This window comes from Bacillus sp. 05T22 (assembly GCF_056396765.1).
This window is the reverse complement of sequence record NZ_JBFTMC010000043.1, coordinates 1-42247: the sequence shown is the minus strand read 5'-3', so window position 1 is coordinate 42247 and position 42247 is coordinate 1. Positions and strand designations below refer to the sequence as shown.

At 35.9% G+C, this 42247-nt stretch carries 31 protein-coding genes and 3 pseudogenes; 17 read left to right on the top strand and 17 right to left on the bottom strand.

Annotated features, from left to right (window positions below; translation table 11 throughout):
- Window positions 1-741: 741 nt before the first annotated feature.
- Window positions 742-1522 (top strand): annotated as a pseudogene (locus AC1DIT_RS14515) (IS4 family transposase); the annotation flags it as partial.
- A gap of 335 nt (window positions 1523-1857) precedes the next feature.
- On the opposite strand, the gene AC1DIT_RS14510 reads toward AC1DIT_RS14515, so the two are convergent.
- On the bottom strand, window positions 1858-2166 hold the full coding sequence (locus AC1DIT_RS14510; protein ID WP_002094998.1) for a cupin domain-containing protein: 309 nt from the start codon (window positions 2164-2166) through the stop codon (window positions 1858-1860).
- 90 nt (window positions 2167-2256) lie between these two features.
- On the opposite strand from AC1DIT_RS14510, the gene AC1DIT_RS14505 reads away from it, so the two are divergent.
- The gene (locus tag AC1DIT_RS14505) at window positions 2257-3129 is read left to right on the top strand and encodes a LysR family transcriptional regulator (RefSeq protein ID WP_476998254.1); all 873 of its coding nucleotides are present in this window, start codon (window positions 2257-2259) and stop codon (window positions 3127-3129) included.
- A 128-nt stretch (window positions 3130-3257) separates the two neighbouring features.
- Here AC1DIT_RS14505 and AC1DIT_RS14500 read toward each other — a convergent pair.
- A pseudogene (locus AC1DIT_RS14500) lies at window positions 3258-3380 on the bottom strand (IS110 family RNA-guided transposase); the annotation flags it as partial.
- A 1-nt stretch (window position 3381) separates the two neighbouring features.
- Here AC1DIT_RS14500 and AC1DIT_RS14495 point away from each other — a divergent pair.
- Window positions 3382-3594: a helix-turn-helix domain-containing protein gene (locus tag AC1DIT_RS14495; RefSeq protein WP_051124588.1), complete on the top strand. Its 213-nt coding sequence runs from the start codon at window positions 3382-3384 to the stop codon at window positions 3592-3594.
- A 689-nt stretch (window positions 3595-4283) separates the two neighbouring features.
- Here AC1DIT_RS14495 and AC1DIT_RS14490 read toward each other — a convergent pair.
- Window positions 4284-5441 carry an acyltransferase family protein gene (locus tag AC1DIT_RS14490; RefSeq protein ID WP_016113345.1) on the bottom strand — a complete coding sequence of 386 codons (1158 nt, stop codon included), beginning with the start codon at window positions 5439-5441 and terminating at the stop codon, window positions 4284-4286.
- A gap of 895 nt (window positions 5442-6336) precedes the next feature.
- Entirely contained in the window at window positions 6337-7566 is a 1230-nt protein-coding gene (locus AC1DIT_RS14485) for a helix-turn-helix domain-containing protein (protein WP_016113344.1), read from the bottom strand.
- A gap of 545 nt (window positions 7567-8111) precedes the next feature.
- Here AC1DIT_RS14485 and AC1DIT_RS14480 point away from each other — a divergent pair.
- The 9 genes from AC1DIT_RS14480 (at window position 8112) to AC1DIT_RS14440 (ending at window position 16722) form a co-directional block, all read left to right on the top strand.
- Complete coding sequence (locus AC1DIT_RS14480) at window positions 8112-8864, top strand: YveK family protein (protein ID WP_016113343.1); 753 nt, start codon at window positions 8112-8114, stop codon at window positions 8862-8864.
- Window positions 8848-9468: a CpsD/CapB family tyrosine-protein kinase gene (locus tag AC1DIT_RS14475; RefSeq protein WP_016131665.1), complete on the top strand. Its 621-nt coding sequence runs from the start codon at window positions 8848-8850 to the stop codon at window positions 9466-9468. Before AC1DIT_RS14480 ends, AC1DIT_RS14475 begins: the two co-directional genes overlap by 17 nt.
- A 13-nt stretch (window positions 9469-9481) precedes the next feature.
- Complete coding sequence (locus AC1DIT_RS14470) at window positions 9482-10120, top strand: sugar transferase (RefSeq protein WP_016113341.1); 639 nt, start codon at window positions 9482-9484, stop codon at window positions 10118-10120.
- Between the two features lie 109 nt (window positions 10121-10229).
- Entirely contained in the window at window positions 10230-10544 is a 315-nt protein-coding gene (locus AC1DIT_RS14465; protein ID WP_016113340.1) for a hypothetical protein, read from the top strand.
- 30 nt (window positions 10545-10574) lie between these two features.
- Window positions 10575-12047 carry an oligosaccharide flippase family protein gene (locus tag AC1DIT_RS14460; RefSeq protein ID WP_476998253.1) on the top strand — a complete coding sequence of 491 codons (1473 nt, stop codon included), beginning with the start codon at window positions 10575-10577 and terminating at the stop codon, window positions 12045-12047.
- Window positions 12028-13248, top strand: a complete 1221-nt coding sequence (locus tag AC1DIT_RS14455; protein ID WP_016113338.1) for an O-antigen ligase family protein — start codon at window positions 12028-12030, stop codon at window positions 13246-13248. The genes AC1DIT_RS14460 and AC1DIT_RS14455 overlap by 20 nt, the downstream gene beginning before the upstream one ends.
- Window positions 13226-14029 (top strand): glycosyltransferase family 2 protein, encoded by an 804-nt coding sequence (locus tag AC1DIT_RS14450; RefSeq protein WP_016113337.1) that lies wholly within the window; start codon window positions 13226-13228, stop codon window positions 14027-14029. Before AC1DIT_RS14455 ends, AC1DIT_RS14450 begins: the two co-directional genes overlap by 23 nt.
- Window positions 14030-14032: 3 nt before the next feature.
- Window positions 14033-15082 carry a glycosyltransferase family 4 protein gene (locus AC1DIT_RS14445; protein WP_016113336.1) on the top strand — a complete coding sequence of 350 codons (1050 nt, stop codon included), beginning with the start codon at window positions 14033-14035 and terminating at the stop codon, window positions 15080-15082.
- A 98-nt stretch (window positions 15083-15180) separates the two neighbouring features.
- Window positions 15181-16722 (top strand): glycoside hydrolase family protein, encoded by a 1542-nt coding sequence (locus tag AC1DIT_RS14440; RefSeq protein ID WP_016131667.1) that lies wholly within the window; start codon window positions 15181-15183, stop codon window positions 16720-16722.
- 265 nt (window positions 16723-16987) lie between these two features.
- Here AC1DIT_RS14440 and AC1DIT_RS14435 read toward each other — a convergent pair whose 3' ends face one another.
- The 3 genes from AC1DIT_RS14435 to AC1DIT_RS14425 form a co-directional block, all read right to left on the bottom strand.
- Window positions 16988-17929: a hypothetical protein gene (locus AC1DIT_RS14435; RefSeq protein ID WP_476998252.1), complete on the bottom strand. Its 942-nt coding sequence runs from the start codon at window positions 17927-17929 to the stop codon at window positions 16988-16990.
- Window positions 17930-18773: 844 nt separating this feature from the next.
- Window positions 18774-20060, bottom strand: a complete 1287-nt coding sequence (gene dnaB / locus AC1DIT_RS14430; protein WP_016113333.1) for a replicative DNA helicase — start codon at window positions 20058-20060, stop codon at window positions 18774-18776.
- Window positions 20057-20917 (bottom strand): DnaD domain-containing protein, encoded by an 861-nt coding sequence (locus AC1DIT_RS14425; RefSeq protein WP_476998251.1) that lies wholly within the window; start codon window positions 20915-20917, stop codon window positions 20057-20059. Before AC1DIT_RS14425 ends, dnaB begins: the two co-directional genes overlap by 4 nt.
- Window positions 20918-21392: 475 nt before the next feature.
- On the opposite strand from AC1DIT_RS14425, the gene AC1DIT_RS14420 reads away from it, so the two are divergent.
- Window positions 21393-22043: a 2OG-Fe(II) oxygenase gene (locus AC1DIT_RS14420; protein WP_476998250.1), complete on the top strand. Its 651-nt coding sequence runs from the start codon at window positions 21393-21395 to the stop codon at window positions 22041-22043.
- Between the two features lie 136 nt (window positions 22044-22179).
- On the opposite strand, the gene AC1DIT_RS14415 is transcribed toward AC1DIT_RS14420, so the two are convergent.
- The 4 genes from AC1DIT_RS14415 to AC1DIT_RS14400 form a co-directional block, all read right to left on the bottom strand.
- Complete coding sequence (locus AC1DIT_RS14415; RefSeq protein WP_016113329.1) at window positions 22180-23616, bottom strand: GntP family permease; 1437 nt, start codon at window positions 23614-23616, stop codon at window positions 22180-22182.
- A gap of 108 nt (window positions 23617-23724) precedes the next feature.
- Window positions 23725-24516, bottom strand: a complete 792-nt coding sequence (locus AC1DIT_RS14410; protein ID WP_016113328.1) for an enoyl-CoA hydratase — start codon at window positions 24514-24516, stop codon at window positions 23725-23727.
- Between the two features lie 37 nt (window positions 24517-24553).
- Window positions 24554-26158, bottom strand: a complete 1605-nt coding sequence (locus AC1DIT_RS14405) for an ATP-dependent acyl-CoA ligase (protein WP_016132984.1) — start codon at window positions 26156-26158, stop codon at window positions 24554-24556.
- A 260-nt stretch (window positions 26159-26418) separates the two neighbouring features.
- Window positions 26419-28155 (bottom strand): sigma-54-dependent Fis family transcriptional regulator, encoded by a 1737-nt coding sequence (locus AC1DIT_RS14400; RefSeq protein ID WP_016132985.1) that lies wholly within the window; start codon window positions 28153-28155, stop codon window positions 26419-26421.
- Between the two features lie 602 nt (window positions 28156-28757).
- Between AC1DIT_RS14400 and AC1DIT_RS14395 the strand changes: the two genes are divergently transcribed.
- The 3 genes and pseudogenes from AC1DIT_RS14395 to AC1DIT_RS14385 all read left to right on the top strand — a co-directional run bounded on the left by AC1DIT_RS14395 (window position 28758) and on the right by AC1DIT_RS14385 (window position 30795).
- Window positions 28758-29852 carry a Rap family tetratricopeptide repeat protein gene (locus AC1DIT_RS14395; RefSeq protein WP_016113323.1) on the top strand — a complete coding sequence of 365 codons (1095 nt, stop codon included), beginning with the start codon at window positions 28758-28760 and terminating at the stop codon, window positions 29850-29852.
- Entirely contained in the window at window positions 29849-29980 is a 132-nt protein-coding gene (locus AC1DIT_RS14390) for a hypothetical protein (protein WP_016113322.1), read from the top strand. Before AC1DIT_RS14395 ends, AC1DIT_RS14390 begins: the two co-directional genes overlap by 4 nt.
- A 263-nt stretch (window positions 29981-30243) precedes the next feature.
- Window positions 30244-30795, top strand: a pseudogene (locus tag AC1DIT_RS14385) (DUF6241 domain-containing protein).
- 281 nt (window positions 30796-31076) lie between these two features.
- On the opposite strand, the gene AC1DIT_RS14380 reads toward AC1DIT_RS14385, so the two are convergent.
- From AC1DIT_RS14380 to AC1DIT_RS14370, 3 genes are read right to left on the bottom strand one after another with little or no spacing between them, the layout of a single operon-like run.
- The gene (locus AC1DIT_RS14380; RefSeq protein WP_016132986.1) at window positions 31077-33530 is read right to left on the bottom strand and encodes a type I restriction enzyme HsdR N-terminal domain-containing protein; all 2454 of its coding nucleotides are present in this window, start codon (window positions 33528-33530) and stop codon (window positions 31077-31079) included.
- Window positions 33531-33548: 18 nt separating this feature from the next.
- Window positions 33549-35783 carry a DUF2357 domain-containing protein gene (locus AC1DIT_RS14375; protein ID WP_476998249.1) on the bottom strand — a complete coding sequence of 745 codons (2235 nt, stop codon included), beginning with the start codon at window positions 35781-35783 and terminating at the stop codon, window positions 33549-33551.
- Entirely contained in the window at window positions 35755-38304 is a 2550-nt protein-coding gene (locus AC1DIT_RS14370) for an MrcB family domain-containing protein (RefSeq protein ID WP_476998248.1), read from the bottom strand. The genes AC1DIT_RS14375 and AC1DIT_RS14370 overlap by 29 nt, the downstream gene beginning before the upstream one ends.
- Window positions 38305-38786: 482 nt before the next feature.
- Between AC1DIT_RS14370 and AC1DIT_RS14365 the strand changes: the two genes are divergently transcribed.
- Window positions 38787-40133 carry an MFS transporter gene (locus tag AC1DIT_RS14365; protein ID WP_016113316.1) on the top strand — a complete coding sequence of 449 codons (1347 nt, stop codon included), beginning with the start codon at window positions 38787-38789 and terminating at the stop codon, window positions 40131-40133.
- A 668-nt stretch (window positions 40134-40801) separates the two neighbouring features.
- Here AC1DIT_RS14365 and AC1DIT_RS14360 read toward each other — a convergent pair.
- The 3 genes from AC1DIT_RS14360 to AC1DIT_RS14350 all read right to left on the bottom strand — a co-directional run bounded on the left by AC1DIT_RS14360 (window position 40802) and on the right by AC1DIT_RS14350 (window position 42161).
- Window positions 40802-41194 carry a hypothetical protein gene (locus AC1DIT_RS14360; protein WP_016113315.1) on the bottom strand — a complete coding sequence of 131 codons (393 nt, stop codon included), beginning with the start codon at window positions 41192-41194 and terminating at the stop codon, window positions 40802-40804.
- Window positions 41195-41294: 100 nt separating this feature from the next.
- Complete coding sequence (locus tag AC1DIT_RS14355) at window positions 41295-41786, bottom strand: hypothetical protein (RefSeq protein WP_016113314.1); 492 nt, start codon at window positions 41784-41786, stop codon at window positions 41295-41297.
- Between the two features lie 219 nt (window positions 41787-42005).
- Window positions 42006-42161, bottom strand: a complete 156-nt coding sequence (locus tag AC1DIT_RS14350; RefSeq protein ID WP_154214511.1) for a hypothetical protein — start codon at window positions 42159-42161, stop codon at window positions 42006-42008.
- Between the last annotated feature and the right edge of the window lie 86 nt (window positions 42162-42247).

The following is a 42247-nucleotide window of genomic DNA, read 5'->3' as shown; positions in this document are numbered from 1 at the left end:
GAACAACCTCCTTAGTTAAGTCTAATATAAGTATAGAAAATATTTTATAGGATACCATCATTTTTACCATTTATTAACACATAAAAGGGAAGGAAGAGTATTAATGTTGCTTTATAAAAAAGTTTGATCAAAACGGATTCCTTTTTTGTAATCTAGTATTCGTTTTTCACAAAAAAGTTTGATCATTTTATGCTGCGTTTTAAACAAAGAAATGCAATCGTTAGTTTAATTAGAAATGTCTTTCCTTTTAGCCAAGAAGTAGGTGCTACTACCCATTATCATACCTCCAACAACACCCATTAATGTGCCGATTATAACCCAATAAGTGGATAGATATATTCCTAACATAAACAGTATTAATCCAATAAAAAACAAAATTATCCCTTTTTTCATACTTATCCTCCATTCTCGATATATATATCAGTATTTTTTGATGCCAAATCATTCTCCTTGTTTATTAATTTCCTATATTTCGCCATATCCCCTGAATTAACCTGCCCCGTAAATTGAAGAAAAATCCTGTATTAAACAGGATTTTAATCAAACTTTATTACAAATCTACAGTTACAAAACATTTATAAACGGTTATTAAATCTATATGACCTTTATAAATTTCTTAGCGTACAAAATTCTCGAAATGATATGGTGACCCCATGCCCATCAAGCTAAGGCAAATCATTACCCCCTAAACGAAAAAAGCGCTATCCTTTCTGTAATATGATGGAAAGGATGGTGCTTTTTATGTCTCGAGATGTTTCAGATGAACTGAACCTCTTTTCACTGGAATTGCAACAATCTTTGTCTCCTTATGTCCTCAAACAATTGGCCAAAAAAGTAGGTTTTGTTCAGAGGTCCAGTAAGTATCAAGCGAAAGATTTAGTTGCTTTGTGTGTATGGTTAAGCTAAAAGGTAGCGTATACGAATCTTGGACTCTACTACGTTTCAACTTCCAGATGCTTTTGCTTCAACTTACCAAGGATCAGGAGAAAGTAGTCATACAGCTGGCGTGAAGATCCAATTGGAATACGATCTTCTCAGTGGCCAATTCCTGCATGTGCACTCTGGCCCAGGTAAACAAAATGATCGAACCTCTGGTTCCACGTGCTTACAAACAGTGCAAACAGGTGACTTAGGATATTTTGACCTGGAAGATCTCCATCAAATGGATGAGAAAGGAGCCTGTTATATTTCTCGCTTAAAATTAAACACCCGAATTTATCAGAAGAATCCTAATCCAGAATATTTTAAGGACGGACGAATGAAAAAATTGTCGGAGTATGTTCAATTAGACATGGAAGATCTCATGTTGCAGCTACAACCAGGACAAACCCACGAAATTCATAAAGCCTATACCGGATTGTATCGAAAGCTTCCAACTCGAGTGGTCCTACATCGATTGACAGAAGAACAAACACGAAAACGCTGGGAAAACCAGGCGTTAAAAGAGAAGAAGAAGGGCATTGTCATGAAAGAACGAAGTAAGCGTTTAAGTGCGATGAACGTTTGTATTTCAAATATTCCATTTGTTTGTAAAATTATAGTTTATCGTTTGGTTGCTGGTTCTGGGCCTAATTGCTTGAGGAACTAAAATATAGTCGTGTCCAAATTGGTCACAGGGCTTCAACCTTAGGATTTCTCCACCAGTTGCCTGTCAGCTACGAGGCGACTTGGCTCTTACCTCGGTTGGACTTTCACCAACTAACAATTAACGGCTTGCTGGGCACACAACATAAAAAACCGCTCCTTTTCGAGCGGTTTCCTCTTAGAATGAAGGTTATCCATTCTATGTGGCAATGTTTGCATGAAAACAATAAAAATTAATAATTTCCTACACAAAAAAACAGAAACAGAAAAACACTATCCAGCATTACGTTCCATTACGAGAACCAAACAACCCTTTTCAGACCATGGTTCATGTTCTGTATTAGGTCCATAACAGAGATAAGAACCTGCTCCATACTCAACATCATTGCTGATAAGAGCTCCATCTAATACGAACAATTCCTCGGTATCCTTATGCGTATGTTGAGGGAATTTTGCCCCCGGTGCAAATCGCACGACATAACGCAGTTCACCATTCTCATCTCGTAATGGAATTTGTTCTATACCATCCATAACAAATTTCCACTCACTGTTTGTGATATCAACGGAAAATAAATCTTTCATGTTATCATCTCCTTCTATACAAATAGTAATTTACGATGATATATTAGTCAATATGAACAAAAATGAACTATTCTTCAGGAGGAATGAATTATGGAAATTCGTTTGTTACAGACATTTCAAGCTGTTGTCCAATGTGGTAGTCAGATAAAAGCAGCAAATCTGCTGCAATACGCACAATCTACCATCACCCTACACATCAATCAATTAGAAGAAAAACTCGGCATCGAACTGTTTGAGCGTAAAGGAAAACAAATGGTGCTAACCGAAGCCGGAAGACTTGTGAAAGAACAGGCAGATATTTTATTAAATCAAGTGGATRTAATCACCGAAACCGCAAAAGAATTTTCAATCGGTCAGAAAGGACTTATTCGGATTGGAGCAATTGATTCCATTGGCAAAACAAATTTGATTTCCGTACTAACAACGTTTATGAAAGAACATCCACAAATTTGTCTTTCCATCGAAAGTGGCGTAACCCAACAATTTAGTCAACGGATTATCGCTAACGAACTTGATATTGCCTTATGTCCCCCTCCATCACCAGAATTAAATCTTGAATTTTATCCGCTATATGAAGAAAAGCTTTGTTTGATACTGCCAATCGACCATCCATTATCTACACAAGAAAAAATTCACATGTGTGATTTGGAAGATGAAAGTTTCATTTTAACTGGACAATTGTGTGATTATCGGCGAAAAATAGAGCATGTTTTTCTTCATCATGGCTTTCATTTACACTCTAATTACGATGCAGCAAACATGGAGATGGTTTTAAATCTTGTATTACAAGGGTTTGGTATTGCTATGCTACCTAGCAATTTCGTTGCCAATTCACATCAATACGCTATTCGTGACATCGATGATATTTCATTCGCTTTACCTGTTGGATTAATCCGCAAAAAAAATAAAGTCCTCAGCCCTGCTACAGAAAAATTGGTAGCTAACATATTTTCATCCTGCTAAACAAGCACAAAAACCAGCTAATGTTTGTCAAGCAGATCTGCCTTGGTACCTAAAAGATTTTTTGTGATAATGTTTATGGAAATGACAAATAAACCTCCATCGGCGTGGAGGTTTATGGGATTTATTGGTTATGTGCGATAGGGCTCGCCTCGGGTAAGGATGGCATAAACGTGATGTAGAAGCTTGTTGGCGCAGGTGATCACGGCAACCTTGTAGGGCTTGCCCTCTTTCTTTTTCTTGTCATAGTAGGCCTTGATCCGCTCATTATTTCCTTTGCGCAAGCCACACTGCACTGCTATATATAAAGCTCGCCTTGCTTCCGGATTAAAACAGTCAGCTATCGCGAGAATTGAAGGCGCTAAAGTAATTCCGCGTATCGATACAATACAATTACTTGCAAAAACTCTGGGATTGAAATTGGATATTGTTGTCAATGAACAAGCTTCAGCATTAGCTATGGTATAAGAATGTTAAAAAAGTAGCCATGTGGTTTATTAAAACCATGTGGCTACTTTTCGTATCACGCAATATGAACTGTTTTTGTTGGCCAGCTCGAGCATCTGCAGCTCATGTTCCTGGTGTTTCTGGAAGAAGTGCAACTTTGCGATCATTGTTTGCAAATAATAAAGTTATAGACGGGGTACCGACCCGCATCCATCAACTTAAGAAATTGGTAGTTCCCCAGAACGAAGAAAATGAGTTGAATTCTCATAAATAACTGTAAAATAATAAAATTTTCGTTTTGGGGACACTTCAGAATATTAGCTTGATGGGCATGCGGTGCTACCCCGGCATTAACATTTTGTACATTGCTTATACTTTTTACTTCAGATGAAAATAAAATCACCTTCGATATATTTATCTTATTATACAAATCTTTCAATTCTCTTTCATAAATGTTACAAAAGTCTTGCAATCATCTTATTTCGTTTCGGATGTAACGGGAGAGTAAACCAAAATTCACTCCCTTGTTTACCATCAAAGTTTTGAATCTTGTAAGGTAAGTCTCCTTTTTCTTTTTTGATAGGAATTTGGGATTTCTATAGATTTTCTTGCTGCTACTTTAAAGATAAAATCTTTTGCTAATACCCTGTCATCCACCTTGAAATTTGTTTGTTGATAATCAACGAGAAGAAACATTTTACTGAAGAATCTTATAAAGAACGACTATATTTTTCTTCATCCTTTCCTTTCCTAGTTAAATACCGCCCAAGGTTTATGCAGGGTTTTTCAATAAATAGATACCCCAATGAAGATAGTAAAAAAGAAAGAGAAAAGGAAAGAAACACTATTAGTATGGTAGGTAGTTTATCATAAAATAAATACATAACTGAGAATAAGGAAACAAGATGATATAAATAAAGACTATAAGAAATCTTTCCAAGAAAAATAAATACTTTCGTTCTTAATAACGCACTCAATGTCCATGAAGCGACACTCATAATCATTACTATACAAACCCCAAATGAGACAACGTAGTCTCTCAATATATAATTGTTCAAAAAATCTACTTCGCCAATCATTCCTTCATACATAAAACAAATAATCGCAATCAGCAACAATGCAATTTTTACCACTTTTTTCATATTTAAAGCGTAATGAAAAATTAAAGAACGATACTTGGCTAATAGAGCTCCCATAAAAAAAAGAGTGATATAGTGAAAACTTAAAAAAACACTAGTTATGCTTCCACTAGAGTTAAACAAATATACCCCCATAGTCGAAGAAAAACTTAAAACAATAAACCACAGTAAGGAACATCTGAGCCTTTTGCCTATAAAAAAGAAAGTCAGAAATGGAAATACAATCGAAATTCTCATTTCATGAACAAGAGACCATATAACATTGTTATATGTGTCTGTGTTATACTCACCGATAAAAACAAGATGTTGTAATAATAAAGTTAGTGTATCTGCAGTGGTCCATGATTTACTAAACCAATCACTAATAAATGGCATATCATTACGACTAAAAAGCATTTTAGCAATAATAGAAATGCTGATTGCTACTAAATATGGTATATAAATTCGGCAAATCCGTTTTATTATGTATGTATCATAATGAAATTTCTCATTATTAATAGATAAATACAAAACAAAACCACTCAATACAAAAAAGAGAATAACAGATTCGTTGCCGCTACTAAAAAAAAGACGTAAAGGAGTTTCCTTGAATAAATAAATTATGAAGGGACTGTTTAACTCATACTGATAATTTTCATACGCAGGCAATAGCATCATATGATGCCCGATTATTACAAGAAGTGCTGCTAATCCCCTTAGAGAGTCAAACTCCTCATATCTTTTCATCATATTACACCTACTAAAAAGATTTTTATTAAAATACAAGGTGACTTCAATCTTGTTGTTTACAGAATTATAATGTTACTTACAGTTGCAGGAGAATAATGGAGTTCTAAAATGCGTTCTATATGTACTCATTTCACTTTGATACATACGAATACTAGCCACCCATCTCTACGGTGATATGGGGCGAATGCTTACGTTTGAAAGTCTTCGTTTCAATTACGAGGAACAGCTAAATCTTACATTTTCCCATATTTTGTATCGATTATTCGTTGGTAGCAGTCATTTCGATTATTCGCTATGTCTCCCTACACATGCGAATAAAATTGGTACATCTCCTCTTTCTTGTAAAAACTTTTATACTTTTCCGGTTTCCTATATAAATTCATTTGTAGTGCACTCTCATTCATTAAAGAAGGGTACTTTTCTCTTAATTTGTTGAGTCGTAAATCCCCCTATATTTTTCCTATTCGCAAGATAAATGTATTTACACAAAATATTTTATTCTACCAAACATAACATGAATTGGTAATAAATGAAAATACAAAATGATTATTTTTTAATAGACAAATAAACAAAGAACAATATTGAGAATTTCACCCGATCATTCAAATGGTATGTAGAATCAGAAAGATTTAACATGAGTAAATACAAATCATATGACATATCTTTGTTAGGCAAAATAATTAAAACTGCACCTTTAGTTAGGCTTTATACTGGAGTCAACGAGCTCTATAAAAAATAAAAGAGAATCCCCCTAAGGAATTCTTTTTTATTCCGAACATTCATTTTATCCTCGCTAAGAAGGGAAATATGAAAATACAAAAGTTTCTTAGCTATCGCATTCTATATATATGCATAAGTATTACACATATCTCACCTAGCTGTTAAGATATCAAGCCTATATCACAGTATGCTTTTCACGATATTGTCTAGGAGTCATGTTACATATTTTTTTGAAAACTCTTGTGAAATAACTTTGATCATAAAAGTTAAGCCAAGCACAAATATCTGATAATGGATATGTAGTTAATGTTAATAGTTTTTTTGCTTCTTCTACTCGTTCCCTTTGAATATATTCACTTAAAGGAGTTCCTACTTCTTTTTTAAACAATTTAGATAAATAAGTAGGATTAATGTCAAGCAGCGTAGCGAGATTATTGAGAGATATTTCATGGTAAATGTTTTTGCTAATATGATTTAAACATGTAGTAATTGTATTCGAATATCTTTGAATACAATATTCTTTAACGCGATCAGCAAAAGCGCATAAAGCGTCCTCAATTAATCGATTGACAGAATACATGTTATCTAGTTGTTCAATGGTCTCCATATAGAGAGAACTAAGCGAAAAAGCAATTTCTGGCGGGAGATTCCCCTCTATTGCATAACGAGTAGCTAAAGTAATGGCCATAATTCCATTATTTTTTTGATTTCTTAGTTGATTCCTTTTTGATGAAATTGCAGCATCTTCTTGCGGGAATGCATATGCATATTTTATTAATTTTTCTTTGTCTCCTTCTTTAATGCTTGTGAAAAATTTCCGTTCTAATGCTATATCGTAATGATTAGGATTATTTTGACGACGGGCTGAAATATATAAGTCAGGATTCGCAATTTCATAGGGAGTTTTCTCCAATAACTTATTTTCTCTCCAAACAGCACTTACATCTAACTTTTCTTTAAAAATCATGTAATGCAATAAAATTCCTATATCAATTAAAGTTATTTTTTTTATCACAGGTATGGAATGATAGTATTCAATTCCGTCTCGTATTCTAGCATTTTCCCCAAATTCATTCATAAGTCTAATGGCCATATCTTCTGATACCTTTGGATATGTAGAAGGTCCAATAACAAAGGTTCCTTTTATATATTCATGATCTACTATGCGAATGAAAACGAAATTTTCTAGATAACTGTTTCCTCTCATAAGCGGAAAATTATAGAGATCATTTTCTTGAAAAAGCTCACTAAGCTGTTCTTCCTTAGAAGAATAAAAAGGACTGCAAATATCATTAGAAGTAGATTTATATAAGATTTTTTCATCTGCAGATAAAAATTGAATAGATATTTGAAATGTTTTATATAAAATATCACACAAATATTGTATATCCATAGAATGATTCATTATATTCTCCTTTTAACTAGATAAGATTATAAAGCTTCATATAAAAAACCAAACATTTTAATTCATACATTTATGTAATACATTTGTGGATTTATAAATAAATTCATGAAGAGTTGAATCTGCCTAAAAATTCTATTTTTTTCAATAAAATACAATTTATATCAAAATATTACCATAAATTTTCAGAAAAAACACTTATTATTTAAATTTATAAGAACAATAGCATAATGATCGACTTCTTTATTTAAGTATCCATTCGATTAATTTATTTGTTATGCACACCTTTCTTGTAGTTATAGAAATTTCAAAAAACATACTCACATATACCCTCTTGGCACTCTTAGCTTGATGACGATGTGGCTATTCCCTACATAGTAAAAATTTAGGAAGAAGAATTCTGTTCAATTTTTGTTCAGGTGCTAGGTTTATAATTTTTTCACCCTAGTATAAATGTTATAAGGACCTTTTCAAAATCAAAGGTGATAATTCCCATTCGGAAAATCACGCCAAAACTCTACTATTAAATTGAAAGAGTGGTGAACTAGATGAATGAAAAAGTAAAGATAAAAGAGTTTATACAAATTTTAAAAAGGCGACTCTTAATCATTATACTTACGACAATTTGTACTAGCGGGTTCATTATTATTTCATCCATGTACCTTATGAAACCGACTTATCAGTATTCCACCCAAGTTCTTGCTGGATCTTTAGGCGTAGAAAAAGAGGAAAATCCAGTAAATAGAGTGCAAGATAACAAACAGCTAGCTCTTTCATATATGGATATTATAAAAAGCCCATATATCATGATAGGCGTAAAAGACGAGTTAAACCTGACCCGCTCAAGCTATGATTTACTTAAACAGGTTTCCGTTACCAATAGAAATGATTCACAGATTATTACGATTTCAGTGAAAGATTCTAATCCACAATTAGCTAAAAAAATTGCACAATCTGTCGTAAATCAATCCATATCTAAATTTAAAAACTATGCAAATGAAAACAGACTTAATATTCTTAATAATTCCGTGACAACAGAAGAAGCTGAACTACTTTTTCCAAAACCTAAATTCATTATAGCCATTTCAATCATAATCAGCCTTTTTGCCGGAATTGGCTTGGCAATTCTACGGGAACACTTTGATAATTCAACTTACAACAATCGTGAACTCGAACATCTCGGCCTCCCATTATTAGGAAGAGTGAACTTAAATACCAAAAAAAGAAAAAACAAACAAAAAACAGCTTATAAAAGCTTACCTTCTATGAAACGAGGTGAACATAATGACTATCAAATTTAAGAGGAAATATTTCTTTAACCCATACGATATCACCATCAAAGAACGGTTTTATAGCATATGTAACAATATTGAGCTAAACCTTCAAAAGGAAAAGCCAATATTAATGATTTCTTCACTTGCACAAACACAAAATATAACCAATGCTACTGCTTATTTGGCCCTAGCTTTTTCAGAACAACGAAAACGAGTGTTGGTAGTGGATGCGAATCTGCGTCAACCTTCTTTACATCATGTGTTTAATATCGATCATTCATTTGGTCTAATCAACTTACTCTTAAGAGAGCAAAATAAAGATACTACAATAAAAATAACGGATTATCTATCTTGTTTATCTACAGGTGAAGACCTTTATGAGCCAATGACATTGTTAACATTAGAGACTTTCCCAGTCCTAATTGAGGAGTGGAAAGAGCATTTTGATATCATTCTATTTCACACATCCGATTTCCTAAACGCACCAGATGCACAAATTGTCGCAAAACATTGTGATGGCGTTGTTTTAATGATACAGGAAGGCCGTGATAAGTCAGAAAGAATTGCAAATGCAAGAAAGCAACTCGAACATAACAAATGTGAAATACTCGGTGCAGTCATTATTTCATAAAGGGGGGTAACTTTTGGACCCAAAAATAAAGATTGATAGTCAGGTAGAAATACAAGTAAAACCTCTATCAACTTCATCCTACCTTCTTGTTAAACGACTTATAGATTTTGTTGTTTCGCTTTTCATGCTGTTACTTTTATCACCCATTTTAGTTCTTTTTTGCATCCTTATCCCAATTGAATCAACCGGTTCTCCCTTCTTTTATCAACAGCGTCTAGGAAAAAACGGAAAAGATTTTAAATTAATAAAGTTACGCTCCATGTTTTTAGATGCTGAAAAAAACGGTCCTCAGTGGGCAAGTAAAGAGGACCCTAGGGTTACAAGAATAGGTGCGTTTATAAGAAAAACTAGAATTGATGAAATCCCTCAAGCTATTAACGTGTTAAAAGGAGATATGTCACTCGTTGGCCCTAGACCTGAAAGAGAATATTTCTATAAAAGGTTTGATAAGTCATTGCCTAATTTTAAACATCGTTTACTTGTAACGCCTGGAATAACAGGATTGGCGCAAGTGAATGGTGGATATGATTTAACTCCCGAAGAAAAATTAGCGTTCGACTTATACTATATCCAGCATAGATCATTCGCTATGGAAATCAAGATTTTATGTCGAACATTGGCCATTGTATTTACTGGAAATGGGGCCAGATAAATATTGAAGGGAAGAATAAAAAATGAAGAAAGTGCTAGTAACGGGGGGCTTCGGATTTATCGGATCCCATATTGCAGACAAATGAATTCATAATAATTATGAATTGGCTGTGTATGATAACTCATCCACCGGATCCGTAAATAATGTCCATTCGAAAGGTATAGCTTTCTTTGATAATGTAGAAGATGAAAGATCATTAGAAAAAGCGATGAAGGCGTTTAAACCTGACTTTGTAGTTCACCAGCCTGCAAAAAACGGTAACGTCAAAGAAAGTTTGCTTTGTAATAAAAAGAGTATTCAAAAATTAGGTTGGCAACCTATATATGCATTGGAAAAAGGTCTTGCGAATACATATGATTATTACCTTAAGCAAAAAGACTCTATTTTACCTAGTGGAAAAGAACCTACATCTGTACTTAAGTGACTTTACAGTTGTGAATTGGGAGAGAAATAAGTGAATAAGAAAACAAACTCAATTATTAAAAATATATTCCACTTACTTTACAGCACGATTTTAGCTAATGTTTTAAATGCAGGTACGCTCATACTATTGRCAAATTACTTTAACTCAAAGAACTATGGAATATTTAGTGTAGCACTAGCTCTTTCCATGGTCATGCATTTTTTTACAGATTTGGGAGTCAGTAATACGTTCCTTCGAGAAGGAGCAAAAAAGGAAAACCTCGACGCTACATTTTTTTCTTATATAAAAGTTCGAGTGGCATGTTTACTTTTAACATTTGTTATTTTTTCTTTCGGTATCCATGTCTTTTATCATGAACAACAAATTCTTTATATGATGTATAGTTTAATGATTCCTTTAATCATCGGCCTAGTGCTACAGAGCATAGGAATAACCTACTTTCAATTATCTGAAAGAATGCAATTTATTGCATCCATAAAAATCTTCTCGGCCATTGTATTAGTCACATTAACTATTTTGTGTATAAGCTTAAAAGTGAATATACATGTAACAGCTTTTTTATATGGTTTTTCTTATTTAGCCGGGGGTATTTACTGCCTGTATTTACTCAGAAAAAACATAGAATTTAAATGGAAATTCCCTTTTCAAAAAAATTTACTGATCAATATTAGTCCGTTCTTAATGAGTGGGTTATTTATTATATTGACTCCTCAACTAGGTCCATTAGTATTGGAAAAAACACTTCCCTTAGGGCTTGTTGGGCTCTTTGCAGTAGCTTACCGAATCCCCTCAGCTCTCTATCAAATACCAGGGGTTATTGCAGGTGCATTTTTCCCACTGTTATTTAAGAGTTATAGTCATGGGGAGGTAAAGAAACATACACAATTAAATATCCTGCAAATGAAATTTATGTCCTTGATTGGAATGTGTATGACAATAGCTTTATTCTATTTATCCCCCTATCTGATCACGCTTTTATTTGGAGATAAATGGGGATCTGCGGTTCAGCCTTTAAAAATACTATCCTTTATTATTGTCTTACAAGGATTTAATATCGCCATTGCTGATGGTCTCACAACAAGAGGACTGCAAAACCGCCGTACTATGGTTCAATTTATAACCATCTCTATTGGCTTATTGTCTTTTTATTATCTGAGTGTTACTTATGCAATAGCGGGAGCAGCTTTTTCTGTTTTAACGATGGAAATCGTATCATTTATTGGTTATATATTAGCTAATCCAATCAGAAAAACAGTATTAACCAAAGTCGTTATTCCATACGGATCCTACTTTTCGGTAAGTTTTATCCTATTACACTACTTATTATATAAGTTTCCTTTTATAGCCATGTTTTCTACCATTATCTTAATGTCTACGATGGTTTTACTATTTGATCAAGCCACTCGGGACTTGATTAAAGATTTTATAAGAAAGAAAAAACAACAGAATATTAACCATTTAAAAGACGGGAGACAACGAGGAAATGGAAAGATTACAAATTAAAAGAAATACTTCTACTTTAGAAGTCTTTCTTTTATTATTTTTCATTACACTTAGTAAATATAATTTGTCCATCGGTTTTTCATTAAAAATTTATATGATTTTTTTAGTCATTTTTTTCTGTATTTATTTTCGAGACTTTTACTTTCGTCCCCTTTATCATTATGAAATTTTATTGCTTTTATTTTATTTTACCTATTGTCTAAGTGGTGCTTTTTCACAGTATCCAGAATCAAGTATTCGCGTCATTCTAGGAGTAATACTTGTCCTTATTTGTTATTTCATCATGAGATATATGTTGGAGCAAGCTTCAATTCCTGCTATTGAGGCTTCCATTGCAAATGTCGGGATACTATTTAACATGATTAGTTTGTTATTATACATGATTGGACTACAGATAACTGGGGGATCCCCAACAGGCGTTGAGATCACCTCTTACGGATTACTATTAGATAGAGATTATCCAAGATTAATTGGACTACTTGATGACCCAAACATCTTCATTTTTTATAATACCTTGTTTTTTTCTTTTTATTTAACACACTTAAAAGGATTTAAGCATTCATTTGGATTCATCTTATGTATAATTACCAACCTTCTTACTTTTTCTCGAGGCGGTATTGTCGCCCTAATACTCGTTGTCATTTTATACATAATATTAGCGGATTTTCTAAAAAAGGTAAAAATGATACTGATTGCTCTGTTATGCCTAGTTGTAATCTACGCCGCATGTTCTTTTATGCAAATTGATTTGAATCAAATCATTTCCAGCCGCATCAATGACTTTTCTTCTGATAAAGGAAGTGGTCGATTTGAATTATGGGAACAGGCGATTAACTATTTTATGTCTCATCCCCTTTTGGGAATCGGTGCCTTTAATTTTTCGGATTATTACGCATTTGAACATAATGAAAAACTATATGTTCATAATACATATCTAGAGATCTTAGTAGAGGCAGGAATTATTGGTTTTCTTTTTTACCTTTCTTTTTTATTCCTGTTCATTATCAAGCTCTTTAAAACGAAATTGCATAATAAAGAACCCTTTATTATCCTTACACTTTTTGCTTTTTTATTGCAGATGGTATCTCTTTCCCTCATGATTAACGAAGCGCTTTTTTCCTTTTTAGCAATTGCTTTAAAATATATTTCTGTATATGAAAGAAAAGAGGCTGGTTTTTATGATATACACCAAAAAAGATAGCGAATCATTAGTTTCTGTTATAACTCCCTCTTATAACAGCTCCCCTTTTATAAAAGAAACCATTGAATCCGTTCAGGCCCAATCATATTCTAACTGGGAAATGATTATCGTTGATGATAAGTCGACAGATGACTCCGTTCATGTCATCAAACAATATATAGAAAAAGATCCACGCATTAAACTTATTACTTTAACTCAAAATGTTGGCGCCGCTAGAGCTAGAAATATAGCATTAAAAGAAGCTCAAGGAGATTATATTGCCTTTTTAGACAGCGATGATCTCTGGTTACCTACTAAACTAGAAGAACAAGTCGCTTTTATGCAAAACGGGAATCTTGCTTTTTCTTTTACCTCTTATTCTTTAATTGACGAACAAGGCAATTCAATGAATATTAAAGTTAATGCACCGAAAGTTGTAGATTATAAATATCTGCTGGGAAATACGACGATTGGCTGTTTAACCGTGATGTTAGATAGGCATCAATTGAAACAAATTGAAATGCCCGTTATCCAGCCTGAAGATACTGCCCTATGGTTAGCATTATTACGGCTAGGATATCAAGCCTATGGCTTACAAAAGATTTTATCTAAATATCGTATTGTAAGTAACTCTACTTCAAGGAATAAATTAAAAGCTGCCTACCGATATTGGAAACTCTTACGAAACCAAGAAAAGTTAAACTTTGTAAAAACCAACTTTTATTTTAGTCAATATGCCTATCATGCATACAAGAAAAACAGAGGAGACCGACCTCCTTCTATGACCAGTGGAGGGAAATAAAAAATGAACAATATTCTACTATTAACCGATAAACTCATAACAGGTGGCGCTGAGATGTATTTTTGCAAATTAGAAAACTATCTCAAACATGAAAACATGACGTTTTATTCAGCAGCTGCCACAGGTGAGTTGTATCATCAAATTCATAATAAGCATCATTTTATTCCTTTAAGTTTAAAAAATCATCCTGCTAACCTCTATACATTAAGTAAACAAGTGATGAAATTGGACATTGATGTTATCCATGCAAATAGTTTCAGAATGTTACTGTATTCCATTGTAATAAAAAAAATTACGGGAAGAAAAATTAAGCTAATTTATACAAAACATAATGTTACAATACTTGAAAAAAAGTTTCCCGCGCTATTTAAAAAAGTGTTAAATCAACATGTTAATCAAATTATCGCAGTGAGTAACTTCGAGAAAGAGAGATTACTGCAATTAGGTATAAGAAAAGATCTTATTCGAACGATTTACAATGGTGTTGATGTAAAACATTTTTCTTTTCAACAAATACAACCTAAAGAAATCCTCAATATCGGAATTTTAGCCCGATTATCAAAAGAGAAAAACCATGAACTTTTTTTAAAAATTGCAAATGAGTTAAAAGATGTACGTAACGTAATGTTTTATATTGCTGGAGATGGACCTGAACGGGATTTGATTGAAAAAATGATTCGTGATTTCAAGTTAAATCATAAGGTKACGCTTTTAGGTAATACATCTAATCCATATGAATTTATTTGCAGTATGGACTTGCTGCTTCTAACGTCCCTAAGAGAAGTGTTTCCAATGGTAGTCCTTGAAGCAATGGCTTCTGGAACACCTATTATTTCTGTAGATGTTGGTGGTATCAAAGAAGCCATTATAGATGATGAAACCGGCATTCTCATTTCCCATCATTCTGAAAAAGAATTTGCAAAGAAAATCCAGTTACTTCATGACAATCAAGACTTCAGAAAATGTTTAGGAAAAGCGGCAAGAGACAAAGTAGAAAAATCCTTTTCCCTCTCAAATATGATTCATTCTACACTTAAAACCTATCAATTTTAAAAAACAAACGAGGCCATCGTTTGTTTTTTCTTTTATATATATGCTTTTTTTCAAACATGCATATTATATAATATCCCACATATAAGGAGTGTTATAAGTTGACAGAACCTCTTAATTTTGCTGAAGACTGCCAAAATCAAAGTGTTGTTAATATTGATTGTTTTGGTGCCAGTCCAGATTTACTCGATAATTCCCAAGCTATTCAAGAAGCCATTAATTATTGCGCGGCCAACAATTATTCCAAAGTTGTCATCACCGGGAAGAAACAATATACTATATCCTCTCCTATTGTTATTAAGTCAAATGTACATCTTGAAATGGATCCCACTGTAACATTAATCGTCAAAGGGGATTTCCAAGTGTTTGAGCTTCAAAAAAACACTTCAATCTCTGGTGGTTCGATTGAAATTGTGGATAATAACTTTAACTCATCCGTTCTTTACCTTTCTGGTGCCCAACAAATAGAAATTCATAATCATACTTCTATATCAAATATCAATATTATAAACCGTACAACAACTTACCAAGGTATCGCAATTCATCTATCCTGTAAAAAGGCATGGGATTTCATAAGTTTCTTTAAAGCATACTCAATCCAAATCACAAACTTTCATACGGCTATCTATTTAAAAACAGAAAAGCTTGCGGATATAAACAATCCTTGTTGGATGAATGCAAACTCCTTCCATTCTATTTTTATAGATGGTTGTCAGTATGGTATCGAGATTATAGGAAATGGTGCATTACCTTACGAAATTTCAGGGAACACCTTTGCAGGAATCCAAGTTCAATGCCGGAAACAAACAAAAAAAGTAATCCGCTGTTCAGGTGCCTATAATATGTTTGAAGGAGTAATATGGGACGTCTTTCGTATGGATGCTGCTCCCCTCGTTATCGAATTCTCTTCCACTTCTCATCATAACTACCTATTCTCAAATCAAGTTTCCACATCTATTCTCGATCGTGGCCTATACAATCGGTGTACCTCACCACATGAAGAATCCCTTCCTATATTTCCTCCTCTTGCATTAGGAAAAGCACATCTAGCTGGGAATCAAGATGATATATTAGTAAATGCAAATGTCCGCTACGCAGTGCGCCAACTTTCTGGAAAAGCCCCTTATGCAGGACATATTAATAATTGTTTTAACCTGCTCGATGAACAAAGTGTGAATTACGTGGATGTTCCTAGTACTCAACCAATTGTAATCGAGTTAGATTTTTCTAAGCAGCCTATTAACATGCTGAATTGCATCGGTATCTATTTTGGATGGAATGAAAGCCCAAGTCGTATTTTAATTGAATATCAACAGAGCCTAAATGGACCATGGGAAGTGGCCAAAAATCTCCCATTTAATGTCGGAAACACTGTGATTTCAGAAGTAAGATCAGAAATGTTGTATAAAGTTAAGCTAACACTAAGCGAATATACACAAGATCACAAACGATTTCGGATAAATCGAATATTCGCAAAATCATCTTTACAGCATGGCTCCTCATGGTTTCCAACTACTGGTGGCACATTATATGGGGATTTAGAATTTCAAAAAGGGAATGCTGTGACGTTGACTTCTCCAAATGGAACAAAATGGAGATTGAGTATAAATGATCAAGGGCAAATTAGCACATCTAAACTATGAAAATAGTACAAATTAAGATTCATTTACTTCCATTAGTAAATATTAAAATGCTCCCCTTCGATATCTTCAAATGTTAACTATTCAAAAAATTTTGCGTAGCTATCACCTCTTATACAAAAACACGAAATACTCTAACAATTAAATCCACATCATCATGCCCCCAGAAGATAAATTTCAACTTATACGTTATAATTATCGCAGTCTCGACATGAATCTAGGGGGGCTCCTCCTAAAAAAGCAATGTCCGATTGCGAGAACCTTACAGTTACTGCTTCACTTTATTTGCTTGTCCCCTATCAGAGATTCTGCTCGTAGGCATAGAAGAAATATCAATGGTCGTATCCATACTCTTATCCGTAAGCTCAACAATAGTGTTTCCATGATTGATTTGGTTCAAATCCCACAACATCCCATGAAACTCATTATGTTGCCCGCTCACCGTCAAAACACTTTTTGTTTTGCTTGAAGGTTGTATCTGTAAATTGGTAAATTGATTCCCACTAGCCTCATTCGGTATCGTTGAATGACTATCCATGTAAATCATGTTTACACAATCCTCTAAAGAAAAGTTCAGAAACCGATTAGCATTTATCCAAGCATATCCAGAATCCGGTTTATCCACTTTTAACTTTACTCCATTCTTCATTCCTAYTACCTTAACGTTTTCGAAGTTAACAAAAGAAATCTCATGTTCTCTTCCACCAGCGTATAACGATATCCCTGTCCCCTTGTTCGTTTCAGACCAATTGATGATATTTATATCCTTTATATGTGTTTTGTTCCAAGTATTATAATATTTATGTTTACCATCTAAATAGATCACTTCCGAATTAAAATTCGCATCATCAATGGCAATATAGGCCCCTTCAATTGAAGCATTCTTCTCAAGTTCAATCACCCTGAAGTCACCATCAACAATAAACTGTGTTCCATACCCGAATAACAACTTAACACCTTGCTTCACAACGATAGGGGAAGTAATCTTGTACTTTTTGTCATCAAGCAAAACAGTCTTTATTTTATTATCCTTTGCTTGATTGATCGCTGATTGAATTTTATCAGAATCATTATCCCCTTTGAAATTCTCAACGTATATCTTCTCTTCTCGATCTGAATTAAAATGATTCTGATAGTAAAGAACAAAAACGATTAGTACTATACCTAAGAAGATTAAACCAATCATTTTTTTCATCGTACTCATCCTCATATTTAGTTTCCTTTCTTCGGTTCGTTATATATGAATACTCTATCGTTGTCTTCAAATATTAATACTGTCATGAAACAAGATTAAAAGATAAAGTGAAACTTTAATCAGTGGGGGTTTTCTTCATCCCCCACTGATTATTAGCCCTCACGAATCGGGCTTTTACGGGCAGTTGATCCCCCACCTAACTTCTTTGCTTTCGCTGAATTTTGAGGTGGGGGTCTTTCTGCCCGCGAATAGCGGGATAAAAAAGACTACCATACATTCTTTCAGAACTAATATGATCTCCCCTAAGCAAGAAAAGTATAAAAAAACTCCTTTGAATAAGGCTGTTTTAAGCTTTATTGATAGGGGAGATTTCACTAAAAAGAGACCGATTGGATTTTATAACATTTTTTACAACTATTACCTCTTTTATTTTCGTGCAGATGGATATTTTTTGCAAGCAAAAGGTGTATAAGCTTACCATTTTCTTTTCCTTACATTCACGAATTGTTACATTCAAAAAATAAACTCTCAATATAAAGTAAAACTTTAATCAGTGGGGGTTTTCTTCATCCCCCACTGATTATTAGCCCTCACGAATCGGGCTTTTACGGGCAGTTGATCCCCCGCCTAACTTCTTTGCTTTCGCTGAATTTTAAGGTGGGGGTCTTTCTGCCCGCGAATAGCGGGATAAAAATATCATTTCAGTAAAAAGACACTCGATGAAGTGTCTTTTTTATATTCCTAATAATTACATTCCCTACTGCTTGAAGAAATTTTTGACTAGCAACCTCTTAATCTTATCCAAACCGTCTAAAAAAGAATCAAGATTATTTTAGGTATGGAACTCACCAGGCTATTTTTAACCATCCTCTACAAACTTCCCAAACTCCTTCAAAAACCTTAGCTTCATCCCTCCAATAGGCCCGTTCCGATGCTTCGCTATCTGAATTTCTGTCACATCTTTATTCTCCGTCTCCTTATCATAATAATCATCCCGATACATCAGCATAATGACATCCGCATCCTGCTCAATCTGCCCCGTCTCCCTTAAGTCAGACAAAAGCGGACGCTTATCTTGACGTGACTCTACCCCACGAGACAATTGCGACAGCGCTACGACGCACACGTTTAAATCACGTGCCATGAGCTTCAGCTTACGAGAAATTTCACTCATTTCTTGAAACCTGTTTCCCCGATATTTCGAATCACCTGTAATGAGCTGCAAGTAATCAATAATCACAAGCAACTTTTTATCCTCATACTTCCGTTTCAGCTTCCGCACTTGCACCCAAATCTCCTGCGTTGTAACGCCTGCCTTATCATAAATCTCTAGCAGCAGATCCCCAATTTCTGCAAATGTCCGGCTCGTTTTCCCCCAGTCCTCTATCGTAAAACGATGCTTCGGATTTTTCAGCCTTTTCCCAGATACCTCACCCAAGCAAGAAACCATTCGTTTCAATAGTTGCTTGTTGCTCATCTCCAGAGAAAACAATCCAACTGCCGCATCCGATTTCGCCGCATGAAGCGCAATGTTTAAGGCAAACGCCGTCTTTCCCATCGAAGGCCGTGCCCCAATCACAACAAAATCCCCTTCCTGCAGACCACACGTCATCTTATTTAAAGCTGAAAAACCTGTCTCAATACCAGTAAGTTCTTCTGTATCTTGATGCAGCTCTTCATAAAGATCGACTAACGTATCCTTCAAATCAAAATCAAGTGTGCAATCCACCTCTTCCAGTTCACAAAGTCTTGTAATCGTCTCTCCGATTACTTTCTCATCCTTCTCCGCAAGAAGCCGTTCACACATGCTGTGCGCCATACTTCCCGCCTGATTCATTTTCCAGGCATTCCGAACAAGCCCCTCATAATAGGAGAAATTAGCAGTAGTAGGCACACTCTCAATTATATTTACAAGGTATTCCATACCACCAATTTGCGCCAAAAAAGCAGGTTCCATTTTTGAAACAAGCGCAACAAGATCCAGCGGCTGTCCTTCCTCCTCTATTTTCCGAATCAACTTAAAGATAGCTTGATGCACAGCCGTAGAAAAGTGCTGATCGGTCAGCCTACACTCCTTAATCAGTTCACCATCAAGCAGCAAGGACCCTAATACCGTCTGTTCGGCCTCAATATTTTGAATGCTCATGGCCGCCAGCCCTCTTCCTTGAGGAACTTCTGCAGCTCTTCTTCAGATGGCACGTTTTTCTTCCACTCTTCACACTCCTCTAGAAACTTCTCAGTCTCATGCATAGCAGTCGGATCCTTCTTCCGAAACTTCGCTGCCGCTTCCTCTACTTCAATAACCTTCGTATATCCCTTACCGTGCCAATCCCGTAAAATCCCCTTCACATAAGCAAGCGTCCGCTTATTATTTTCAAAAGCGATCTGGAGCGCTTTTAAGACAAGCTCCTCCGATAAATCTGCCATCCACTCACTTAATTCCCCCGCCGCATAAGACGACAAACTACCGAAAGTTTGCTCATAAAACATGAATACACTGCTGCCTGGCTCCGTCTCTTCTACTTCCTCATCCTCTTCATAACTTTCAATAGATGCTTGCGGAATCATCTCAGACAACTCACCCGGCATACCGAAATGCTCTAAAAGTAGCGGAATATTCATCTCTTCCTCCAAACATTTTTGCAAAAACATATGTACAAACTCTTTACTTTTCACCGTCTTCAGCTCACGTAACACACACTTCTCCATATTCGTATTCGTAACCGGGTTATAGCGCAGCCAATTTAAAATACATAACTCCTTCGTTTCCGCATCATATAATATCTTTCCATACTCGACAAAGCGTTGCAGCAACTTCTCAACAGTCTCCCGGTTATAACCTGTCTCCATCTCCGCCAAACGCTTCGGTAACGGATAAATCCCRCAYTGCGTCGTCTTCGAACAAGTYARCAAATAMAYATAAAAATACCGCTYCTCCGGTGTTAAATCGAGTACAAAATCATCCTGCCAAAAATTCACCTGTACATTACGGTATACTGCCATGTTTATTCCTCCTATCCCTTAATGAAACATATGTAATTGACGGTTCCATCATGTATATAGGGATAAGGGAGGAAGTTTGGCGGAGTGATTTCATATTTTTTACGATTACTACGACTACTGTTTTTTTTTGAGGGACTGCTTGTAGTAGTTTTTTGTTTTTTATTTTGTTTCTTTTTAGTGATTTATTTGTTGGTAGGGGGTTGTAAGGGGCTTGGGAGGGATTCTTTTAATCTGTACATGGCCGACTTCCGCACTTATGAACAAGAAGTACAGTGTATCATTGCATGTAGCAAAGAGCATGCATTTTTAAATTGTGTTAACTTAACAAAATTTTAGTTTGGGAATAGTTAGTTTGAATAGGTAACTACATGTCCTTTTTTTTCAATCATTACTCTATTTTTTCGTAAAGAATGAATAGTAAGAAAAATATGATATATTAGTGCTATCTAATCATTTTTTTAGGGAGATGGGGCAAATGTCAATGAAAGATGAAACAGTTAAAAATACAGAACTAACGATTTTTAACCACRCAGGGAACACCATTGTGACAGAAGACAGAGAAATACAAATTATTTCAAGACTAGAAGAGCCTCTTATTGTCGTTTTAGCAAATGTATTAAGTGATGAAGAGTGTGAAACGTTAATTGAAATGTCTAAAAATCAAATGAAACGTTCTAAAATTGGTGTTTCGCGCAAAACAAATGACATTCGGACGAGCAGTGGCGCATTTTTAGAAGAAAGCGAGATTACTACTAGAATCGAAAGACGAATCGCTTCGATCATGAATGTTCYTGCCCCACATGGAGAAGGGCTGCAGATTTTAAAGTATACAGTTKGCCAAGAATATCAAGCGCATTATGATTTTTTTGTAGAAAATAGTGCGGCAGCAAGTAACAATCGTATGAGTACACTTGTGATGTATTTAAATCATGTAGAAGAAGGTGGAGAGACCTTCTTTCCAAAACTCAACCTTTCCGTATCTCCGAAAAAAGGAATGGCGGTATATTTCGAGTATTTTTATCAGGATGAATCAATAAACAACCTTACTTTACATGGCGGTGCACCTGTTATCAAAGGTGAAAAATGGGTTGCGACGCAATGGATGAGAAGAAGAGCATTGTTGTAACAAGTAAATTTTGTAAAATTCATTGAAAATATACAAACAGCCATCGTTTCATGGAATGATGGCTGTTTCTATTTACCATTATACATAATCTTAACTTGATAGCTGCGTTATTTATAACAGCCAATCAATCCCCCTCCTATACAATAGAAAACATCAGATACACTCCAACAACGAAGAAAACAGCAGCCGTCTTAATTAAAGTAATACCAAAAATCTCTTTATAAGCTTCTCGGTGCGTTAGCCCTGTAACTGCAAGCAAAGTGATAACTGCTCCGTTATGAGGAAGAGTATCCATACCGCCTGCTGCCATTGCGATAACGCGATGCAGCACATCTAATGGAATACCGAAGTTCGCTGCTGCTTCAATATATTTGTCTGCCATTAAACCTAATGTAATACTCATTCCTCCTGATCCTGATCCCGTCAGCCCACATAATATATTCGTCATGACCGCTCCACCGATTAAAGGATTGGAAAATGTCCCAGTCAAATAATTTTGAATCATAACAAATCCAGGTAAAGCAGCTATAACAGCACCGAACCCATACTCGGCTGCGGTGTTCATCGCAGCTAAAATGGAACCACTTACCCCCACGCTTGTAATCGATTGAAACTGTTCTTTTACCGCTTGGAAGTTTAATAATATAGCGCTCAATATACCGATAAGAAGTGCCAATTCTACTGACCAAATACCCACGACTTGTCCCATATCAATCGTTCCGTACTCCTTCAAACCGATGGATGCAAAATCAAATCCCTTTGTATACCAAACGGGGATGAATTCTGTAAAGACTTTATTCACCACTCCAACCAGTACAAGCGGTAGAAAAGCCATCCAGTAACTAGCTGGAATAGCATCACTTGAAACAATTGGCGTCGGTGCGGCTTGCGTGCTAGTTGTAGCGGCCATTTCAGAAGTAGCATCACCTTTTCCGAAATACCCCTCCCCTTTAGCTGCCGCCTTCTTCCTACACCTTTCCAAATACAGCATGCCGCATGTAAAAATAAACAACGCTCCAATGATCCCTAATATAGGGGCTGCATAAATATTTGTTTTAAAAAACGTAGTTGGAATAACATTTTGAATTTGAGGCGACCCAGGAAGTGAATCCATCGAAAATGTGAATGCACTAAATGCGATTGTCGCTGGAATGAGACGCTTCGGAATATTTGCTTCACGAAATAATTGCGCTGCAAATGGATAAATCGCAAATACCGCGACAAATAAACTGACGCCGCTGTATGTAAGAATCGCTCCCATTAAGACGATGGAAAGAATCGCTCTTTTCACACCTATAAAACGGATGATAATTTTCGCAATTTTTTCTGCGATTCCAGTGACTTCTACCACTTTACCGAATATCGCTCCAAGCAAAAACACAGGAAAGTATAATTTTATAAATCCGACCATCTTCACCATAAAAACATTGGAAAAGAACGGTAAAACTTGCGCTGGCTCCGTCAAAAACACAGCCAGCAAAGCACATAACGGAGCGAATAAAATGACCGAGAACCCTCGGTAAGCCACAAATATAAGCAAGCCGAGCGATAACAACACAATCAATAAATCCATATCTGCAATCCCCCCTTAATAAAATGGACTTTCTCAAATTTGTTTTTCATTCTTTTATGCTTGCATATATTGTTACGATGCCTACCAAAGGCAGACATCGTATTCTTTTTATTTATGATGAAAAAGCGGCACTCTCTTTTCTATAAAAGCCTCCACTCCCTCTCTTACATCACTCGTTTGAAATACACGGCCAAAATTTTGAGCTTCTACTTTTAGCCCTTCCTCAAGAGAAAGAGATAACCCCTTATTGATAGATTGCTTCATCAAAGATAAAGCAGGAAGAGAAAACCGAGCCATCTTCGCGGCTAATTCCTTCGCCTTATTCAATGCTTCACCGCGCTGAACAACATGATTCACCAAACCAACTCGCAGGGCTTCTTCGGCAGTGAGCGGTTCACCAGTGAACATCATTTCTTTTGCCCTTGCAGTTCCTATTAAGCGAGGCAAACGCTGCGTTCCTCCCGCACCTGGAAACAAGCCTAGCTTTACTTCCGGAAGTCCAATTTGGGCATGTTCTTCTATAATCCGTAAATCACACGATAAAGCTAACTCACACCCGCCCCCAAGCGCCAATCCGTTAATCACAGCGATTGTAGGCTTCGGCAATCTTTCTATTTTATTTAATGGGTTCTGAAGCCACAATGATTTTTCTTCTGCATATTCACTCCCTTTCCCAATCCATTCTGGAAATGACTTGATGTCCCCTCCGGCAACGAAGGCTTTTTCTCCAGCGCCAGTTAGAAGTACAACAATGACTTCATCATCCCGTTCAATTTCATCAACCGTGGCCGTCAGTTGCTCAATCACCGCATAACTCAGTACATTCACAGGAGGATTATCAATGCTAATAGTCGCGATTCCTTTTTCTTTAGACCATGAAACAACCCGCTTATTTTCCAATGCAATCCCTTCTTTCTAATATGTAATGAGACAATCTTCAACTCGTTCTTTTAATGACATCCCCCGCCTGTTCGCGATCCCAAGCAGTACCGATTCCTTCTTCCTGCAACTTGAATTTTTGAATCCGTTCCGTTGCTGTTTTTGGGAAAGATTCACGAAACTGAACGTATCGCGGCACCATAAAGTAAGCCATACGTTCTTGACACCAATCTATAATCTCTTCATGAGACATCATTTCTCCTTGCTTTACAATCACATATAATTTGACATCCTCTTCCGCCACTTCTGACGGGACACCGATAGCCGCTGATTCAAGCACTTTCGGATGATTATTTACGACCTTTTCAATTTCCCAAGAAGAGATGTTTTCTCCACGTCTTCTAATACACTGTTTGATCCGATCGCAAAAATATAAGTAGCCTTCCTCATCTCGATAACCGCGATCCCCTGTATGGAACCATCCTCCCTCCATCGCTTCCTCTGCTTTATCCGGCATTTTATAGTAGCCTTCCATGAATGTTTGTTCTTGTAAGGAACGGATGAAAATTTCACCGATTTCACCAGTCCGCGCTTCATTTCCATCCTCATTGACAATCTTCGTCTCTACGTAAGAATACGGTTTCCCAATAGAAGGCGGCTTATTGGCATTCAATGGATTCGTTACACAAAAGCCTGTCGTTTCCGTTAATCCGTAGCCTTCCACAATCCGGACGCCAAACCTCTCCTCAAACGGCTTCCAAAATCCCTTAGGCGTAGCGGCACAAGCCGTCACCCTTGCCGGATTTTCATAATCGTTTTCCTTTTCCGGCTGCTTGCAGAGAATTGGAATCATCGATCCTAAAGAATTAAAAATGGTTGCGCCATGACCCCGAATCTCATCCCAAAAACGAGAAGCACTAAACCGCTTTCCAAGAGCAATCGTCGCATTGGAAGAAATGGCACCGAGCACTGTATGGGCCTGGGCATTAATATGAAATAAAGGCAGCGCTGTAAATAAAATATCTTTCGAATTCGCACCAACCATATAAGTAGCGAATGACTGTGCAGAATTGACATAGGCAGAATGACTTAACATGACCCCTTTAGGTAGTCCCGTCGTTCCAGAGGTGTAAAGGATACTATTAATAGAAGAGGAGGAAACAGCTTCATTTGGAAGATAGTGATCATTTGCATGCAATACATCTTTCAATCCGATTACCGGCCGTTCTTTACCATCATCTGCAATGATTACGCTTTCATTATTGTCGTGAACAACAATCCCAATTTCCCTTTGTATAAATGGTAAACAAGAAGCAATTTGAGGAACAAATTCCTTATCAATGATCATTATCTTACAATCAGAGTGGGATAAAATATACTGCAGACCTTCTCCTTTTAAATGCACATTAAGAGGCACCGCAATTGCTCCCATAAAAGATAAAGCAAACCATACATCCAGATATTCAGGGGTGTTATGAAGCATAATACAAACCTTGTCACCTTTTTGAATACCGAGTTCACACAATCCCGCTGCAGCCCTTGTAATCCGGTGATAAAGTTCTTCATACGTAACCCTTTGTTCTTCAAATTGTAAATACACCTTATCAGGCGACTTGTTGATACTTTGTATAAGAAAATGTGGCAAACTCTGATTCTCAAGCATTAGATTCCATCCCCTTCCTATTAAAATTCTTTTTATTTATATAGCAAGAAACATGCCAAAGCTTGTCTCATTCCCTATTCCCTTATTCCTTCAGGGACATGCCCCGAGTCTCCCTTACATGTACACCTTCGCATGTCGCATTTGCGCTACAAATGATAGTGATCATGTCGCATATATAAGAAAGTGTCGCAAAAACGCGACAACATGTATTACTGCAAACCAAACAAAAAAAGGGCCTATTTGCCCTTTACATTCCTTCATCATATTCCGTATCTTTCTATTTTTCGATATAAGCTGGCCCGATGAATTCCCAAAAGCTCAGCTGCCTCTTTTCTATTTCCAGCTGTTTTTTCCAAAGCCCTCGTAATCGCCCGTTTTTCAGCGGATTCCACTTCCGTCTGCAGTGAATAGCTTATCTCATCCTCCCCTTGATATCCCGCAAAAGTTTCATGATCCAACTCTTCTTCCAAATCTCTTTTCCGCAAATAAACAGGAAGGTGATGCACTTGAATGATCGTTCCTTCCACAACATTCATCGCTCGTTCCAGCACATTCTCTAGCTCCCTAATATTCCCTGGCCAATCATGCTCCATGAATATATCCCTTACTCTCTCATCTAATAAAAGAACGTTACTACCAAGCTCCTCATTCAATTTCCGAATTAAAAATTCCGTTAAATGTACGATATCTTCCTTTCGTTCTCTTAGCGGAGGAATATCAATTGCAAACACATTTAGCCTATAATATAAATCCTCTCTAAATTCTCCTCTTTGCACCATTTCACGGAGATTCCGATGCGTTGCCGCAATAAAGCGGACATCAATCTTTTGAGTTTTTGTGCCACCGATTCTTTCAATCTCTTTCTCTTGCAGCACACGAAGCAACTTCACCTGCATGTCCAAAGACATATCACCGATCTCATCTAAAAACAACGTTCCCTTATGGGACAACTCAATCTTCCCAGGCTTACCTCCTTTTTTCGCTCCTGTAAAAGCACCCTCTTCGTATCCGAACAATTCAGCCTCCAAAAGATCCCTCGGAATCGCAGCACAATTCAAACGAATAAATGAACCCCTAGCACGCGGACTCGCATGATGAACCGCATTGGCAAAAAGCTCCTTCCCCGTTCCGCTCTCTCCTCTTATCAAAACCGTAGACCGACTTTTCGAAACCTTCAAAGCCATCGTTTTCACTTCTTCCATTTTCGCACTCTCTCCTACAATACTTTGAAATGAAAACCTCCCTGCTTGCAGCCGCTGTAATTCAGTTTGATAGTAAGATAACTTTGATTCCATTGCACGAATCTGATCCCCCAAAGCTTTAAATTGTTGGATATCATGGAACATAATTTTACCGATCGCACCAATAACCTTACCGTCCTTAACAATAGGTATACGAGTTGCGATAATATTCTGATTATTTATATGTTGAATATGCCCAATTTCCACCTGTCCCGTCTTCACGACAATATGCATCCTCGTATTCTCAACAACTTCCGTACAATGCTTCCCAATCGCTTCCCTCGGATCATCAATTCCTAAAAATTGCGCATAAGCACCACTAAAAAAATTGATGATTCCTTGCTCATTCACCCCTAGAATACACTCCGACAGTAAATTCAAGGCATTTTCATACCGACTAATAATCGTTTCCAAGGACTGCACGCTTTTTTCCTTGTTTTCCAAAATGACAATCGATCCTTCTTCTTTCCCACCCTGGTACACATAAGATTCATTCACGATGAACACTTGGTTGCCAATCTTACACTCGTACTTATGCAAACCATCATTTTGATTCATTACTGGCTGTTTATGATTAGGAATAATCATCGATATGTGCTTACCCGTTATTTCATTTTCTCTTTTGTTTAACATGCTGCAGAATGATGGATTGCTGAACATAATCGTTCCATCATGACTTGTAACCGCAATCCCGTTATTCATTACCTGAAGAGCCTGGCTCGTTAACTGCAGATTAATCCCTTCATCTATATGCATTTGGAAGCCTCCCTATCAAATCGTGCTCTTTCTCGCATGTCATATATATCTATTTTATAACACCTTGTGAAATACTTGGAACTTCTAAAGCAGTTTAGAGCAGATATATAATCTCGAAGTTCAACTAAAACATAAGAAGGGTATTAGGTGAAAATATCCAATTGATAAAGTAATTAATAAAATCTCCAAAAATATTATAAAGAATTTAGGTGCTACATGTATTGAAAACGTTATTTGGTATATTTCTCTGTATATTAGGAGCTTTTTTAATGAATTTAACAGTTAATAGTCTCGGAGACATAGGTAACATCCTAATGAGAATAATAGGAGTTGTATATGTTGCATTAAGCATCAAAATAATAAGAAACAAGGATAAAAAATGAAACTCGACTGTTCAGGAACAAGACTGTCAATAGACGGCCTTGTTCCTAAGAACCCCTACCTTATGCTCTTTCTTTTTCGCTTCTACATACTCCGTTAACTCTCCTTTTGTTTTCTGAATTTTCTTTATTTTATTTCGAAATCTTTTTCGCATTTCTTTCCTATACCAAATTCTGCTATCATATTATTTAAAGATTATACATATAGATAAGGGGGATATTATGAACGTCTCATTAAAGGGGAACGAGCAGATTACTAGTCTCTTGAATGATTGGTATGTTGAAATTCGCGCTAGACATATCGAAAACGCTCATCTTCTGAAAAAAGAGATTGATGAGAAAATCGAAAATATTTCACATGATGAAAGTTTATCTCTGTATTATTTTCTATTGGATTTCCGTTATAAATATGTAATTGATAATTTAAACGTTTCAAAAAACAGTTTTGATAAAATTGAATCTTATGAGATTCCCGAAGATAGTCTTTTAACATACTACTATCATTTTTTTAAAGCAATTCATGCTAGCACAATTGGCAACTACAATATTGCTAGAGAGAACTATGAGAAAGCCGAACGATTACTTGATATCGTGCCTGATGAACTTGAAAAAGCTGAGTTCTATTATAAACTTGGGGCATTCCATTACGATGTTTACGAGTCCCTTCAATCCATTAAGTATGTCACAAAAGCAAAAGAGATATTTTTAGAACAGGAGAATTACGAACGAAATACAGGATTCTGCGAAAACCTTTTAGGGATGGCCTGCATTAATTTGAAAGAGTGGGTATTGGCGGAAGAACATCTTGTGAAAGCAATGGATATCTTCCAAAAGCTTAAAGAAGATACATTTATTTTGATGGTTCGTCATAATCTAGGACTGTTGTATGCAAGTCAAAATCTATCTGAACTAGCTATTCGTTATGCATCCGAAGTTTCTCAAAATAAGCCAAATCATTATAAAGCTATATTTATTGAAGCACGAGAACATTCTAAACTTGGACATGTTGAAGTTGCTGATGAGTTATTCGAAAAAGGATTAGAGATATGTACAAAACTGGAGAATGAAGAATACAAACACCGATTCAAAATTCTTAAGGACGTAAACAACAAAATCCCCGCTAAACAATTAGAAGAAACCGTTTTAGCAGGAATTCCGTATTTTGAAAGAGAAAATCTATATGAATACATCCATGAATATTATGAAATTTTAGGGATTAAATTTTATAAAGAGGATGAACATTCAAAAGCAAGTAAATATTTCTATTTAAGCACTGAAGCAAAAAATAGAATTATTGAGAAGGGGGCTTTAAAATGAAGAAGTTACTTAGTTTAATGGGAATCATAACTGTTTTAACATTAACCCTAGGCATCTCCTCACAGACGGATGTTCATCAGATTGAAGTTGTGGCTAGTATGATGGCAGATGGAGACCACGGTGGTTGATATTACCTCTGACCCAGATTATATTTCTGGGTCTTTTTATTTACAGATAAAGATTGATGGATTTGCATAATATCGATTCATATCCCTTCCAACAGTTGTAACTACGCCTTTTAAAAGCACAAGCTTTGATGTAAAAGAGTTAATTATGTATGCACTCAGAAACCTATTCCTCATTTTTTGCTTACTTTTCTCAATATCTCGATATCATTCATCTAATTTACTAAAAGAGAAAGAACTACTGTGATCCCTAAAATAGTAGTCAAATGTATAACTATAAAGCACAAAAACAACTCGATTTTTGCACAAGGAGGATCCAAAACATGAAGAAATGGACAAAACCCCTAATTATCACAATCGGTATCATGCTATTTGGTGTATTTGCAGGGGGCATGATTGGGAACCTTTTTAATCCTGAAAGTGACAACAAACAAGTCGCGAAATGTGAAGAAATTGAAGAAGTTGATGATATAACTAACGCTGAAGGAGTTATCATCGACTCTATGCACAAAATGACTCACAAAAAGGTAATGGCCAACGAGAAAAGCGGTTTTATCGCAATGTCTTCAGATAATATAAAAAAACTTCGTCAACTAGTAAATGACAGCGATATGTTAGCAGACAAAGACAAGTACAACAAGATTTTAGATCGTTGAGAAAAAGGGGATTTCTCAAAAGCTGTTGAGGGGCATAATGACATGTGGGAACGAGCAGGTGGAAGCACGAATGGGAAGGCGTACCGTTTAGCTACTCCAGAAGAAGAGAAAGCATATCTTGAGGAACAGAGTGAAAAGGAGCAAACTAAAGAAAATCATTAAAATATCTATCCACATTCTCAAAAACTTATAAAGGCACCTTAGCAAATTGAATACGAATTCGCTAGGATGCCTTTTCATCACTACATATTCTTCATCGCTTCCTTCAAATACTGCTCTTCTTCCTTTATTAGCAAAGAAGGAAATTCAGCTAGTGGAACATCACTCTGTTTGGAAATATTTGCGAAGTCAGTTCGTGCTATACCAGCGCTTTGAATAATTTCTTCTATAATTACTATCTGATTGTAATTTTGCTGACTTTAATTCCCCTTAAATATCACTACTTATTTGAGATGCATTCTTTTCATGTACTCGAGAAAGGATAACCCACTATTCACCACATTTATAACTTCTTTAAATTCTTGTGGGATAACTAATACGTTCCCTCCAGTTTTAAAACCAACGAGGATTGCAGCAGGTGGCATATTAACAGCATTTGATCTGTAAATCTCCTCCATTCTCTTAATATACTTTTTCTCTACTCCAACAACATGATCTACAGTCTCTGAGTCTTCATCAGTTTGATTGAGAGCAAGGTAGAAATCAGCTTTTTCCTTAGTATCGAAAAATAATAGATGTTCTTTCCCGTTCATTTTTTGGCTTTTCATATTCCCAGTATTAACTTCGTCAACAAACTCCATAATGGTCCAGAACGGTTCACCTTTGGATGTTATCGAAGGTAAAAATTTAAAGTGAGGTGACCTTTTCAACTCTTCTTTCTTAGCACGTCGAGCTGATTGGACCTTTTGGCTGTCAGGCATAGAATTTAGTAAACTAAAGATTTTGTACACAGCTAAAAAATCCTCACAATTTAATATTGCATGTTTTATCTCAGGCCTTAAATCAAGCATACTTGGGCCATCCCATGCACATTTCTCATGAATAATATGAAAACCACCTAAATTTTCGTCAGACAAATTATTTTTGTCAATTCTTAATACAACAGTAACTTTATCTTCTACCTCTATATTATCGTTGCAACTGATACATAGGGGGTGATCATTCTTTGTATACTCTTCACTCCACATTTTACGTTCATTCTTATACTTACTCTGCTTAAAAGAGATGAAAAAGATCGGGTATTGACGCAAAAATCCATCTCTTATGTATGTATTGAACGGTTGAATTAAATCAATCATCTGTTTTGTATGCCACTTCGATATCTGATAACAATAAATATATTTCATTAGCGCATTATTACATATAGAGACATATTTTATCTGATTAAAATCTTTTGTAACGAGCAATAGCCCTATTTTAAGTAAATCTTGAAAATAAGAATAACCATTATTAACTGTTGATAACAACTCCAATAATAAATCGTGTTCTAAGTTCTCTCTCTTATCTTTAACCATTTGACTTATAATCCTTTTTAGTACAAGCTTGGTCATCTCCGGTTCAGAGGTCTGTTCTAGCTTCTGACGTAACCATTTCTGGTACAGCTCAGTTTCAGTAATCTCGCTCGAAACCTCCTGCTCTTGATATACCTCAGCAAGCATTCTCATTAGAAAGGGCTCCTTTGCGAGCTCTCTACTCTCGCTATTTAAATCTCCTTTAATTCCATATGCTTTCTTATATCTTCCCCATAAACACTTAAGTTCCTGTTCGTCCATTTTATCTACATACACACCTATCTTGTTTAGAAACGATAAGTTTCTTGACGAGTAGATATTTTCTCCAAAAGAATTTAACGAACCTTTAAAGTGAGTAAAACTACGCCAGATATCATTAGTTTCATCAGTAGTTTTGCAGGATGTGATTAAATAAATATTTGAGTCTTGAATTTTTTTTACTAAGTCGTTCAATTCATTACGCAATTCTACTGGATTAGGATGTTCATCTAAACCATCAATTACAATAAAAAAGCGTTGATCTCCATTGTTTTTAGTAATATCATCAAATCTTCTTACTAATTCTGTCATACTATATTCCTGGTTTAACAAAAAATGAAAATCTTCTTGGATAGAAGTTATCACTCTTTGGTTGAGTAAACCAGCATTATAAAACACCATTGGGAAACGATCTTTATATTGATTCCATAAGGAATATAAATAATTAGTTTTTCCAAATCCTGAAGTACCGATTATTGCATAAATCTTACTTCTTGACTTCAAGAAATTTTTAAATTCATCCATGTATTTAGTTCTATTACAATGAACTTCGTCTATAATACTTTTATTTGAAATTTTTTCTGATTTTATATCTTTAAAATTACGCTCACTCTGAAGTTGACAAAAATGAAGAAGGTTCTTTCGATCTAATCCAACAAAAGCTCGAAGAGCTACTTCACGAATATCCTCTGATATAGTTAAATTACAGCCTGACACAATAAAATTACTCTTACTTAAATCTGTATTGGTTAATTCATCTTTTGTTATAGTATCAAATATCCTTGTGGTTTTTCCGTTAGTTACAACACTATAGGGAGCAATTTCATCCAGTAATCTGGCATAATTTATGGCTTGTTCAATATCTTTTTCATTAATTGGATGATTCCCCCTTTTAACTTCTACTAAAATAACATTTCTCAACTTACCGTTCACTAAAGCCTTATATAATATATCGGAGTAAACATGCTTGGTGATTTCCTTCCCGATATACAATTCCCCTTGCCTAGGAATGTTTATTTTAAAATGAGTTTCGAATTCTATTTTGTCTGTCAAGAACCCCATTTTTTCGAAATACGGAACTATAACAGTATTTTTTACTTGTTCTTCATTCATATATTTATTTCCCATATAAATCCCCTCTTCTCCCTATTTACTTAATAGTTCCAGAACTCCCCTAAACAACACCGAGGAATTCCTAACAACCAAATCCAAAGACAACTCTTTAAACACATCTCCTTTTCCAACCATCACCTTCCCTTGCTCATAATCAATCCTGATCTGAACATCTTGAATAGAATAACTCCTAATAGAAGACGCCTCATCCAAATTAGAGTGAGCCAACTCAACCTTCACCTGCTTTGTAAATCGACGCAGCGTTTTCCAAAGTACACGTTCTTCTTTTGACTTCATAAATAATTCCGGAAGCTCTTGTACTTCTTTTAATAGTGACATACTTGTTAGCATATATGTCTGAATTCCATACCCTACTGGACGAATGAGATGATCGAGCTTTTTCCATGGCTCTAGTTCGAAATAAACACAATCATTTGTTTCATCGCTGGATAATGGATTCTCCCGGAGAATTCCTTCTCTTATAATCTCTTCTGCGCTTTTTTCGATGAGATGATCGAGAAATTGTTCTACTAGTCTGGTTGCGTTTGGTAAAAATGGAAATCCACCGATGTTTACTWTTTCAATGCTTTTATAAAAAGGATGGTGCTCATATTCTTCCTCTTGATTCCATGGGAATAATACATAAGCTCCATAGGCGGTTCTCTCAAATGGTCCCCCTTGATCTACTACTAACGCATCTCGATATCGGTGCATCGTGTTAATGTCTTCTTCCATTGGACCCGGCGTTCCATACTGTCTTTTATAATGGGAATCACTTTTAGCAAAATCGATTCGATATTTAGCGTCAAAAACATATTGATATTGATAAGTTTTCCCTTTCTTCTCAATAGCAAGCATTGTATCTGGCTTTTGCGTGACAGTTGGTAATGCGTTATTTCTCTTTTGAAAATAAAGCTCGATCACTTCATCTGTTTCAGGGTGCCGAAATGTTCTTTTTGCAGTTTTGCTTTCATCCAGCGTCACATATAGTCCATCTTGCCGAACTTTAATAACATCTTGATCCACCGTTACGTACTTTTTAGATAGAATTTGTCCAAGCTTTAGGTACGTCCAATATTCATACAATCTTGCGACATCTTTAACAGACATTTTGAAGATCTGTCCTCTTAGTGTTAGACCTCTCGATAACATTAGAAAAATTTGATACGCATCCCTATAACCAGATGCCATTTGAATGACAAGTGAAAAGACGGAACGATCCAGTTTTCCGATCCCATTCCAAAATGGATCATTCAACTCATTTTTCATTCGAGATTTCATTTTTCTTACGTTTTGAATAAGACCGTCATCAATTGGTAAACTCTTAAATCCAGAATCCTTTTCCAAAGATGTAAGTAAACCATCGATTTTATGTACCACTCTCTGAATCATCCATTTAATAAAACGATTTTCCAATGTATCGTAGGATACTTCCTTATACGCTGTGATTCCTTTAGATGGAACCATATTTGCCTCTACCCCTTGAAACAAGTGCGGCCTTTTCCGTAAGTAATTCATCCCAACAGAATCTAGCCTACGAATTTTTTCTCCTTGTACGAGCTGATGACGCGTAATAAGTGTATGGTGCGGTTGCCTCTTAATATGAGAAATTGCCTTCATAAATCTATGAAACGAATCATTTAAAATACGGTAAAATTCACTCTTAGATGGGTTTGTAGCATAGATTGTTGATGCTCCTAAGTAAGTCCTTTTCAATAAATGAAATGCCAAATTATAAATTTCATCATTCACTTCTTCCAATAACGCTCGATAGTCATCTTTGTAATCGAGCTTCGATGGATAAATCTCTAATGTGACTGTTAATAGAGATTTTTTATCATCCTGAATTTCAAATGTTGTATAACCTACTTCATTTGGAAATGAGAGATTCCCCATTAATAGTTTCAATGAGCCCATTTGCGTAGAGCTAATTGCCTTTCGAAGAGATGGATGTTCATGGTGAAAAGACAATTCCTGATTATTTTTAGGAACAACTACAAGCTGATAACTCCTATTCTCAAAAAAGATAGGAGGGTGCTCGGCTAATTCACTAAGCTTTTGTAACCGAGCATCATATACCAAGATAGATTCTACTTCTCCAGACACATGAAAATGCATCATTTCATCTGAACCAATTGATTGATGTTTTTTTAAATTCTCATATTTTTCATGATAGGGATTCCCTTTGATCGTCAATGACAAATTCGCTGTTTCAATCTTAACTAGTTCTATATCACTATTAGATCCAGAAAGAGGTGAAGCCATCATACTCGAACCTCCTTAACATATGAGACAACTTCTTAGCAGAACGAGGATACTTCGCATAAGACATAGCATCTTCGTTATCAAACTCTTGATTTGTACATAGCGTATATAATTTCTTTAATGCCTCTTCTGTCCGTCTATCACTTCCTGCAATACGCGGTAAGATCTTTTGATACATCTGATAGTCTAACGCCTCATCARACGATAATAGTTCACTTTTTTCATTGTAAGCCATGTAAAAGCAAATTTCGTCACGTATCCGGTACCCCACTTGTGCTCCAATCAGTTCAAGAATTTCATTGATTTCAATTAAAATATGAGATACTTTCTTCACGAGATCTTTATTGAGCTGAAAACATTCTTTTAAATGAAGAAACGTGGCTGTCAAGGAATTATTAGAAACACGCTTTGCCTGCACTTCTTCTGCATCCATTAAAAACTCAAAGGAATCTAACTTCACTTGATTAAATTCAATCGTATTCGCACGATCCAGTACTTTTTTACTTAACGGATGTGTTGTTTCATCCATATTGACAGTTCCAATAACGTACACATTTGACGGAATCGTAATTCGTTTCCCAACAATCGATTCAGGAAGAACCGCCGATGTAACAATCTCTCTCCCTTCCCATTTTCGGCTTTCAATAACACTTAGAAAATCACTGAAATAGTACTCTACACGTGCTAAATTCATCTCATCAAGCACAACAAAATAAGGCTTGTCCGGATTCTCTGCTGCTTTTTCAAGAACTTGAATTAACGGTCTTTCTTGAAATTCCCCTTTAATATTCACATAGCCAAGTAAATCCGAACTATCACTCCAATCAGGCCGCACAGGAATCAACGTGAACTGTCCATTTTCCTCAGTTGCCCCTAAACTTTCAGCGAACCACTGAACAATTTTTGTTTTTCCTGTCCCTGAAATACCAGACAAAATAACAAAAGGCTTCGTTTTTAAAGAAAGGAAAAAGTTAATAATATCTTGCTTATCGTAATAGAAACCTTTGCTTTTCATATAAGAAGATACATGATCTACAATTTCCTTCCCATTCAAATCCATTTCTTTTTGCTGCTCGTAAATCATTGCACGATTATTCCCTTTCTCTCTAAAGGAAATGTATCCCTCATAATAGCTAAGCATTTCTTTTAAATCTTCCACTAATTCTGCTTCACTTGGCATTTGATTACCATCATATACAATGTATGCCGCTGTTGAATTTGCATAGCCTTTTGCTTTTGGACTTGTACCCAGGAAAATCCCATCATCTTTTTTCACTTTTGTAGACATATGTATATGTTGACGGATTTCTTGTTTAATTTCTTCCATTTCTTCTTTAGAAGTTTCAGTTACTCCTTGCGCTAGCGTTAAATATAATTGCTTCATATCTTCGCTAAATAAATAAACGATATAATACCCTCGCTGCGTCGATGTCGTAATGTCTTTATTCATGATAGCAAGCCATGGCACAGCGGCCCAATTCCCTTGTCCAACTGAGCCCGTAACAACGTACTGATTATGATCGATAAAAGATAAACGAGTTATCTCCGTTGTTATTTCATTTCGAACAACTGAACCAAGTTTATGACCTGCAAATTTTTCTGTTCTCGCTTTTAAATATTCATGCATAACAGTTAAAAACTTTTCACGTAAGTTACTATTCATCATATCGTCCTCTTTACTATTCTCTTCTAAATATTGTTCAACTGGAACCCAGCTATCGTTAATTAACCCTATCTTTTCAAGCCACATTAACAAGTTATGAGTACGTTTCTTGGCTACTGACTCAAGCATTAAATTATCCCCTAGTGAATTTCGGACAATCGTCATTCCTAAATTCACTAAAGCCTCTTTCTTTTCAGACTTTGAAGCGTTCACTAAAATCTCAAGTACAAATAGGGCAATTCGAAAATATTCTTGCTCTAAAGCTAACTTTTGAATAAAAGCATCCCTATTTTTTGATTGAATATATTCATTTAATAGTTTCATATGAATTTCATGATATTCATCTAAAAACCCTAATAATCTCAAATCTTGACGTCCCCCAGATTTAACTCTATATGAATTCCCACCCATTTGCTGATGCAACTTCTTAGGATCATATGTACCATTCATTATCTCTTCTAAAAACGTCACCACTTTCTCGTATTGCTCACATGGTAAATCATCCGTTTGAAATTCCTTGAATGTAATGACTTTTGTATTGTTAAGTGTTGTAACTTTCACAAAAGGAAGTTGTGCAAAGAAAGCCATCAAAAAAGCACTCTGTCCGTTTGCTTGCAAAAAATCTTCAGCAGTTGCTGTACGGACTTTTATAAAATCTTGCCAAGCTTGCTGAAAAAGCTCAAAAGTTATCATAAAATATGGCTGTAATTCTTCTCCCCTTTTGTACTTCTCACGTAAAAGTTCTGTTTCAACGTATAGCCCTTTATCATCTGTCTTTATAATCAAATAAGATTTATTAGTATTTATATCATTAACTTGATTAGTTATTTTAGCAATTTCAATTATAAGTTTCTCTAACATTTTTACCTCCGCAGTTACAATTAATTACAATTACTACTATTTTAACAAACTATATATAAAAGAAAAATGATACGCTATAACATATGAGTGAATAACATTTCTTCCTACTTTGTATTGTTCTTCCCCCTTCTAACAAGGCCAGTGTCGCCACATCAATTCACTTATCAATTAAAACATTTACAACTTTCTCTTTATTTTCATACAAAAAAACTCAAACTCCGCCAGATTGATTCCAAACACTTTGCTTACCTAAAAAGAGAATTAATCCCCATTATATTGAGAATTTTCAGATAAATATATATAATTTATTTATATTTATACGCTTTCATACTTAATCCATAATGATGCTTTTCAAATTACTTCAATTGAATAGGGAGGTCGATGGATTAGCAAAGACCAACGCTGGCATGAAACTAGAGTGTGCACATACCCAATAGTTTTCAAATGTAGAAAACAAACTTTGTTCAAAGGAGGGTTTAATCATGTCTCAATCCACCAATCGCGCCAATACAAGGCGCATTACAGGAAACATCTTCAAAGGTTCAGTTGGAAATCTGATTGAATGGTACGACTGGTACGTCTATTCTGCTTTCGCCGTGTATTTCTCAGCAGAGTTCTTCCCCAAGGGAGACTCGACCAGTCAACTGCTTAACACGGCAGCAATCTTTGCCGTAGGCTTCTTGATGCGCCCGCTAGGAAGCCTACTGATGGGCCGTTATGCGGATCGTCACGGCCGCCGGGCTGCACTGACGCTTTCTATCACCATCATGGCCGGTGGTTCTCTGATCATTGCTTGTACTCCAGGTTATAGCACCATTGGTATACTGGCCCCTATTATTCTAGTTCTCGCACGTCTGCTTCAGGGGTTGTCGTTAGGTGGAGAATATGGAACTTCGGCTACATACCTGTCCGAGATGGCCAGCAGCGGCCGCCGCGGTTTCTACTCAAGCTTCCAGTATGTAACACTCGTTGCTGGACAGCTGGTAGCACTAGGCGTTCAGATTGTCCTCCAGCAAATACTCAGCGAACCGGATATGAAATCTTGGGGCTGGCGTATTCCTTTCATTATCGGAGCAATGGGAGCAGTAGCTGTATTGTGGCTGCGTCGCACGATGGATGAATCGGAGCAATTCTCAAAAATGGGTTCTGAAAGCCGGGAGAACGCTGGAACCATTCGGGCTTTAATGAAACACCCTAAGGCAGTGCTGACAGTAGTCGGGCTAACGCTTGGTGGAACTGTTGCTTTCTATACTTACACGACGTATTTGCAGAAGTTCATGGTGAATACTGTAGGTCTTCCTAAGGAAGTTGTTAGTTGGATTAACTTTATTGCCCTCTTGGTATTTGTCGTACTCCAACCACTCGCTGGTATGTTGTCCGATCGGATTGGACGACGTCCGCTATTGATTGGTTTCGGCATCCTCGGAACTTTACTGACAGTACCACTGTTCCTAATCATGGAGCAGACGAAGTACCCTATCGTTGCTTTCTTGCTTATGATGGTAGGTCTCATTATTGTTACCGGTTATACTTCCATCAATGCGATCGTGAAAGCCGAGCTCTTCCCAACTGAAATCCGTGCCCTTGGCGTGGGATTCCCCTACGCAATCACTGTTGCGGTATTCGGCGGGACGGCGGAGTTCATTGCGTTATGGTTGAAGAGCATTGGACACGAGTCGCTTTTCTACTTCTATGTAGCTGGTTGTATTGCCATCAGCTTCATCACTTATTGGCGTATGGCTGAGTCATCGAAAACCTCTCACATCGAAGCTGAGCTAGACGATGAAAATACGCTAGCTACTCGCAACTCTGGTTCAAGGCACTCTTAAATGTCATAAATAGCTATTTTAAAACGATAATTCAGCTTAAAAACCCCTTGTTTATCAAGGGATTTTTAAGTTAAGAAATCTTTCTTGATTGTTTACATTTTCTAGCAGTAATGTAGAAGTAATAAACATCAGTATATTGAATAAAAAAACTCCAACTTTCGGCTGAAAAGTTGAAATTCCGCTTATCTTTCTATCATTAAGAGGTACTCTCTTCTCACTTCACAAAACACTCTAAACCCTACCTATAATAACTCATCTTCCAAAAAACTACGAATCCACTCTTTAAATTTTCCAAAATTAAAAAATCCTAAAAATCATAATGCCACAAAGGGATTGTAAAACAGAACAGGCCACGAAATAAATAATCATGGCCTGTCTGGTTTTATGAAAACATCGTATATGAGGCCCTAATACAGTTAAAGGAATCTCCTTCTACTTGTTTCCTATTTCTATTGTAATGCTCCAATCTCCATCCGTATGTACTCAAAAACTGTTTGTGCCTGTGTTTTTGAATACTTGAAATATAGAACCTTCATAGCTTCCAATTTTATTTACTAATAAGTTTTGATCATTTACTTTAACAATGAAGTTTTTGGAGCTATTATTAGATAAAGATATAAGCAAAAGGGGCCTATTTCATACAGTTACAATATATTTTAAAACGCATCTTAATCCCTTTTTAAATAGTTACCATTGTCATCATAACATTCAATAGCAGTACCTATAAAGCCTCTCAGGAGTAGTTTTAACATCTCTAAATCATTTATAAAAACACTCATCCAAATAGAAAAATACCCTCTCGCTATCGCCGTTTCAACTATTTGTTCTCTAAAGTCTATAGAATCATTTCGTTTCAAACGATCTAGAGCGCTCTCTGCTACTTGCCATGCATCTCTTCTTTCTCTCCATCTTCTATCCTTTTGCTCTGCATTGACATTTGGATTATCCGACGGTTCTTTATCTAAACCTACTAACTTAATCATCTTTAATGCCATATGACGATGGCCTTGTTCTAAATTCGGATTTACTTCTATTCTCCCTGCACGAAGCAAGGGCAACAAAATAGTTAGTTACACTCATTCTTGTAAAACTGCACACAAACCTACCCGTCGTATATAATGAATGGTACCAAAGAGCTATTGCCGGGCTTTCAACATATAATTATTCCATTTTTTTCAACAGCTTAGCTAAATAAATTTCATGAGAAGTATCCCGTAAAAAGGAAAAAAACAAATCATCTAGCTCTTCTGCTAACTCTTCGTTTATTTCCTCACCTTCTTCATCAGACAATTCAAAGTTAGCATGCTTCCATTCATTATACTTTTCCTCAACTAAATCTCTAAAACTGATCCAATGTTTTCCGAAGTTTGATGTATAAGTGGCAGTCCAGCTATTAATATGAATTGTACCTAACAGCTCGGCCAATTTAGAATCAAAATTAACGGAAACATTATTTCCCCCCAATGTCTTTTCAATCTCTTTTAGATCCTCTTTTGTCATTTTCTTGGCTTCCCCAGAATAATCATAGCTTACTCTTCCCGTATACGAATTGATACACGGTTCTTTTATAGGTTCCCATTTAAAAGCGACATGCTCGTCTATAGCATCCATAATCATATGAGAAAGAAGCAAATCGATTGCTTTTTCTCCCATTACAATCATCCTCTTTCATTTTTTGGAATTTTAAACATTATATTTCTGTTCCTTACTTATGATCGGGATTCGATCTACATGGAGGCATGTTCTATATGAAGTTATGGTAAACCTGGCTGTAATCATTTATGTTCGCGGAGTAGACGTATCATTTATAACTATGCCTAGTCCAATTTTAATAGATTATATATTTTTCTTGCAGTAAGATTTTCTTCCCTATCATCTGTCTTCAATTGTACTACAAAACGCCTCAAAAAGAACATACATTCGCATAGCCATCATAATCAATAAAACGATATCGACCGTTCCTTCAAATATATCAGCGCTTTTCCAAATATATCGACCATTTCTCACCATATATCGGCCAAACGACAAAATTCGCGACTCTAAACACAAAAAAGAGCTATTTCAAACTGAAATAGCTCCTTCATTCATTCAATTACTCTCAGCTCATCTAACAA

Excerpts from the sequence above, each read along its gene's own strand:
- AC1DIT_RS14510 (WP_002094998.1), bottom strand. The coding sequence starts at position 2,166 with ATGAAAGATTTATTTTCCGTTGATATCACAAACAGTGAGTGGAAATTT.
- AC1DIT_RS14490 (WP_016113345.1), bottom strand. The coding sequence starts at position 5,441 with ATGATGAAAAGATATGAGGAGTTTGACTCTCTAAGGGGATTAGCAGCA.
- AC1DIT_RS14485 (WP_016113344.1), bottom strand. The coding sequence starts at position 7,566 with ATGAATCATTCTATGGATATACAATATTTGTGTGATATTTTATATAAA.
- AC1DIT_RS14480 (WP_016113343.1), top strand. The coding sequence starts at position 8,112 with ATGAATGAAAAAGTAAAGATAAAAGAGTTTATACAAATTTTAAAAAGG.
- AC1DIT_RS14475 (WP_016131665.1), top strand. The coding sequence starts at position 8,848 with ATGACTATCAAATTTAAGAGGAAATATTTCTTTAACCCATACGATATC.
- AC1DIT_RS14455 (WP_016113338.1), top strand. The coding sequence starts at position 12,028 with ATGGAAAGATTACAAATTAAAAGAAATACTTCTACTTTAGAAGTCTTT.
- AC1DIT_RS14450 (WP_016113337.1), top strand. The coding sequence starts at position 13,226 with ATGATATACACCAAAAAAGATAGCGAATCATTAGTTTCTGTTATAACT.
- dnaB (WP_016113333.1), bottom strand. The coding sequence starts at position 20,060 with ATGAGCATTCAAAATATTGAGGCCGAACAGACGGTATTAGGGTCCTTG.
- AC1DIT_RS14415 (WP_016113329.1), bottom strand. The coding sequence starts at position 23,616 with ATGGATTTATTGATTGTGTTGTTATCGCTCGGCTTGCTTATATTTGTG.
- AC1DIT_RS14405 (WP_016132984.1), bottom strand. The coding sequence starts at position 26,158 with ATGCTTGAGAATCAGAGTTTGCCACATTTTCTTATACAAAGTATCAAC.
- AC1DIT_RS14400 (WP_016132985.1), bottom strand. The coding sequence starts at position 28,155 with ATGCATATAGATGAAGGGATTAATCTGCAGTTAACGAGCCAGGCTCTT.
- AC1DIT_RS14395 (WP_016113323.1), top strand. The coding sequence starts at position 28,758 with ATGAACGTCTCATTAAAGGGGAACGAGCAGATTACTAGTCTCTTGAAT.
- AC1DIT_RS14390 (WP_016113322.1), top strand. The coding sequence starts at position 29,849 with ATGAAGAAGTTACTTAGTTTAATGGGAATCATAACTGTTTTAACATTA.
- AC1DIT_RS14380 (WP_016132986.1), bottom strand. The coding sequence starts at position 33,530 with ATGGGAAATAAATATATGAATGAAGAACAAGTAAAAAATACTGTTATA.
- AC1DIT_RS14365 (WP_016113316.1), top strand. The coding sequence starts at position 38,787 with ATGTCTCAATCCACCAATCGCGCCAATACAAGGCGCATTACAGGAAAC.
- AC1DIT_RS14355 (WP_016113314.1), bottom strand. The coding sequence starts at position 41,786 with ATGGGAGAAAAAGCAATCGATTTGCTTCTTTCTCATATGATTATGGAT.